The following is a 57,671-nucleotide window of genomic DNA, read 5'->3' as shown; positions in this document are numbered from 1 at the left end:
GCTGCTGGTCGCTGAAGCGCGACCCCTGTACCCGCGCGCGGGCGTGCTGCAGCTCCAGGGCGGTGGACAGGTCGCTGAAGGTGCTGTTGCGCACCAGCACCCGTGCCGGCGCTGTGGAGGCGGGCTGCTGGGGGCTCAGGGCCGTGGTGATGCCCCGGGTGAAGTTGGCGTTGTAGCCGAGCCGCTCCAGGTGTGAATCCTCGATGTGCAGGGTGCTGCCGGCCCAGGCCATCACGAAGGGGCGATACGGGTCCTGGGTGTCGCCTGGCGATTCGCCTTTCCAGCTGGAGAGGGTGGCGCCCTTGAGCTGCAGCAGCCCTCGGTTGATCAGCGCGGTGCCGGAGGGGGTGTACAGGTACAGCGTGCTGCCTTCGATCCGCAGGGCTGCGCCGGGGGCGATCACCAGCGGGTAGCTGAGCAGGTAGCCGTCCTTGTGCCGCTTCAGCACGTGGGGGTCGTTGAGTGCGCTGGAGAGCTGTTCCAGGGTCAGGCTGCCGCCGCTGATCACCACCGCTTGCGGGTGGTGGGCCTGGTAGCCGGCGATGGCGCGGAACAGGCCGTTCCTGGCGAAGGGCTCGAAGTACCAGCTGCCCTGCTGGGAGGAGAACATCGTCTCCAGGCTGGCGTGTGCGCGGCCTGCGGGCACGGCCGTTTCCAGGGGAGGGAGGACCGCCTGGGCGATGGCGTCACGGGCGTGCTGAAGCTCGGCCTGCTGGCCATCCCATGGCAGCAGGCTGAGGGCCGGATGGGGCGGCTGGTAGCTGGCCGCCTGGGCATCAAGGCCCAGCAGCAGGGGCAACAGGCCTGCGAGCAGGCGGCGGCCGGAGCGGAATATGACCTGGCGCATGTGCGGTCCTTCTTTCAATCCTGGGTCGGGTACATCGGCTTGATGGGGCCGCCGATCTGGCTGTAGTTGTCCACGTCGCCGCCCATTTCGTCGTAGAGCCGCCGGGCCCAGGGATGGCCCGGGTAGCGATGCAGGTAGGGGATCAGCCAGGCGAACTTGTAGGGCGCGACCTCGTCCTGGTCGTGTGCCTGCAGCTCCGGCAGCTTCTCGGGTTCGAGCTGGCTGCGGGCGGCGAAGCTGGCCAGCAGCCACAGCGTCTGGCGCTCGTCGCCGCTGAGTGGCCGGCCGTTGGCTTCGGCGCTCTCCACCAGCAGCATCAGCGGGGCCAGGGCGTACTGGGTGTAGGTGCTGGCGAGCTTGCCGCGGGCCACTTCCAGGGGCAGGTAGGCGTAGTCGCCGCTCGTGCTCCGCTGGGCCTGGGCGAGGCCCCGCCGCAGGCTGTAGTCGGCCCAGGCGATGAAGTCTTCGCGCTCCACCAGCATCCCCACCGAGGCCACGGCCCAGCCGGCCCAGTAGTCATGGTTGTTGAAGTAGGGGAAGTCCGGAACGTGACGAGGCTGGTACTCGGCGATCACCCGTTCCGCCAGGCGCTCCAGCCAGGCCTTCTGCTCGCTGTCCAGCTCATAGCGGCCGTCACTGAGGGCACGCACCTTGAGCAGGGTGGAGCCGATGGCAGCCAGCGCCCATTTGCGTGCGGCGATGCCGGTCTTGCTGGCGTCGGGGTTTTCCAGCGCGCGGGCGTGGGCCCAGCGGCCGAGCCAGGTGTCGAGGCAGGCGAGGGCCTGGTTGGCCCGCTCGGGGCGCTTCGCCCGCTGGAACTCCTTGGAGGCGCGGATCAGCCCGCCGATGTAGCCCTTCACCTGGGCCTGGACCTTCTTGGCCTGCACGTCGGGCGTGGCGCTCAGGCGCGATTTGGTGACGTCGCTCTGGTCGTACTTGCTCTCGAACTGCAAGGCGCCCGTGTAGGGCTCGGGGGCGGGGTAGGGGCAGCCCAGGCGGCGGTAGTCACTCACCATGGCGGCCTGGGGCGTCGCCTGGTTGGCCCAGAGGGAGTTGACCGCCTGCGCCGGGCTCATGGGCAGCACCAGCAGCAGGGCGAGGGCGCAGAGCAGGTGGCGGCTCATCGACATAGCTGTATATCCACCTGGGTCGACTGGGCGATGTCCACGGTGGGCTCCATGAACACCGAAAGCAGGTTGGCGCCCTTGAACGCCTCGGCCCGGCTGAGTTCCAGGTAGTAGTGGCCACCGGTGACCACGGCCTCGCGGCGGAACCACACCTTGTCCCGGGCGCCATTGTCGTAATAGACGATCACGTAGAAGTCCTTGAGGTTGCGGTCGCTGATGCGGATGTCTAGGAAACCGTCCAGATCGCTGAGGTCGCGGCGCTGGTCGCCGGCATTGCTGAGCAGTTCGATGCGCTGGTTGACCTTCAATACGCCGGTTTTCAGCGTGTTGCGGGCCAGGGGCTCGGCGCGGCAGCCGCCCTTGATGGCGGGAATCAGTTGGCGATAGCTGAGCGGGTCTTGCAGGCGGTAGTTGGCCGGCAGCTCCCAGACGATGAGCCTGGGCGGCTTCTGTGGCGAGTAGCTGTCCGATTGCAGGTATTCCAGCAGCGCGCCGTCCTGGCCGGCGCCGGGGAGGGCGTAGTTGAGGATGTCCACGTCGAGGTACTGCTTGAGGAAACCGTCGAAGTTGAACTGCTTGCTTTCGTCCTCCCGCGCGGCCGAGTTGGAGGTGCCGACCAGCACCACTTCCGGGTCCGGGGCGTCGTCGAACAGGGCGTCGGCATCGTCGCTGACCGGGATGGTCTGGAAGCCGCGCACGTACTGGAAGCCGTAGTTGTTGCCGCAGATGCGCGAGAGCGCCAGGTTCATGGTGCCGTCCTTGGGCACCATCACGCCGGGTTCGGTCTGGTAGTGCTTCTTCGCCAGGCCGGCGTACAGCGGGTGGCGGCGGATTTCGTCGGCCACCAGGCGGGCAGTCGCCTCGGCTCCGGCCGGGGTCCAGTGGTGGTCACGGCGGAAGAAGTATTCCTTCTGCGGCGGGTGCTCCACCAGTTGCATGACGTCCGGCACGATGGCGCCGCCGGCCCGCAGCTGCCCCGCGAAGTGGCGCAGGCTGGCGCTGGCCTTGGCGTAGTCGAAGCCATAGGCGCGGTCGGGGCGGATCTTGTCCCGGTGCATCAGCCCGCGGGTGGGCTGGATGGCGATGACCACGTCGGTGCCCTGGGCCTTGAAGGTGCGCATCAGCCGGGCGAACTCGGGCTCCATGGCGGTGGGGATGCCGAAGTCGTTGGTCAGGTCGACCACGGAGCGGAACAGCCAGCGGTCCTTGCCCGGCGCGATCTCGCGCATGAGCTTCATGTTGCCCTCGGCGTACTGCTGGGGATCGGTCAGGCCGGGGCAGAGCAGGCATTCCAGGTCGCCGCAGGTGGGCGTCTCGGCAGCGAGCGCCGGGAGGCTGGCGAGGGCCAGGAACAGGGCCAATCCGTGCTGCAAGGTCTTCTTCATGGTCGAGGCGGGTTCATCCGTTGTTGAGGTGGGCGCCCGTGGGGCCGGGCGCCGATCCCTGTCGTCGCATCACTCGGTGGGGTCGACGCTGTTGGCCAGGCTGAGGGTGCGGTAGCCGCCGGCCTGGGGCAGCAGCACGTAGCTGTAGGAGCGGCCCTTCTTCAGGAAGAGTTCGTCGAACTGCGCCAGGCTCTGTTCGCCGGCGTAGGCGGCGAAGCCGATCTTGATCTCGTTCACCATGCGGCTGCCGGTCTGGTTCTTGCCCAGTGCCTGGACGATGTCGTGCTTGCCGTCGCGGGTCTTCAGCGCCACGTCCTGGCCGGTGAGGTTGTAGAAGGCCACCTGGGCTTTCTTCGGCTCGTTGACGAAAGCGTCGGCGATGACGATCAGCTCGCTGCCGGTGTAGAGCAGGGTGGTGGCGGTGTTGGCCTTCAGCTCGGGCTCGACGGCCAGAGTGCCGGTGGCAATGCGGTGCTTGCCCTGGGGCACGAAGCGGTAGCCGCCGATCTGCCCGGCCGGCACTTTCTGCGGGTTGACCTTGCCGCTCAGGGTCACGTCGATGCCCTTGTCGGAGAGGTTGAGCACCCGCACGAAGGCGGAGTCGGCCGGGGCGACGGCGTCGTAGAGGTCGGCATTGGCATCCTTGGCGGCCTGGGCCGGCAGGTGGATGGCCAACAGCAGCGCCAGTGCGCTCAGCAGACGGAGTGTGATTCGCATGAGGGGTCTCCTTGGTCGTCGAATCAGAAGTGGCTGGGCTGCTCGGCGCGGGCGCGCGCGGCAACCATGTTCTGGGCGAGCACGGTGCGCACCGGGAATTCCCAGATCACCGTATCGAGGCCGGGGTCGGCCAGTTGCGGACCTTGCAGCAGCAGTTCCATGGCCTGGAAGGGGCCACGGGCTTCCTGGGCCAGGGTCACCAGGTCGCTGCGCAGGTATTCCTTCATGAAGCCGACGAAGTTCCAGTCGTCGATCTTGCTGTAGCTGGTGCCCACCAGCAGCAGCGGGCTGCCTTCGTCGTCGAACAGCGCCGCATCGCTGACCGTCTGTTCGGCCTTGAGGGTCTCGAACAGGTGCAGGTCGACCGGGGCGAAATCCGTGGCGGCCAGGCCGGTGTCGAACTGCACGTAGTTCATCAGGTCACCCTTGTGCGGCTTGCTGCCCACCTGCTGCGAGCGGTAGGCCGTGGTGCCGACCAGGGCGGGGTTGCCCCGGGCGAAGGTGGCCGCTGCGAGGCGTGCGCCTTCGGGGCTCCAGTGGGTGTCGTTGGGCAGGAACAGGGCCTGGCCGTCCCGCGCGGCGAGAAAGGCGTGGCGCACCGGGGTGACGTCGACGCCTTCGGCTCTCAGCTGCTCGACGAAGCGGTCGTACAGCGCCACCGCGCGCAGGTCGGGCTGCACGCGGGCGCGGGCGGCGTAGATGTCCAGCTTCATCGGCACGGGCAGCAGCACCAGCTTCTTGCCGTGCGCCGCCAGGCGGTCGCGTACCTGGACGATGGCTTGCACCTGCTGCTGCAGGTTGGCGGGCAGGTCGCGGGTCACCAGGTATTCCTGGTTGGTGAAGAGCCAGCCGTCGCGGCCGAGCACCACGCCGCTGGTGGCTTCGCCGAAGAGCATGAAGCGGATGTCCGCCCAGGCCTGTACGGACGGCTCGCGGAGGAAGAAACGCTTGTCGTAGAACTGCTCGAACTTGCGCAGCAGCTTGCCGTCCACGAACAGCGACCAGGTGTCGGTCTGGGTCTTGCCGAAGCCGAACACGGCCGGCAGGGAGTAGAGGAACATGCCGCCCAGCAGGGCGATGAACAGCAGTCCATTCCACAGGCTGGCCGACGTGATCACGGGGAATTTCATCGGGTCCGCTCCTAGAACTGGAAATATAGGAAGGGCGAGAAGGAGTTCGCCGCCAGGCTGCTGAGGGCGACGAAGAAACCGCTCCAGAGCATCAGGGCCTGGACGCCGCCGAAGTGCTGCATGACGTAGCCGTCCTTCAGTCCGGCGTAGTAGCGAACGTTGTTGCGGCCGGCCAGCACCAGCCAGGCCAGCGCCACCAGGTTGAAGGCCATGGCCATGCGCGAGGTGCCGAGGATGTACAGGTCGAGGCTGCCGAGGCCGTTCAGGCCCAGCAGGCCGGCGTAGATGTCCAGGCTGTGGCGCAGGTCGTTGGTGAAGAACAGCGGCATGCTGAGGAGGATGAGCACGGCCGTGCGCATGTTGCGCCAGAAGCGGTAGGGCGTCGTGATCTTGGTGGCGATGCCCAGCTGGCGCTCGATCACCATGGCCACGCCGAAGAACAGCCCCCAGAAGATGAAGGCGAAGCTGGCGCCATGCCACAGGCCCGACAGCAGCATGGTGAGGACCAGCGCCGGCATCGGCCCGGCCACGCGCTTGCGCACCAGCGGCATGAACACGTAGTCCCGCAGGTAGTGGGCCAGCGTCATGTGCCAGCGCTGCCAGAACTCGGTGACGCTCTGGGCCACGAAGGGCTGGTTGAAGTTCTCCGGGAAGCGGAAGCCCATCATCAGCGCCAGGCCGATGGCCATGTTGCTGTAGCCGGCGAAGTCGAAGTAGAGCTGGAAGCAGGCCGCCAGCAGGCCGAACCAGCTCTCCACCAGTTGCAGCTCGCCCTGGGCGATGAACAGGCCGCTGACCGGCGCCAGGTTGTCGGCGATCAGCACCTTCATGATGAAACCGACCATGAAGCGCCCCACGCCGATGGAGAACAGCTCCAGGGAGTGGGTGCGCTGGCGCAGCTGCGGTGCCAGCTGGCTGTAGCGCAGGATGGGCCCGGCCACCAGGTGCGGGAAGAGGGCGACGAAGGCGGCGAAGTCGATGAAGTTGCGCGTCGGCTCGGCGTCCTTGCGGTAGATGTCGATGATGTAGCTCAGGGCATGGAACACATAGAAGGAGATGCCCAGCGGCAGCAGGATGTGCTCCAGGGTGAAGGTGTTGATGCCCAGCGGGGCCAGCAGCGCCGCCAGCACCTCGGCACCGAAGTTGGCGTACTTGAAGTAGCCGAGGGTGGCGAGGTTGCCAATCACCCCAAGCCACAGCAGGCGGCTGGCAGCCTGGCGGTTGCCGGCCTCCTGCTGTTGCCTGATGCGCAGGCCGAACCAGAAGTTCCAGTAGGTGATGCCGACGAACAGCAGCAGGAAGTCCGGCCGCCACCAGGCATAGAACAGGTAGCTGGCGGCGACGATGACGCTGGAGCGCCACGCCGGCCGGGCGAGGAAGTACACCAGCAGGAAGACCGGCAGGTAGAGGAACAGGAAGACGTTGGAGGCGAAGATCATCGGATGCTCCCTCAGTAGCGCATGACGAGGCCGAAGGAGATCTGGAAGTCGTCGCCGCTCTCCAGGGCGTCGCCGGCCCGGAGGTAGCTGGCGCTGACCAGCGCGTTCAGGTCGAGGTGCTTGCCCTCGTAGGCGAGCGGGAACATCTTCCAGTAGTAGTTCAGGTCCAGCACCTGGCCGACGTCGCGCTGGCCGTTGCCGCGCCCGGCGCGGATCGCCTGGCGGCGGTCGCGGGCCTGCTGCTGGTCGACGCGCACCGGCAGGTCGCCGTCGGCATCGCGCAGGTAGAGGTCGCTCAGGCGGATGTCCAGCGAGCTGCGGGCCGTGGGCCGGGTTTCCAGGGCCACGCCGTAGTACTTCAGGTTGCGCATGTTCAGGGCCACGAAGGAGCTGACCAGGCGGGTGCTGTAGCTGGACGGGTTGACGATGCGGTCGGACTGGATGCGGTTCAGGCGGAAGCCGTCGGCCTCGTTGTCCGGGGCGTCGGTCAGGCCCGCGCGCAGGGCGATCCGGGGTTCCCAGGGCGCGTCGTGAAAGCGCTTGCCGACCTCGCCCAGCATCAGCCAGCCACGGCTGTCGCCCCGCTCGCTGACGCCGTCGGCGTCGGTGGTGCGGGTGCGCCCCCGGAGGCGCACCGCTTCCAGGTGGTAGTCGCTGAACAGCGGGCTGACGCGCAGGTCGTCGCCGCTGAAGAACAGCCCGGCGCGGGTGCCGGTGAAGTCCTGGGCGTCGTCGGGGTCGGCGTTGCTCCGGTCGTTCTCGTGGAGCACGCGGGCGCCGACCCAGTTGCGCTCGCTCCAGCGCCAGGCGTACTCGCCCATGGCGTAGCGCGTGTTCTCCTCGGTGGGGTCGAGGCTGTTGACGTCGGTGTTGTAGTTCCAGAACTTCTGCGCCACGGCGACGAAGCCATGGGAGAAGGCATCGCGGTAATCGAAGCGCAGCGATTCGATGCTGTCGTCCCACCAGATGCCGTAGGTGTCGTAGAAGCGCTGCCGCCCGGCGGAGAAGGAGAAGCGCGGGTCGTCCCCCAGCAGGTTGCGGCGCACATAGAGTTCGCGCAGTTCGCTGTAGAAGTGCTCCGGGCGTTCGTTGCGGGTGCTCTGCTGGAAGTTGTCGTCCTGCAGCGGCGTGGCGGACTGGCTGGAGTCGTAGTTGATCCAGGCGCGGCCGAAGACTTCCCACCTGGCCCAGCGTTTCTCCGGGGAATACCAGTGGTAGCTCGGCTCGTAGCGCAGGCTGTAGAAGCCCTTGCGGTCCGCGCCCAGCACCGAGTCCTCGGGGCCGTAGCCGCCCTGCAGGGTGAGCTTGTTGAAGAACTCCGAGGTCACCGGGGGCAGGGTGTCCAGCGACAGCGCAGCCGGCTCGGCGGGTGTCGCGGCCGGGCCGAAGGCGTACTCTTCGGCGGCCGCGACCGCGCCGCTGACCGTCACGGCACCGATGCACAGCAGTGCCTTCCACTCGTTCACAGGCGGTACTCCTTGTAGATCGCGTCACGGGCGAGGGTGGCCCGCTGCAGCTCGTCGCTGCTCATTTCCTTTTCCAGGCGCTTCAGCAGGCCATTGGCGCGGAATTCGCCCAGGCCCTTGGCGGCCTCGGCGTAGGCGTGGGCCTTGACCTTGTCGTGGCAGATGGCGCGGCCGAAGTTGTAGAGGCTGGCGATGCGGTAGTAGGCCGAGGGCGAGCCGTTGAGCGCCTGCTGGTGGAAGATCGCCAGGGCCTTGTCCAGGTCCGGCTCGTCGAGGCCGCCTCGGCTGTAGAGGTCCCCCAGCAGCAGCTGGGCTTCGGGGTAGTTGGCGTCGAGCAGTTCCTGGATCAGCCCATGGGCCTTCTCCGGGTCGAGGGTCAGCCAGTTGGTGACCATCAGCACCGAGGCCTTGAGGGCCTTGGCCCGCAGCGGGTCGGTGCGGGCAATGCGCTCGATCAGGGCGAAGGCTTCGTCGGCGGTGAAGTCCTGGGGGGAGGAGGTCATGTTGTTGACCTTGCTCACCATGGCCGGCACCCAGTTGCGCTCGATGGCGTTGTCCAGCCAGGCGCGGACTTCGGCATTGGTCTGCGCCAGCAGTTTGGCCTGGCTTTCCGCGCGGGCCTTGTCGGCGGCGCTGGCCTCGGCCTTGGCGTCGCCTTCCAGGCCTGCGTCGGCCTCCCGCAGGGCGCGGTTCTCGATGGCGATGAGGCCGCTCTGGGTGGAGTAGATGCTGTCCAGCAGGGTGCCGATGCGGTGCACCGCTTCCACGGGCAGGCGGTCCTTGTGCTCGAACAGGGTCTTGGCGAAGGCGGGGAAGGCGGTGTCCTGCGCGTCGCCGAGGAAGTCGTAGTAGCGCAGCACGGCGCGGGTGTCGACGAACACCGCCGCGCGGTAGCCGCGCTCGGCGTCGTCGCGGCGGCCCTGGCGCTCGGCGAGCACGGCCTTGTACAGCTGCGGCCGGCAGAACTCCAGGCAGGACGACTCGTAGAGGCCGATCAGCTCGGCCACGCGGGGCGCCTGGAAGTACTCGGGGAAGACCAGGAAGATCTCCAGGGCGGCATCCAGGGTGCGCGGGTCGCGGGCATGGGGGAACCGGCCCAGCGCATCGCGCACGTAGCCGGCATTGGCCTTGCGCATGCGCGGGTTGCGCTCCAGCAGGCGGCTCAGCGAAGACAGCGCGAGCACCTCGCCACGGCCTTCGGCGAAGGCCTCCTTGTACAGCGCGAGGGCTTTTTCGCCGTTGGCGGCATCACCGGCGGCGAGGCGGTCCCCCAGCAGCAGCTTGGAGGCCAGGTCGCCGCGCTCGGCGAGGCTGCGCAGGTCGGCGATGACGTCGGCGTTCGGGTCCTTGTAGAGGGCGTAGCGGATCTGTTCGAGGCTCTGGACGGCACCGGCCGGACCGGCGCAGCCCAGCAGCATCGCTGCGACCAGGACTGTGGATTTCCCCTTCATCGTCTGGCCTCAGCGGGTGGCGCCCAGCAACGGCAGGCCGAGGTAGAAGTCCACCGCCACCGGTTGCTGGTAGGCCTCGCGGGGCAGGGGCTGCTCGGGCTTGAGGGTCAGCACCACGCTCTGGGTCTGGGCGTCGACGCTGGAGGCGACGATCTCCCCGGCGATCACCTGGTCGCTGCCGTACACGCTCATGTCCACTGCGCGCACGCGGTTCATATCGGGCAGCTTGGCGAAGGGCACGCTGGCGCGCACCACCAGGTCCTCGTCCTTCGGCAGCAGGTGCACCAGGGGGGCCTGCTTGTAGTTGAAGCCGTCCAGGCGGCGGCTGGGGAAGTACAGGTCGCAGTCGCAGGGGCTGTTGATCAGGGTCTCCACGGTGGCGCGATTGAGCAGGGCCTGGACATCGCCGGGGGCGAGGTTGGAGAGGGCGGCCATGTCCGCCGGGCTGGTGAAGCTGGTGGCCAGCTGGGTGGAGATGCTGGCCAGCGGCTCGCCGGTGGTGACCGAGCGCTGGCCGGGCTTGAGCAGGTACTTGACGTAGCCGTTCTCCGGCATGGTGAGCATGTAGGCGTCGGCGCTCACCGTGGCCTGTGCGGCGGGGATGCGGAAGAACAGCAGGTAGGCCTTGTAGCTGACGATGCCCAGGGCGGCGAGGCCGATGAGGCTGAAGGCGAGGGTGCCGGCAGCGGCCTTGAGGCGGTCCAGCGGGGTGCGCGCGAGGGCGTGTTTCTGCTTGCGCTCCTTGATGTAGTTCTCGCGCTGCATGACGTTGAACAGCCCGTTGATGTCGGCGATCTCGCCGGACATGTAGGACGAGATGATGTAGCGCAGGATGTCGCGCTTCTGCGCGTCCAGCTCGACGAACTGCGCGCCGACCTCGTTGCCGCGCTGGGAGACGATCTTCAGCTTGGCGTCGATGTTCAGGTCCAGCTTGGCCAGGCGCAGCTTGATGGAGGCGTTCATCAGGGTGCCGAGCTTGAGCGGCTGGGCATGGATGAGGCCGATGCCGCCGAGGGAGATGTCCTGGATGTCGCATTCCAGGCCGGTGAGGCCGCCGCCGCTGAGGATGACCTTGGCGGGAATGCGGGTGCGCACGTGCTGGCGCTCGTCGATGGCTTCGTGGATGACGTTTTCGGGTACGAGGGTCGTGCTGCTCATGGCTGTCGCGCCTGCTTAGATTTGAGTGAGTTCGAGGAGCACCGAAACGACGCCCAGGAAGATCGCGATGGAGGAAAACATCATGGCCTTGGAGGACCAGCGGTTGAGCCGGACGTCGAAGCTGACGCCACGGTTGCTCAGGGTGGTCTTCTGGCGGGTCCAGCTCTGCTGGTCCATATGGAAGAGGGCGTACACCTTCATGATCGAACCCACGATCTGGTTGTAATAGAGAACGAACGGATACAGGGCATCCACCGGGTGGCCGCTGAAGTGGAACAGCAGCGTCACCAGCGTCCGCGACAGCAGCACCCAGAACAGGTACACCAGCAGGTACTGCACGCCGAACAGCAGGGCGGCGGCCACCGAGGCGGTGAGGCCCATCAGGCAGGTCCACATGGACAGGCGCTGGTCGTAGAGCACGTACAGGGTGAAGGCCCCCAGGCGCTCCCAGCCCAGCAGGCTGGTGGCGCGGAAGTTCTGCCGCAGCGAGTTGCCGTACCAGCGGAACATCAGCTGGCGCGTCGCGCGGAAGAAGTTGCTGTCCGGCGGATGCTCCACGGTTAGGGTGTGGCTGTCGGGGACGTAGAAGGTGTCCCAGCCGGCGCGCATCAGGCTGAACCAGGAGGACTTGTCGTCGCCGGTGAGGAACTGGAAGCGCCCCAGGCGCCAGTGTTCGAGGAAGTCCGCCTCGACGTCGCGGATGAACTCCGGGTCGGTCATCACGCTGGCGCGGAAGAACGACAGCCGGCCGGTGAGGGTCAGCACGCGGCGGGAGAGGGCCATGGAGCACATGTTGATGTGCCGCTGGACGAAGCGCATGGTGTGCCACTCCTTGACCAGCTTGCCGCCCTCCACCTCGCAGTATTCGTTGGTGGTCAGGCCGCCGACGCTGGGCAGCAGGGCGAACATCTTCACTGCCCGCTCGACGCAGCCGGGCAGCATGATGGTGTCGCCGTCCACAACGCCCACCACCGAGTTCTGCAGCGGCATCTGCCGCGACAGCGCACGGAAGGCGTGGGCCAGGCCATCGCGCTTACCGGTGCCGCGGGCACGCACGATGATCAGCCTGATGTCGCTGCGCTCGCGCACCTCGTCCCGCATGATCGCCTTGATGAAGTTCTCGTCGCCCTTCTCGACGATGGAGGCGATCACCGTGCAGGGCACGCCCAGGCGCTGCACCTCCTGGAACACCGAGCGGTAGACCTTGAAGGTGGTGGTGGTGGGAATGCGGAAGCTGGTCACCACCATGAACAGGTGGTCCGGCAGCGCCTCGTCACCCATCGCCTCGACCTGCTTGCGCATGCGCGGGAACTTCCAGTGCAGGAAGTACATCCCCCTCAGGAAGTGGATGGCCGCGTTGCTGTAACGCCAGATGCCGATGGCCCCGATGATGAAGATGAACTTGTGGTGGGCCGGGTCCAGGTACTCCGGGGCCACCATCTCCGAGGCCAGGGCGACCAGCGCGAACAGGCACGTCCAACCGATCAGCTTGCGCAGGCGTCCGCAGGACGCGGCGTCTGAAGCGTGCATCCAGTACTACTCCATTCGTTCGATACGACTTCCATTGGCACGCGCGCCGCTTGGCATCCGTGCCTCCCCGCAACGGGGCCGCGACGGCCCCGCTGCGCTCAGTCCATCAGTTCCGGTGTGCGCCCGTAGACGTCGTCCAGGCGCTTGATGTCGTCCTCGCCCAGGTAGCTGCCGGACTGCACCTCGATCAGCTCCAGGGGGATCTTCCCGGGGTTGGTCAGGCGGTGGACCGAGGCCACCGGGATGTAGGTCGACTGGTTCTCGCTGAGCACGAACTGCCTGTCGTCACAGGTGACGAAGGCCGTGCCGGACACCACGATCCAGTGCTCCGCGCGGTGGTGGTGCATCTGCAGCGAGAGGCTGGCGCCCGGTTTCACGGTGATGCGCTTGACCTGGAAGCGCGTGCCCTCGTCGATGCTGTCGTAGGCGCCCCAGGGACGGTGCACCCGGCTGTGGCTCTCGGCCTCGGGGCGGGACTCCTCCGCCAGGTGCCCGACCAGTTGCTTGATCTCCTGCACGCGGTCCTTGTGGGCGACCATCACGGCGTCCTTGGTCTCCACCACCACCACGTCGTCCAGGCCGACCAGGGTGACCAGCTTGTGTTCGCTGTGGACCAGGCTGTTGCGGCTGTTCTGCAGCACGACGTTGCCGCGCGTGACATTGCCGGCGGCGTCCTTGCGCTGGATCTCCCAGAGCGAGGACCAGGAGCCGACGTCGCTCCAACCGGCGTCCAGGGGCACCACGCAAGCGTGCCGGGTGTGCTCCATCACGGCGTAGTCGATGGAGTCGTCGGGGCAGTGCTCGAAGCTCGCCGGGTCGATGCGGAGGAAGCCGAGGTCCTGCTCGCTGCGCGCCAGGGCTGCCTTGCAGGTCTCGTAGATGCCGGGCTCGTGCTGCTTGAGCTCCTCCAGGTAGCGGCTGGCGCGGAACAGGAACATGCCGCTGTTCCAGAAGTGATTGCCCGCCTCGACGAAGCGCCGGGCCGTGGCCAGGTCGGGCTTCTCGACGAAGCGCTCCACCGGCAGCACGCCCTCGGGCAAGCCATTGCCGTGGGAGGCGGTGCGGATGTAGCCGTACCCCGTCTCCGGGCTGGTGGCCGGCACGCCGAAGAGCACCAGGGCGCCTTGCTCCGCCGCCAGTCGGGCGCGTGCCAGGGCACTGTGGAAGGTCTGGACGTCGTCGATGACGTGGTCGGCCGGCAGCACCAGCAGCAGTTCGTCACGCCCGGCTTCGAGCAGCGTCAGGGCGGCGATGGCCACGGCCGGCGCGGTGTTGCGGCCGAAGGGCTCCAGCAGGATGGACTGGGCCTTCCTGCGGATGCCGGCCAACTGGTCGGTGACGATGAAGCGGTGGGCTTCGTTGCAGACCACCATCGGCGGCTCGAGCCCTTCGAGGGCCAGGCGCTCCACGGTCTGCTGGAACAGGGTGTTCTCGCCGACCAGGGCAAGAAACTGTTTCGGGTACTGCTTGCGCGATAGCGGCCAGAGGCGCGAGCCACTGCCGCCGGACAAGATGAGCGGAATCATGCCGTCTCTCCCGGGCGTTCAAGAGTCAGTTCACTGGGCGTTCAACGTCGTGTTGCCTGGCGACGGCGTGCTTCTCGGTGGGGCCGGTGGTGGCCCCGTGGCAGCCTGTCGCGTCACGCCGCAGCGGTGGTACGCACCGCTGCGGCAGGGGTCACCAGCAGATGCCTTCCTTGCCCTGGCCGCTGGGGGTCTGCATGAAACCCACCAGGTCCAGGACCTGCTTGTCGGGTGCAACGGATGCCAGGACTTCACCGAACTGGCGGTCGTTGTTGCCGAGGATGATGACGTCGGAGTCGTCCAGCACTTCGTTCAGGTCCTTGCGCAGCAGGGCCGACACGTGGGGGATCTTCGACTCGATGTAGTCCTTGTTGGCGCCGAACACGCGGGCGTACTCGACGTTGCGGTCGAAGATCTTCAGCTCGTAGCCCTTGCCGATGAGCATCTCGGCGAGCTCCACCAGCGGGCTCTCCCGCAGGTCGTCGCTGCCGGCCTTGAACGACAGGCCGAGCAGCCCGATCTTGCGCTTCTCGTAGGCGGTGACGAGGTCGAAGGCGCGCTCCACCTGGACCTTGTTGCTGCGCATGACCGAGGCGAGCATCGGGTGTTCGACGTCCAGGGTGCCGGCGCGGTAGGTCAGGGCGCGCACGTCCTTGGGCAGGCAGGAGCCGCCGAAGGCGAAGCCCGGGCGCAGGTAGTAACGGGACAGGTTGAGCTTGTGGTCCTGGCAGACCACGTCCATCACCTCGCGCCCATCGACGCCGCAGGCCTTGGCGATGTTGCCGATCTCGTTGGCGAAGCTCACCTTGACCGCGTGCCACACGTTGCACGTGTACTTGATCATCTCCGCCACCTCCACGGGCTTGCGGATGATGGGCGCATCCAGCTCGCGGTAGAGCTCTTCGAGGAGGTCGCCGGACTCGCGATCCAGTTCGCCGATGACGGTCATGGCGGGGTAGTCGTAGTCCTGGATCGCCGTGCTCTCGCGGAGGAACTCCGGGTTGGTGGCAACGCCGAAGTCGACACCGGCACGTTTGCCGGAGCAGTCCTCGATGAGGGGGATCACCACGTTCTTCACGGTGCCCGGCAGCACGGTGCTGCGCACGACCACGGTGTGACGCGTGGACTTGCCGCGCAGCGCCTCGCCGATCTGCCGGCACACGGCTTCCAGGTAGACCAGGTCGAGGTCGCCGTTGCGCTTGCTCGGGGTTCCCACGCAGATGAACGACATGTCGGTGGCCATGATGGCTTCCCGCACATCGGTGGTCCCGCGCAACAAGCCCGCATCGACCCCCTTGCGCAACAGTTCTTCGAGACCCGGTTCGACGATGGGTGACTTTCCTGTGTTGATCAGATCGATCTTTTGTCGGGAAACATCAACTCCTACAACTTCATGTCCCCGGGAAGATAAACAGGCCGAACAGACTGCGCCTACATAACCGAGACCAAAAATGCTGATCTGCATATATCCCTCTGCACAATAAAAGAATCGCCACCCCTCCATGGAGGACTGCTGTCATTTGTAGTTTTTATCTGACACTTCTGGAGGATGTTTCACTGGCTGAATTAAGCACCTTCTTCCAGACTAAGAGGAATTAATTGCAGTATTCAACACTTGGTCGAAAAAAATTTATTTCCCTTTTAAATCAACAACTTAAAAATCGCATTTTACATGGCGTCAAAAATCCTACGCAAACTCGCCTAATTTTTGGCGTCAATAAAATATCTATTTTATAGCGCGACTCGCTATAAAAAACTGTGTTTCAGAGTAGGAAAATTCCAGGTGTGAGCGGTACTTTTAAATTGGCTGGATTGTTTGTTTTAGTTGTTTTGATGCGCACTTTTTAAATTGGAAATTTTGTTATTCGGAGCGCGCTTTATTGTTGTTTAAGTTGTTCTCAAGTAGATGCAGAGGCGCGTGAGGGCTGTCGACTGCATGTTCTACAGGGCGTGTCCGTTGAACGGTCCTGCCTAATTTCCATGTCGTCCGCCGCGTTTCATCAGGGACAGTCAATCACTCGCGAGCCTCACCATGTCCCGACAGCATCCCCTGTCGAGCCTGCCCCTGCCTGGGGGGCGGCGCCTCGACGTCGACGAATCCCAAGACCGCCTGCACCTGTTTCTGGATGGCCAGCCCCTCCTGGAGCTGGCCGCCCAGCCCGGCGAGCAGCCGCTGCTCAAACCCCTGCAGCCTGCGCTGCCCGATGCCGATGCGCTGGGGTTGGCGAGCTACCTGTGGCTTGCCCGTGAGCCTGGGTGCCAGGCGTTGCGCTGGCAGTTGAGCGTCGCCCCGGCAGAGGCGCTGGCGGAAGGCTGGCTGGTGCCGGCGCAGGAGCCTGGCGTGTTCGTGTGCGAGCGTGGGGTGTTCTGGCAGCGGCCGGCGCCCTGGGTGCAGGCGCAGCCGGCATACCCGGAGCGGTTGGTGATGAGCGAAGGGCGGCGCCACCCACGCCGGCCGCCCAAACCGAGTGGCGAGGTGTATCGGCGTTTCGACGCGCGGCTGGGGGCCTGGTTCTCCCTGCGCACGCTGGACATCGAGACCGATCTGGAGCGCTTCAACCGCTGGCAGAACTCACCCCGGGTGCTGGCGTTCTGGCAGGAGGGCGGCAGCCTCGACCATCACCGTGCCTACCTGCAGCGCCTGGCCGACGATCCGCACACCCTGACCCTGGTGGGCTGCTTCGACGACGAGCCGTTCGCCTACTTCGAGGCCTACTGGGCCAAGGAGGATCGCATCGCACCGTTCTATGCCGTGGACGACTACGACCGGGGCATCCACATGCTGGTGGGGGAGGAGCACCATCGCGGGCCGCACAAGGTGGCCGCCTGGCTGGCGGGGCTGACCCACTACCTGTTCCTCGACGACCCGCGCACCCGCCGCGTGGTGGCCGAGCCACGCGCCGACAACGCGCGGATGATCGGCCACATGCAGGGCCTGGGGTTCTGCCGCGAGAAGGAGTTCGACTTCCCCCACAAGCGCGCCGCCCTCATGGCCATCAGCCGCGAGCGCTTCTTCGACCGCTGCACGCTGGCCTGAGCCGCACCCGGGCTGAAGCCCGGGCTACAGCGTGGCGCTATCCGTAGCCCGGACTTCAGTCCGGGAATCCCCTCGATGCAGAGCCTGGGTATAAGCCCAGGCGACGGGGTGCGGGTTGGCGGGAAGGAGCGGGGCAGGGAAGCCCCGCGTCAGGCGGGAGGGTCAGGCGATGCGTTCGGGTTGTGCGGCGTCGTTCTGTGCGCGGGTCACCTTGCGGCAATGCACCAGGGCGTCGCGGATCATGAAGTTGACCAGGGTCGGCGAGACGCCTAGCTCCTTGGCGATGTCCTTCTGCGGCACGCCGTGCAGGCGGTACATCTCGAAGGCATAGCGGGTGCGGGCCGGCAGCTCGCCGAGGGCATCGGCGATGTGTTCCAGGGTGGCGTAGTTGATGTGCGAAGCCTCGGGCGAGGCGCCTTGCATCACCACCACGTTGAGGCCTTCTTCCTCGGTGCCGGCATAGCGCTGCTCCAGGGCCTGCTTGCGGTAGTGGTCGATGGCCAGGTTGCGCACGATCTGGAACAGGTAGCTGAGCTGGGCCTTGATCGAACTGGTGATCCTCGGCGCCGACTGGAGGCGGAAGAAGGCGTCCTGCACCACGTCTTCGGCCCGGGTCCGGCAGCCGGTCACCCGCATCGCGATCTTCACCAGGATGGAGCGATTGTCGATGAAGACCTGCAGAAGTGGGGAATCAAGCCGGCTTGTTGAGAGTTGATCCGTCATGGAAATCACCTTGCGCATGGGTAGGCATAGGGCCCGGTTACCTGTGGGCTCCCGTTCAGCGGGGTAACAAATTATGACCAATGATAATCATTGTCAAATGCGATAGATAAGCAATTCATATCGAAACGAAGCAGATCACACCGAGGTTTCCAGCGTGTTGCGGGGCCATGACGGAACCGGGACGGCGGTTGTGAAAAAAGAATGTGCGCAGGGGCTTGAGGAGTAGGAAGGGCTGTAGGACTGGCCTACAGGAGCCGGCCCCTCACCGTGACGGCTGGCGACGCCTCGCCGGGGCCGGAGGACCCACCCCGGATCGCTAATTATTCCCGTTCGCCATCCGTACTCCTCAGTGCAAGCACGGGCAGGTCGCCCGGCCCAACCCGCATGAGGAGACAGACATGGTGTTCGATCGTGATGACGTGGTGTTCCAGGTGGTCATCAACCACGAGGAGCAGTACTCGATCTGGCCGGACTACAAGGCCATCCCCGCCGGCTGGCGCGCTGCCGGCAAGAGCGGGCTGAAGCAGGAGTGCCTGGCGTACATCGAGGAGCACTGGACCGACATGCGCCCGCTGAGCCTGCGCAAGCAGATGGAACAGGCCGAAGGGGTGGCCTGAGGTGAGCGCGCCGATCAGCCTGCGCCTGTTCTGCCTGCCGTACTCCGGCGCCAGCGCCATGGCCTACAACCGCTGGCGGCGCATCCTGCCCGCCTGGCTGGTGGTGCAGCCGCTGGAACTGCCGGGGCGCGGCATGCGCATGGACGAGCCGCTGCACACCCGCCTCGACACGTTGGTGGCGCAGCTCGCCCGCGAGGTCGCGCCCCAGGTGCAGCAGCCCTACGCGCTGTTCGGCCACAGCCTGGGCGGGCTGCTCGCCTTCGAGCTGGCCCACGCCCTGCGCGAGATGGGGCTGCCCGAGCCCCTGGCGCTGTTCCCCTCGGCCACCGCCGGCCCGGCCCGGCGCAACGTCGATGACTACCGCGACGCCAAGAGCGACGCCGAGCTGATCGCCAGGCTGCGCAGCCTCCAGGGCACCCCCGAGGAGGCGCTGGCCAACGAGGAGCTGTTGCGCCTGACGCTGCCCATCCTGCGCGCCGACTTCCTCGTTGCCGGCAGCTACGCCTACCGCCGGCGCGAGCCGTTGCAGGCGCCCATCCACGTGCTCGGCGGCAAGGCCGACGAGCTGCGCGTGGACCAGCTGCTGGACTGGCAGGACGAGACCGCCACCGGCTTCTCCCTCGACCTGTTCGAGGGGCACCACTTCTTCCTCCAGCAACAGGAAGCCGCCGTGCTGCGCACCCTCAAGCGCTATGCCGAGCAGCACCTGCTGCGCCTGCGCGCCCGCACGTCGCGCCAGGTTCCGCTGGCGGCCGGCTGAGCCGCCCGGCGCGGCCGTCGTGCCGGGCGCGCCCCTTCGTTTCAACGAACCCCGAATTCAAGCCGCATCAGGCAGGACGACAACATGATGGACGCCTTCGAACTCCCCAGCACCCTGGTCCAGGCCCTGCAGCGCCGCGCTGCCGAACAGCCGGAACGCCTCGCCTTGCGCTTTCTCGAGGGCGAGGGTGACGGCGTGGTCATCAGCTACCGGGAGCTGGATCGGCGCGCCCGGGTGATCGCCGCCGCCCTGCAGGCGGAAGCGGAGTTCGGTGACCGCGCGGTGCTGCTGTTCGACAGCGGCCCCGACTACGTCGCGGCGTTCTTCGGCTGCCTCTACGCCGGCGTCATCGCCGTGCCGGCCTACCCGCCGGAGTCCGCACGCCGCCATCACCAGCTGCGCCTGCTGTCGATCATCGACGACGCCGAGCCGGCCCTGGTGCTGACCAGCGCCGCCCTGCGCGAACCCCTGCAGCAGCTGAGCACCGACCTGGGCTCTGCCGGCCCGGCGCTGCTCTGCGTCGAGGACCTGCAGGACGAACTGGCCAACGCCTGGTGCGAGCCGGTGCTGGCCGCCGACGACATCGCCTTCCTGCAATACACCTCCGGCTCCACCTCGCTGCCCAAGGGCGTGCAGGTGAGCCACGGCAACCTGGTGGCCAACGAGCTGCTGATCCGCCGCGGCTTCGGCATCGGCGCGGACGATGTGATCGTCAGCTGGCTGCCGCTCTACCACGACATGGGCCTGATCGGCGGCCTGCTGCAACCCATCTTCAGCGGCGTGCCCTGCGTGCTCATGTCGCCGCGCTACTTCCTCGAACGCCCGGTGCGCTGGCTGGAGGCCATCGCCCAGTACGGCGGCACCGTCAGCGGCGGCCCCGATTTCGCCTACCGCCTGTGCTGCGAGCGGGTCAGCGCCGCGGCCCTGGCGCGGCTGGACCTCAGCGGCTGGCGCGTGGCCTTCTCCGGCTCCGAGCCGATCCGCCAGGACAGCCTCGAACGCTTCGCCGGCCAGTTCGCCGCCTGCGGCTTCTCCGCCGCCAGCTTCCTCGCCTGCTACGGCCTGGCCGAGGCGACCCTGTTCGTCACCGGCGGCGTGCGCGGCCAGGGCATTCCCGCCCTCGGTGTGGACGGCGCCGCGCTGGCTCGGAACCGCATCGAGCCGGGCGCCGACAGCCTGCTGATGAGCTGCGGCTTCGGCCAGCCCGGGCACGGGGTGATGATCGTCGAACCGGCCACCGGCGCCGTACTTGGCGAGAACCTGGTGGGCGAGATCTGGGCCAGCGGCCCGAGCATCGCCCACGGCTACTGGCGCAACCCGGAAGCCACCGCCAAGGCCTTCGTCGACCGTGACGGCACCAGTTGGCTGCGCACCGGCGACCTGGGCTTTTTGCGCGACGGCGAGCTGTTCGTCAGCGGCCGCCTCAAGGACATGCTCATCGTCCGGGGCCACAACCTTTACCCGCAGGACATCGAGCGCACCGTCGAGACCGAGGTCGAGCTGGTGCGTAAGGGCCGTGTCGCCGCCTTCGCCGTGAAGCAGGACGGCGAGGAGGGCATCGGCATCGCCGTGGAGATCGGCCGCAGCGTGCAGAAGGCCCATGCGCCGGAAACCCTGATCCGCATGATCCGCCAGGCGGTGGCCGACGCCTGCCAGGAGGCGCCGCGCGTGGTGCTGCTGCTCAACCCCGGCGCGCTGCCCAAGACCTCCAGCGGCAAGCTGCAACGCTCCGCCTGCCGCAGCGGCCTGGAAGACGGCGGCCTCGACGCCTACGCCTGCTTCCCCGATGCCGCCGCCAGCGCCACGCCGGTTGCCAGCAGCGAGGCGGCCGGTGACCTGCAACAGCGCATCGCCGCCCTCTGGGCCGAGCAGTTGCAGGTGCCGGTGGTGAACGCCGACGACAGCTTCTTCCTGCTTGGTGGCAACTCCATCGGCGCCGCCCAGGTGATGGCGCGCCTGCGCGACGAACTGGGCCTGGAGCTGGAACTGCGCCAACTCTTCGAGGCCCGCTCCCTGGCTGAATTCACCGCCGCCGTGCAGGCCCAGCAGGCCAGCGGTGCACCGGGCCAGGGCGCCATCCCGCGCCTGCCGCGCAACCAGGACCTGCCGCAATCCCCGGCGCAGAACCGCCTCTGGTTCCTCTGGCAGCTGGACCCGCAAAGCGCCGCCTACAACATCCCCGGCGGCCTGCGCCTGCGCGGCGAGCTGGACGAAGGCGCCGTGCTGCGCAGCTTCCAGCAACTGGTGCAGCGCCACGAAGCGCTGCGCACGCGCTTCCTCGAACGCGATGGCGTCGCCCTGCAACGTATCCTGCCGTCCCAGGAGCTGAGCCTGTCGCGCCTCGACCTCGGCCACCTCGACGGTGCCGAGCGCGACGCCCGTGTCGCCCAACTGCGCGAGCAGGAGGCCCAGGTGCCCTTCGACCTGGAGCAGGGTCCGCTGCTGCGCCTGACCCTGGTGCGCCTGGACGACGAACAGCACCAGCTGTGGCTGACCCTGCACCACATCGTCGCCGATGGCTGGTCGCTGAACCTGCTGCTGGACGAATTCTCCCGCCTCTACGGCGCCGCCTGCGGTGGCCCGGCGGCGGACCTGGCGCCCTTGCCCCTGGGCTACGCTGACTTCGCCGCCTGGCAGCGCCAGTGGCTGGCCGAGGGCGAGGCCGAGCGCCAGCTGGCCTGGTGGCGCGAGCAACTGGGCGACGAGGCCCCGGCCCTGCAACTGCCCACCGACCGCCCGCGCACCGCCCAGCGCAGCCACGCCGCCGCGCGCCACAGCCTGCGCCTGGATGACGACCTGGCCAAGGCCCTGCGCACGCTGGCCCAGGCCGAGCATTCGACCCTGTTCATGGTGCTGCTGGCGGCTTTCCAGGGCCTGCTGTTCCGCCTCAGCGGGCAGGCGGACATCCGCGTCGGCGTGCCCGGCGCCAACCGCCAGCGCCTGGAAACCCAGGGCCTGGTCGGCTTCTTCATCAACACCCTGGTGCTGCGTGGCCAGCTCGACGGCCGCCGTACCTTCAGCGCACTGCTGGCCCAGGCCCGCGAGGCCACCCTCGGTGCCCAGGCGCACCAGGACCTGCCCTTCGACCGCCTGGTGGACGCCCTCGGCGGCGAGCCGTTCCAGGTCATGTTCAACCACCAGCAGCGCGACCTCTCCGCGCTACGCCGCCTGCCGGGCCTGCTCGCCGACGAGCTGCCCTGGCACAGCCGCGAGGCCAAGTTCGACCTGCAACTGCACAGCGAGGAAGACGCCCGTGGCCGCCTGACCCTGGCCTTCGACTACGCCACCGAACTGTTCGACGCCGGCAGCGTGCGCCGCCTGGCCGAGCGCTTCGTCAGCCTGCTGCGCCAGGTAGCCGAGCAACCTGAGCGGGCCCTGGGCGATATCCAGTTGCTGGACGAGGCCGAGCGCAGCCAACTGGCCGGCTGGGCCCGCGCACCGCAGCCCGTCGCCAGCCGTTGGTTGCCCGAGCTGCTGGAACTGCAGGCTGCCGCCGACCCGCAGCGCATCGTCCTCAGGTGGGCCGAGGGGCAGCTGGACAGCGCCACGCTGCACCGCCGCGCCAACCGCCTGGCTCATCGCCTGCAGGCCCTCGGCGTCGGTCCCGACGTGCCGGTGGCCATCGCCGCCGAACGCTCGCCGGAAATGCTGGTCGGCCTGCTGGCCATCATCAAGGCCGGAGGCGCCTATGTGCCGCTGGACGTGGACTACCCCCGCGAACGCCTCGCCTACATGCTGCAGGACTGCGGCGCGCGCCTGCTGCTGACCCAGTCGCACCAGATCGAGCGCCTGCCGATTCATGAGGGCGTGCGCGTCATCGAGCTGGACCGGGAGGAGGGCGACTGGCCCGACAGCCCGCCGACCGCCGCCGTGCAGGGCGACAACCTCGCCTATGTCATCTACACCTCCGGCTCCACCGGCCAGCCCAAGGGCGTCGGCAACACCCACGCCGCCCTGGCCGAACGCCTGGCCTGGATGCAGGCGCAGTACCGCCTGGACGCCAGCGACGTGCTGCTGCAAAAGGCGCCGGTGAGCTTCGACGTCTCCGTCTGGGAATGCTTCTGGCCGCTGGTCAGCGAGGCACGCCTGGTATTGGCCGCGCCCGGCGAGCACCGCGACCCGCGCCGCCTGGTGCAGTTGGTGCGCGATCACGGCGTGACCACGCTGCACTTCGTGCCGCCGCTGCTGCAGCTGTTCATCGAGGAGGCGGGCGTCAGCGAATGCACCTCCCTGCGCCGCCTGTTCTCCGGTGGTGAGGCGCTGCCCGCCGCCCTGCGCGACCGGGTGCTGGAGCGCCTGCCGGCGGTGCGCCTGGACAACCGCTACGGCCCCACCGAAACCGCCATCAACGTCACCCACTGGCAATGCCGCTTTGACGACGGCGAGCGCTCGCCCATTGGCCAGCCCCTGGGCAACGTGCTCTGCCATGTGCTGGATGCCGAACTCTCGGCGCTGCCGGTCGGCGTGCCGGGCGAGCTGTGCATCGGTGGCGCGGGTCTCGCCCGGGGTTACCTGGGCCGCGCGGCGCTGACCGCCGAACGCTTCGTGCCCGACCCCTTCGGCGAGCCGGGCGCGCGCCTGTACCGCACCGGTGACCGCGCCCGCTGGGGCGCCGACGGTGCGCTGGACTACCTGGGCCGCCTCGACAGCCAGGTCAAGCTGCGCGGCTTCCGCGTCGAGCCCGAGGAGATCCGCGCGCGCCTGCTGGCCCAGCCCGGCGTCGGCCAGGCCGTGGTGGTGCTGCGTGATGGCCCCGGCGGCCCGCGCCTGGTGGGCTACTACTGCGCCCAGGACTCCACCGAAGAGGAAGCCCGGCAGACCGAGCGCCTGCTGCAGGCCCTGCGTGACGAGCTGCCGGAGTACATGGTCCCGGCGCAGCTGATGCGCCTGGACGCACTGCCCGTCGGCCCCAGCGGCAAGCTGGACCGCCGCGCGCTGCCCGAGCCCACCTGGCAGCAGGCCGAGCACCGCGAGCCGGCCACTGAGCTGGAGCAACGGGTCGCCGCCATCTGGCGCGAGGTGCTGGGCATCCAGCGCATCGGCCTGGACGACGACTTCTTCGCCTTGGGCGGCCACTCGCTGCTGGCTACCCAGATCGTCTCCCGCACCCGCCAGGCCTGCGACGTCGAGCTGCCGCTGCGCGCGCTGTTCGAGGCCAGCACCCTGGCTGGTTTCTGCGCCGAAGTGGAGCGCATCCAGGCCAGCGGCCAGGTGGACAGCCAGGGCGTGATCGCCCGCGTCGACCGCAGCCGCCCGGTGCCGCTGTCCTATTCCCAGCAGCGCATGTGGTTCCTCTGGCAGCTGGAGCCGGACAGCCCCGCCTACAACGTCGGTGGCCTGGCACGCCTCAGCGGCCCGCTGGACGTGGCCCGCTTCGAGGCGGCCTTGCAGGCCCTGGTGCAGCGCCACGAGACCCTGCGCACCACCTTCCCCAGCGAGAACGGCGTGCCGCGCCAGCAGGTGGCCGAGCAATCGAACCTGGTCATGGGCTGGGAGGATTTCTCCGCCCTGGATGCCGACGCCCGCCAGGCCCGCCTGCAGGCCCTGGCCGATGACGAGGCCCACCGGCCCTTCGACCTGGAGACCGGCCCGCTGCTGCGGGTGATCATGGTCAAGGGTGGCGAGCGCGAGCACCACCTGGTGGTGACCCTGCACCACATCGTCACCGAAGGCTGGGCGATGGACATTTTCGCCCGCGAGCTGGGCGCGCTTTACGAGGCCTTCCTCGACGACCGCGAATCGCCCCTGGCGCCCTTGCCGGTGCAGTACCTCGACTACAGCGCCTGGCAGCGCCAGTGGCTGGAAGCCGGCGAGCGCCAGCGCCAGCTGGACTACTGGACGGCCCAGCTGGGCCACGAGCACCCGCTGCTGGAGCTGCCGACGGACCGCCCACGCCCGCCGGCCCAGAGCCACCGGGGCGAACTGTACCGCTTCGACCTGCCGGCCGCACTGGCCGAGCGCTTGCGCGCCTTCAACGCGGCCAACGGCCTGACCCTGTTCATGACCATGACCGCCACTCTGGCCGTGCTGCTGCACCGCTACAGCGGCCAGCAGGACCTGCGCATCGGCGCGCCGGTGGCCAACCGCATCCGCCCGGAAAGCGAAGGGCTGATCGGCGCCTTCCTCAACACCCAGGTGCTGCGTTGCCAGCTCGACGGGCAGATGAGCGTCGCCGCGCTGCTGGAGCAGGTGCGCCACACCGTGATCGAGGGCCAGTCGCACCAGGACCTGCCCTTCGACCAGCTCGTCGAGGCCCTGCAGCCGCCGCGCAGCAGCGCCTACAACCCGCTGTTCCAGGTGATGTGCAACGTGCAGCGCTGGGAGTTCCAGCAGACCCGCGAGCTGGCGGGGATGAAGGTCGAGTACATCGCCAACGACGCCCGCGCCACCAAGTTCGACCTCAACCTGGAAGTCACCGACCTCGACCATCGCCTCGGCTGCTGCTTCACCTACAGCTCCGACCTGTTCGACGAGCCGCGCATCGCGCGCATGGCCACCCACCTGTGCAACCTGCTGGAGGCGCTGCTGGGCGACCCCGCACAGCGCCTGGCCGAGCTGCCGCTGCAGAGCGAAAGCGAGCATCTGGCGCAGCTCGAAAGCCTGGGCGAGGAGCCCGGCGAGCACCGCCTCGATGGCTGCATCCATCGGCTGTTCGCCGAGCAGGCCGCGCGCACGCCCACGGCACCGGCCCTGACCTTCGCCGGGGAAACCCTCGACTACGCCACCCTGGATGCCCGCGCCAACCGCCTGGCCCACCTGCTGCGCGAGCGCGGCGTCGGCCCCGAGGTGCGGGTCGGCCTGGCCCTGGAGCGTTCGGCGGCGATGGTGGTCGGCCTGCTGGCCATCCTCAAGGCCGGTGGCGCCTACGTGCCGCTGGACCCGGAATACCCCACCGAACGCCTGCACTACATGATCGAGGACAGCGGCATCGTCCTGCTGCTGGGCCAGGCCGCGCTGTTCGACACCCTCGGCGGGCTGCCGGCCGGCGTCGGCCGCTGGTGCCTGGACGAGGACGAGGCCGCGCTGGCCGCTTACCCCGCCAGCGCGCCGGTGGACCTCGCGCGGCCGCAGCACCAGGCGTACCTCATCTACACCTCCGGCTCCACCGGCAAGCCCAAGGGCGTGGCGGTCAGCCATGGCGAGATCGCCATGCACTGCCAGGCGGTGATCCGTCGCTTCGGCATGCGCGCCGACGACTGCGAGCTGCACTTCTATTCCATCAACTTCGACGCCGCCAGCGAGCGCCTGCTGACGCCGCTGCTGTGCGGCGCGCGCCTGGTGCTGCGCGCCCAGGGCCAGTGGGGTGCCGAGGACATCTGCCAGCTCATCCGCGAGCAGGGCGTCACCATCCTCGGTTTCACCCCCAGCTACGGCAGCCAGCTGGCCCAGTGGCTCGGCGCGCGGGGCGAGACCCTGCCGGTGCGCCTGGTGATCACCGGGGGCGAGGCGCTGACCGCCGAGCACCTGCAACGCATCCGCGCGGGCTTCGCGCCCCAGGCCTTCTTCAACGCCTACGGCCCCACCGAGACGGTGGTGATGCCCCTGGCCTCCCTGGCTCCGGCGCAGCTGGAGGAGGGCGCCGCCAGCGTGCCCATCGGCCGCATGGTCGGCGCGCGGGTGGCCTGCATCCTCGACGCTGACTTGGCCCTGGTGCCGCCCGGCGCCATCGGCGAGCTCTATGTCGGCGGCGCCGGCCTCGCCCGTGGCTATCACCAGCGCCCGGGCCTCACCGCCGAACGCTTCGTGCCCAACCCCTTCGCCACCGACGGCGGGCGCCTGTACCGCACCGGCGATCTCGTGCGCCAGCGTGATGACGGCCAGCTGGAGTACCTCGGCCGCATCGACCAGCAGGTGAAGGTGCGCGGCTTCCGCATCGAGCTGGGCGAGATCGAAGCGCGCCTGCTGGAACACCCGGCGGTGCGCGAAACCGTGGTGCTGGCCCTGGACAGCCCCAGCGGCAAGCAGCTGGCCGGCTATGTGGCCTGCGCGGCGGCAGAAGAGGGCGCCGATGCGCAACAGGCGCTGCGCGAAACCCTCAAGGCGCACCTGCGCGCTCAGCTGCCGGAGCACATGGTGCCCGCGCACCTGGTGCTGCTCGCCAGCCTGCCGCTGACCCCCAACGGCAAGCTCGACCGCCGCGCGTTGCCCGCGCCGGACCCGGAGCACAACCGCCAGCAGTACCTGGCACCGACCAGCGAGCTGGAGCAGAGCCTGGCGGCCATCTGGCGCGAGGTGCTCAACGTCGAGCAGGTCGGGCTCACCGACAACTTCTTCGAGCTGGGCGGCGATTCAATCCTCTCCATCCAGGTGGTCAGCCGTGCCCGCCAGCAGGGCATCCACTTCAGCCCGCGCGACCTGTTCCAGCACCAGACGGTGCAGACCCTGGCCGCCGTCGCCCGCCGCGAGGCGCTGACCCAGGTGGACCAGGGCCCGGTGACCGGCGACATGCCGCTGACGCCGATCCAGCACTGGTTCTTCCAGCAGGCGCCGGAAAACGTCGCCCACTGGAACCAGTCGCTGCTGCTGGAAGCCGGCGAGCGCCTGGATGCGGGCCATCTGGAGCAGGCCCTGCAAGGCCTGGTGGAACACCACGACGCCCTGCGCCTGTCCTTCACCCGTGACGGCGACACCTGGCACGCCGAACACCGCACCCCCGCCAGCGAGGCCGACGGCCTGCTGTGGCAAGCGCAGGTCGCTGATTCCACCGAGGCGGAAACCCTGCTGGCCGATGCCCAGCGCAGCCTCGACCTGGCCCATGGCCCGCTGCTGCGCGCCTTGCTGTTGGAAGGCCCGGACGGCCGCCAGAAACTGCTGCTGGCCATCCACCACCTGGTGGTGGACGGCGTCTCCTGGCGCGTGCTGCTGGACGACCTGCAAGCCGGCTATCGCCAACTGCAGGCCGGGCAGCCTCTGGCGCTGCCGGCGCGCACCAGCGCCTTCAAGGCCTGGGGCGAACGCCTGGCGGCCTATGCCGGCAGCGAGCCGCTGCGCGAAGAACTGCCCTGGTGGCAGGCGCAGCTCGGCGGCGACGACGCGCCGCTGCCCTGCGACCGCGATGCCGCAGAGGACTTGGAGCGCGACGCCCAGCGCCTCACCCTGCGCCTGGATGCCGAGCACACCCGCCAGCTGCTGCAGCAGGCGCCGGCCGCCTACCGCACCCGCGTCGACGACCTGCTGCTCACCGCCCTGGCCCGCGTGCTGTGCCGCTGGGCCGCGCGTGATTCGGTGCTGGTGCAACTGGAAGGCCACGGCCGCGAGCCGCTGTTCGACGACATCGACCTCAGCCGCACCGTCGGTTGGTTCACCAGCGCCTACGCGCTGCGCCTGGCCCCGGCCGAAGGGCTCGGCGCTGCCATCAAGGCGATCAAGGAACAGCTGCGCCAGGTGCCCCACAAGGGCCTCGGCTTCGGCGTGCTGCGTTACCTGGCCGACCCGGCCACCCGCGCCGCCATGGCCGCGCTGCCGCCGGCGCGCATCACCTTCAACTACCTGGGCCAGTTCGACGGCAGCTTCGCCGAGGGCGCGCTGCTGCGCCCGCTGGAAGAAAGCGCCGGCCCGGCCCACGACGCCGACGCCACGCTGTCCAACTGGCTGAGCGTGGACGGCCAGGTGTTCGGCGGCGAGCTGCTGCTGAACTGGACCTACAGCCAGGCGCGCTATGACCGCGCCACGGTGCAGGGCCTGGGCGAGGCCTTCATCGCCGAGCTGCAGGCGCTCATCGCCCATTGCCTGGAGGAGGGCGCCGGTGGCCCGACGCCGTCGGACTTCCCCCTGGCACACCTGAGCCAGGAGCAGATCGACCAGCTGCCGGTGCCGGCCGCCGCCATCGACGACATCTACCCGCTCACGCCCATGCAGGAAGGCCTGCTGCTGCACACCCTGCTGGAGCCGGGCACCGGCATCTACTACATGCAGGACCGTTACCGCATCAACAGCGCGCTGGACGTGGAGCGCTTCACCCGCGCCTGGCACGCGGTGGTGGCGCGGCACGAGGCGCTGCGCGCTTCCTTCGTGTGGAACGCCGGCGAAACCATGCTGCAGGTGATCCACAAGCCCGGTGCCACCGAGGTGGACCTGCTGGACTGGAGCGACCTGCCCGAGGAGGGCCACGAGGAGCGCCTGCAAGCGCTGCACCGCACCGAGCGCGAGGCCGGCTTCGACCTGCTGCACCAGCCGCCCTTCCACCTGCGCCTGATCCGCCTGGGCGAGGCGCGCTACTGGTTCATGATGAGCAACCACCACATCCTCATCGACGCCTGGTGCCGTGGCCTGCTGATGAGCGACTTCTTCGAGGTCTACGCCGCCCTGGGCGAGGGCCGCGAGCCGCAGCTGCCATTGGCGCCGCGTTACCGCGACTACATCGGCTGGCTGCAACGCCAGGACCTGGGCCAGGCCCGTGCCTGGTGGCAGGGCAACCTGGCGGGCTTCGAGCGCACCACGTACCTGCCCAGCGACCGGCCGATCCTCCGCGAGCACGCCAACGACAGCGGCGGCATGCAGGTGGGCGACCGCATCACCCGCCTGGACGCCGCCGACGGCGCCCGCCTGCGGGAGCTGGCGCAGCGTCACCAGCTCACCGTCAACACCCTGGCCCAGGCGGCCTGGGCCCTGGTGCTGGCGCGCTACAGCGGCGAGCGCGACCTGGTCTTCGGCGTCACCGTGGCCGGGCGCCCGGTGGGCCTGCCGGAGATGCAGCGCACCGTCGGGCTGTTCATCAACAGCATCGCCCTGCGGGTGAAGCTGCCCGCGCCGGGCCAGCGCCTGAGCGTGCGTGACTGGTTGCAAGGGCTGCTGGCCAGCAACCTGGAGCTGCGCGAGCACGAGTACCTGCCGCTGGTGGCCATCCAGGAATGCAGCGAGCTGCCCAAGGGCCAGCCGCTGTTCGACAGCCTCTTCGTGTTCGAGAACGCGCCGGTGGAAGTCGCGGTGCTGGACCGGGCGCAGAGCCTTTCCGCCAGCTCGGATTCCGGTCGCACCCACACCAACTTCCCGCTCACCGTGGTCTGCTACCCGGGCGACGACCTGGGCCTGCACCTGTCCTACGACCGGCGCTACTTCGAGGAAGCGACCATCGACCGCCTGCTGGGCGAGTTCAAGCGCCTGCTGCTGGCCCTCGGCGAGCACATCGAGGCCGACATGAGCGCGCTGCCGCTGCTGGGGGATGCCGAGCGCGAGCTGCTGCTCAACGGCGTCAACGACAGTGCCCGCGACTACCCGCTGGAGCAGGGCTACGTGCGCCTGTTCGAGGCCCGCGTCGCCGCGCACCCGCAGCGCATTGCCGCCCGCTGCCTCGACCGCCAGTGGAGCTACGCCGAGCTGAACCGCCACGCCAACCGCCTGGGCCACGCCCTGGGCACCGCCGGCGTCGGCCTCGACCAGCCGGTGGCGTTGCTGGGCGAGCGCGGGCTCGACCTGCTGGGCATGATGGTCGGCACCTTCAAGGCTGGCGCCGGCTACCTGCCGCTGGACCCGGCGCTGCCCACCCCGCGCCTGACGCGCATTCTCGAACTCAGCCGCGCCCCGGCGCTGGTGGCCACCCGTGCCTGCCGCGACCAGGCCATGCTGCTGCTGGAGGAGCTCGGCTGCGGCCAGCGTCCGCGCCTGCTGGTGTGGGAGGACGTGCTGCAAGGCGCCTGGCCGGAGCAGGACCCGGGCATCCACAGCGGCCCGGGCAATCTGGCCTACGTCATCTACACCTCCGGCTCCACCGGCCTGCCCAAGGGCGTGATGGTCGAGCAGGCCGGCATGCTCAACAACCAGCTGAGCAAGGTGCCGTACCTGGCGCTGACCGAGGCGGACGTGATCGCCCAGACCGCCTCGCAGAGCTTCGACATCTCGGTGTGGCAGTTCCTCGCCGCGCCGTTGTTCGGTGCGTGCACCGAGATCGTCCCCAACGCCATCGCCCACGACCCGCAGGCGCTGCTGGCCCATGTGCGCGAGCGCGGCATCACCGTGCTGGAGAGCGTGCCGTCGCTGATCCAGGGCATGCTCGCCGAAGACCGCGCCGTACTCGGCGCCCTGCGCTGGATGCTGCCCACCGGGGAAGCCATGCCGCCGGAGCTGGCGCGCCAGTGGCTGGAGCGCTACCCAGCGGTGGGGCTGGTCAACGCCTACGGCCCGGCCGAGTGCTCGGACGACGTGGCCTTCTTCCGTGTCGACGCCGCCTCCACCGAGGGCACCTACCTGCCCATCGGCAGCCCCACCGACAACAACCGCCTGTACCTGCTGGACGACGCCTTCGAGCTGGCGCCCCTGGGCGCCGTGGGCGAACTCTGCGTCGCCGGCACCGGCGTCGGCCGTGGCTACGTCGGCGACCCGCTGCGCACCGCCCAGGCCTTCGTGCCCAACCCCTTCGGCGCGCCGGGCGAGCGCCTGTACCGCACCGGCGACCTGGCCCGCCGCCGCGCCGATGGCGTGCTGGAGTACGTCGGCCGTGTCGACCACCAGGTGAAGATCCGTGGCTACCGCATCGAGCTGGGCGAGATCGAAGCCCGCCTGTTCGAGCGCCAGGACGTGCGCGACGCCGCCGTCAGCGTGCAGGAAGGCCCCACCGGCAAGTACCTGGTGGGCTACCTGGTGCCGCGCGAGGCCGAGCGCTTCGCCCGCGCCGCCTCGCCGGCCAGCCGCCTGGCGGAAGAGGGCGCCTGGTTCGAAGCCATCAAGCAGCAGCTGCGCGGCGACCTGCCGGACTACATGGTGCCGCTGCACTGGCTCGTGCTCGAGCGCCTGCCGCTGAACGCCAACGGCAAGCTCGATCGCAAGGCCCTGCCGCCCCTGGAGTTCGGCCCGCTGCAGGCGCAGGACTACCTGGCCCCGCGCAGCGAACTGGAAACCACCCTGGCCGGCATCTGGGCCGAGGTGCTCAAGGTCGAGCGGGTGGGCGTGCGCGACAACTTCTTCGAACTCGGCGGCCACTCCCTGCTCGCCACCCAGATCGCCTCCCGCGTGCAGAAGACCCTGCAACGCAACGTGCCCCTGCGGGCCATGTTCGAGTGCAGCACGGTGGAGGAGCTGGCGAGCTACATCGAGTCGCTGGAAGGCAGCGTCGTCACCGAGGAGAAGGCCGCACGGCTGGAGGACCTGATGGCCAGGCTGGAGATGCTGTAACGGCAGCAGGGCACGCGGAGCGGGGAGGGCTCCGCGTGCCCCGGCTGGATGGGCAGGTGCACGGTGTTTTCAGAAAATACCTGAACGCCTGCACATAAATGGCTGATAAACCGCTTAAGAAGAACGTGCTAGCGCCGATAGCAGAGGACGGCCCTGCGTCCGTGCCCGGTCGATTGCCGACCGGACGCCGACAATGCCTGTGGCCACCTCATGCCTTTGCACCTTTTTGAGTGAGTTCCTCCATGCGAACCCTGAAATTCAGCCACAAGATCATGGTGGCAGCCTCCCTGGTGGTGATCGCTGCCTTCGCCTCCTTCGCGCTGTACAACGATTACCTGCAGCGGAACGCCATCCGCCAGAACCTTGCCAACTACCTCAACGATGTAGGCCAGGTCTCCACGGGCAACATCCAGCACTGGCTGGTGGGCCGCATGCAATTGCTGGAGAACCTGGCCGAGTCCATCGAGGACGACAGCAGCGAGGCGGCGTTGGCCAAGAGCCTGCAGCACCGCAGCATCGCCTCCGCCTTCCTTTATGCGTACTACGGCCAGGCGAGCGGCACCTACACCCAGTTCCCGCCCAGCGAACTGCCCGCCGGCTACGACCCGCGCCAGCGGCCCTGGTACAAGAAGGCGGCGCAGACCAGCGGCCCCGGCCTGACCGAGCCCTACCTGGCCGCCGACCCGCGCGACGGCCTGCTGATCACCATCACCCGCCCGGTGAACGCCTCGGGCACCCTGCAGGGCGTCGTCGGCGGTGACCTCAAGCTGAAGACGGTCGACGAGATCCTCAACTCCTTCGACCTGGGCGGCATGGGCTACGCCTTCCTGGTGGACGACAAGGGCACGGTGCTGGTCCACCCCGACCAGCAACGGGTCCTGAAGAAGCTGCCGGACCTGTTCGCCGGCACCGCGCCGCGCCTGGAGTCCGCCCTGCAGAGCGTGAACGACCGCAGCGGCGAGGCGCGGATCGTGACCTTCCTGCCGGTGGAAGGGCTGACCGGGGTGCGCTGGTACGTGGGCCTGTCCGTCGACGAGTCCAAGGCCTTCGCCGCCCTGCAGGAATTCCGCGTTTCCGCGCTGATGTCGACCATCATCGGCGTGGTCGCCATTCTCCTGCTGCTGGGCGGGCTGATCCGCATCCTGCTGCGCCCGCTGCACGTGATGAGCCACGCCATGAGCGGCATCGCCGAGGGCGAGGGCGACCTGACCCAGCGCCTATCGATCGACTCCCGTGACGAGTTCGGCGAGCTGGCCGATGCCTTCAACCGCTTCGTCGAGCGCATCCACAAATCCATCCGCGAAGTGGCGTCCGCCACGCGCGAAGTGCACGAGCGGGTGACCACTGTGGTGCAGGCGTCGAACGCCTCCATGACCAACTCCAGCGAGCAGGCCGCCCGCACCGACAGCGTGGCCGCTGCCATCAACGAACTGGGCGCCGCCGCCCAGGAGATCGCCCGCAACGCCGCCGACGCCTCGGAACAGGCCAGCGACGCCCGCCGCGACGCCGAGGAAGGGCAGGGCATGGTCGAGCGCACCCTGGTGGCGATGGGCGAGCTGTCGGAGAAGATCCAGGCGTCCAGCAACCACATCGAAGTGCTCAGCCAGAAGAGCAACGACATCGGCCAGATCCTCGACGTGATCAAAGGCATCTCCGAGCAGACCAACCTGCTGGCACTCAACGCCGCCATCGAAGCCGCCCGCGCCGGCGAGGCGGGACGCGGCTTCGCCGTGGTGGCCGACGAAGTGCGCAACCTGGCCCAGCGCACCCAGAGCTCGGCGCTGGAGATCCAGCAGATGATCGAACAGCTGCAGACCGGCGCCCGCGAGGCCGTGGCGACCATGGGCGAAAGCCGCCACTTCAGCGACGATAGCGTGCGCATCGGCGGCCAGGCCGGCGAAAACCTGCGTGGCGTCACCCGCCGCATCGGCGAGATCGACGGCATGAACCAGTCCGTGGCCACCGCCACCGAGGAACAGACCTCGGTGATCGAAAGCCTGAACATGGACATCACCGAGATCAACGTCCTCAACCAGGACGGTGTGCACAACCTGCAGGCCAGCCTGAAGGCCTGTACCGAGCTGGATCAGCAGGTCAGCCGGCTGAAGCAGCTGGTGGATACGTTCAGGATTTGATGGGGTGGTCCTGGCCCGGTGAACGGGCAGTGGATTGAGTCTTAGCGAATGAAACAGCCCGCCTGATGGCGGGCTGTTTTTTAGCGTGAAAATTGCTCGCCTGACATCAAGGAACTGAGTCCATGCATGACATCACCGATACCGAATCCGTAATACGAGAAGCGGAACGATTGCTGGATGAGGGGGACCCGCAGGTGGCACGCTCGATCCTCGCTCCCGGGGAGGGTATCGAGGCGTTCGAACGCAGAAGCTTCGAGATGCTCAGTGAGGCGGCTGAGCTGGGCCATGTCCCCGCAATCACTGCCTTGGCGAAGTGCTTCGATACAGGGGATCGGGTTGAGCAGGATTGCCAGCGGGCAGCCATCCTGTTCGAGCAGGCTGCTGCCTGTGGCCACCCGCAGGCGAAGCTCTATCACGGGTTGAATCTGTTCTACGGGTCGAATGGCATCAGGGCAGACCGGAAAGAGGCCATACGACTGTTGCAAGAGGCCGAAGCCGAGGGTGTGCAAGATGAGCGGACATCCCTCAGTTGATGGGCGCCCCCAACCGGCTTCGGTGCGAGGAGTGGGGTAGACGCTGAGCGTTAAGTCCTGCTGCCGCCGGTAGTGCGTCTCTGCCTTGTGGCCAACACGCTATCTGACGCGGTAAAGCACCAGCGTTCCGAGGTTGATCAGGCGACCTGGTACGTAACGCTCGACCACCAGCCGTTCTTCCCAGCGCTTCTCGTGGAGGGCATCCGGCTCATGGATGATGGTCAACAGATTGCCTTTGAGCTTGAAGCGCAGTGTGGTCTGGACGCGGTTACGGATCGCCATGCCCTTGCGGTCCATGCGCAGGGTGTTTGAGCCGAATACCCAGTAGCCACGCAGGGGGGAGTCGAAATCCAGATCCGACCATTTGCCTTGAAGATCGGCCAGGGTCAGCAGTGGTGGGCTGGCCTTCTCGGCTGCTTCGTAACTCGTCTGTGCGTCCGCTTTCGGAAGGGCACTCTTATCGGGTTGCTCGGCACTGTCGGTTGTCTTGGCCGGGGATGGGGTTTCATGCGCGATCACTTCCTGATTTTCAGGTGTGCCGCAGGGCCGGTCGGAGAACTGGGTCGTGCCATCGGCCACCTTGCACTTGAAGATGGCGGCTGAGGTCGAAGCGACGGGTGCGAGGAGCAAGGCAGAGGCAAGCAGGGCGCTGACAAGTTGCATTGAACATCCATGTAGTCGTGAGGGGTGTCGGATTCTACCTGTTGCTCTGGGATGCGACAGCACTCTGCACGGGGCCGGCGTGCACGAGTTGCCCGCTCGATGGGGCCTGTATGACTCTCACTCCATCGCCTGCCGGTACTGCCGTGGCGTGAAGCCGGTGAGCTGCTTGAACTGGCGGCTGAAGGCGCTGTGGTCGGTGTAGCCGCATTGCAGGGCGACGTCGGTGATGGGTAGGTCGGTCTGCAGCAGGCGGTGGGCGTGTTCCAGGCGGGCCTTGCTGATCATCTGCCGGGGCGTGAGGTGGAACACCCGCTTGCAGTGGCGCTCCAGCTGGGCGACGGAGAGGCGGGCGATGCGGGTGAGGGTCTCCAGGGTGATGGGCTCGTGGAAGTGCGTGCGGATGTGCTCGTCCACGGCGGCCAGGCGTTCGTAGGCGGGGTGGCTGGCGCTGGCCGATTGCAGGTCCACCGAGATGCCCACCAGGCCGATCACCTGCCCGGAGCGGTCGTGCAGGGGGCGTTTGTGGGTCAGGCACCAGCCGGGTTCGCGGCTGCCGTAGAGGTGCAGCTCCAGCTGGTCCTCCAGCACCTGGCCCTGTTCCAGCACGCGGCGGTCCTGCTCGGTGTAGCCGGGGCCGAGCTGGGCGGGGAAGACCTCGGCGCTGGTCTTGCCCAGCAGCGGTTGCAAGGCCTTCAGGCCGCAGCGCTGGACCAGGGTGCGGTTGGCCAGCAGGTAACGCGCCTGGGTGTCCTTGATGAAGATCGCCGCATTGGGGATCGCATCCAGCATCGGCAACAGCAGCCGTGCGCTGGCCAGCAGCGCGTCCATGCTCTCGGGGCGTTCCAGCCCCTCGTCGGCGAACAGTCCTTCCAGCGGGTTCTGCGGCATCGTCCTGCCTCCCAGTGCGCGGCGAGCCGGCAGGTTGCCGCAGGTGGAGGAAGCCTGTCGAGCCTTGCCCGGTCATTCCGCCAACTGTGCCGATTTCGTCATGGGAACCGAGGAAATGCATCAAGCCCGCAGGCGCCCGGGCGGGCCAACCTATGGCCGTTGCAGACCTCGGGGCGCCGTCGCGCCGGTTCGTCTCCGTGCCTGATTCGTCGCCAGGCCCCGGTGCTGCACAGGGATCTCTCCAGCCCATCCAATAACGCACAAGAAGGCTACGCCATGTCTGGAAAGTTCAAGAAACAGCTGTCCCTGACGGACCTCACCTTCATCGGCCTGGGGGCCATCTTCGGCTCCGGCTGGCTGTTCGCGGCGAGCCACGTCTCCGCCATCGCCGGCCCTGCGGGCATCTTCTCCTGGCTCCTCGGCGGCTTCGCGGTGCTGCTGCTGGGCATCATCTACTGCGAGCTGGGGGCGGCGCTGCCGCGTGCCGGCGGGGTGGTGCGCTACCCGGTGTTCTCCCACGGCCCGCTGCTGGGCTACCTGATGGGCTTCATCACGCTGATCGCCTTCTCCAGCCTGGTGGCGATCGAGGTGGTCGCCTCCCGCCAGTACGCGGCGGCCTGGTTCCCGGGCCTCACCGAGACGGGCTCCAGCGACCCGACGCTGATCGGCTGGCTGGTGCAGTTCGGCCTGCTGTGCCTGTTCTTCTGGCTCAACTACCGCAGCGTGAAGACCTTCGCCCGCGCCAACAACCTGGTCAGCGTGTTCAAGTTCATCGTGCCGCTGCTGGTCATCGGCGTGCTCTTCACCTTCTTCAAGCCCGAGAACTTCCAGGTGCAAGGCTTCGCGCCGTTCGGCCTCTCGGGCATCGAGATGGCGGTGTCGGCCGGCGGCATCATCTTCGCGTACCTGGGGCTGACGCCGATCATCTCGGTGGCCAGCGAGGTGAAGAATCCGCAGCGCACCATTCCCTTCGCGCTGATCCTCTCGGTGCTGCTCTCCACCGCCATCTACGTGCTGCTGCAGGTGGCCTTCCTCGGCGCGGTGCCGACCGAGCTGCTGGCCAATGGCTGGGCCGGGATGTCCAAGGAGTTCGCCCTGCCGTACCGCGACATCGCCCTGGTGCTCGGCGTGGGCTGGCTGGCCTACCTGGTGGTGGCCGACGCGGTGGTCTCGCCCAGCGGCTGCGGCAACATCTACATGAACGCCACGCCGCGGGTGATCTACGGCTGGGCGCAGACCGGCACCTTCTTCCGCCTCTTCACCCGCATCGATGAACAGTCCGGCATCCCGCGCCCGGCACTGTGGCTGACCTTCGGCCTGTCGGTGTTCTGGACCCTGCCGTTCCCCTCCTGGGAGGCGCTGATCAACGTGGTGTCCGCCGCCCTGGTGCTGAGCTACGCGGTGGCGCCGGTGACGGTGGCGGCCCTGCGCCGCAACGCGCCGGACATGCCGCGCCCGTTCCGCGTGCGGGGCCTGGCGGTGATGGGGCCGCTGTCCTTCGTGATCGCCGCGCTGATCGTCTACTGGTCCGGCTGGGACACCGTGTCCTGGCTGCTGAGCCTGCAGATCCTGATGTTCGTGATCTACCTGCTGTGCCGCCGCTTCGTGCCCACCGAGCACCTGGGCATCGCCCAGCAGGTGCGTTCGTCCGCCTGGCTGATCGGCTTCTACGCCGTGACCCTGCTGCTCTCCTGGCTGGGCAGCTTCGGCGGCCTGGGCGTGCTCGGCCACCCCTACGACACCCTCGCCGTGGCCGCCTGTGCCCTGGGCATCTACCACTGGGGCGCCACCACCGGCGTGCCGGCCGAGCTGATCCGCCTCAGCGGCGAGGACGAAAGCGAGGAGGGCACCGATGCGGACGTTGCGCCTTCCGCCACGGCCTTCCCCGGCCGCGCCTAACCCACTGTCTGCAACCCGATGACCGGAAGGAGTCTGACCATGAACGACCTCATCAACCTCAGCCTCGACCAGGTGCACGCCCTGGCACTGCGTGCGCTGACCGTCAACGGCATGGGCGAGGACCATGCCCGCGCCATCGCCGACACCATCACCCGGGGCCAGCGTGACGAATGCCACTCCCACGGCCTGTACCGGGTGCTGGTGTGCGTGCATTCGCTGCGCAGCGGCAAGGTGGACCCGCAGGCCCAGCCAAGGGTGAGCCGCCCGGCGCCGGCCATCGTCCGCGTCGACGCGCAGCGGGGCTATTCGCTGCTGGCGCTGCAGACCGGCCTGCCGCTGCTGGTGGAGCAGGCCCGCGAGCTGGGCGTCGCCGCCCTGGTGATCCGCAACTGCTTCCACTTCTCCGCGCTGTGGCCGGAGGTGGAGGCCATCGCCGCGGAAGGCCTGGTGGGGCTGGCCATGACCCCCAGCCACGCCTGGGTGGCCCCGGAAGGCGGCCGCCAGGGGGTGTTCGGCACCAACCCGCTGGCCTTCGCCTGGCCCCGCAAGGGGCGCGAGCCTTTCGTCTTCGACTTCGCCACCAGCGCCATCGCCCGGGGCGACATCGAGCTGCACGCCCGCCAGGGCAAGCCGATTCCCCTGGGCTGGGGGCTGGATGCCGAAGGGCGGCCCAGCACCGATGCGCGGGCCGTGCTGGAGGGCGCCATGCAGACCTTCGGCGGCCACAAGGGCTCGGCCCTGGCAGCGATGATCGAGCTGATGGCCGGCGCGCTGATCGGCGACCTCACCAGCGCCGAATCCCTGGCCTTCGACGGCGGCGCCGGTGCCACGCCGCTCCATGGCGAGCTGCTGCTGGCCTTCGACCCCGCGCGCTTTCTCGGCAGCGAGCTGGAGGCCGGCCGGCAGCGGGCCGAGGCGCTGTTCGCCGCCATCACCGACCAAGGCGCACGGCTGCCGTCGCAGCGGCGTTTCGCCGCCCGCCAGCGCAGCGAACGCGAAGGCGTCTGGGTCGGCCGGGCGCTGCTGGACGACATCCAGCGCCTGATCGACCACCCCCATTCCCCGACCTGACGGAGCCGACCCATGAAGCGCATCCATGTCATCGATTCCCACACCGGCGGCGAACCCACGCGCCTGGTGATGGACGGCTTTCCCGAACCCGCCGGCCGCACCCTGGCCGAGCAGCGCGACAGCCTGCGCGAGCACCATGACCACTGGCGCCGCGCCTGCCTGCTGGAGCCGCGCGGCAACGACGTGCTGGTGGGCGCGCTGTACCGCCCGCCGGTGACGCCGGGCGCCACCTGCGGGGTGATCTTCTTCAACAACGCCGGCTACCTCGGCATGTGCGGCCACGGCACCCTCGGCCTGGTGGCGTCCCTCCGGCACCTGGGGCTGATGGCCCCCGGCGAGCACCGCATCGACACCCCGGTGGGCACCGTCAGCGCCACCCTCCACGAGGACGGCCGCGTCACCCTCGGCAACGTGCCGGCCTACCGCCATCGCCGGCAGGTACCGGTGGAGGTGCCCGGCCATGGCGTGGTCCACGGCGACATCGCCTGGGGCGGCAACTGGTTCTTCCTGGTCAACGACCACGGCCAGCGCCTGGAGCTGGACAACGTCGAGGCCCTGACCGCCTACACCTGGGCGATGTTGCGGGCCCTGGAGGCCCAGGGCATCCACGGCGAGGGCGGGGCGCTGATCGACCATGTCGAGCTGTTCGCCGCCGACGCCGAGGCCGACAGCCGCAACTTCGTCATGTGCCCCGGCAAGGCCTACGACCGTTCCCCCTGCGGTACCGGCACCAGCGCCAAGCTGGCCTGCCTGGCAGCGGACGGCAAGCTCGCCCCCGGCCAGCGCTGGGTGCAGGCCAGCATCACCGGCAGCCGCTTCGAGGGGCACTACGAGTGGGAGGGCGAGCGCATCCGCCCCTTCATCACCGGGCGTGCCCACCTCACCGCCGACTGCACCCTGCTCATCGACGAGCAGGACCCCTTCGCCTGGGGCATCTGAGCCCCGTTTTCCCGAACCCTGAATCCCTGCTCAAGGAGCGACAGCATGAACATCGATATCTTCCGTGGCTGCATCCCCGCCCTCATGACCCCCTGCACCGACGCACGCCAGCCGGACTACGACGCCCTGGTGGCCAAGGGCCGCGAACTGGTCCAGGCCGGCATGAGCGGCGTGGTCTACTGCGGCTCAATGGGCGACTGGCCCCTGCTCAGCGAGGCCCAGCGCCAGGAAGGCGTGGCGCGCCTGGTGAAGGCCGGCGTGCCCACCATCGTCGGCACCGGCGCGGTGAGCACTCGCGAGGCGGTGGCCCACGCGGCCCATGCCGCCAAGGTCGGCGCCCAGGGGCTGATGGTGATCCCGCGGCTGCTGTCCCGCGCGGCCTCGCCGGCGGCGCAGAAGGCGCATTTCACTGCCGTGCTGCAGGCCGCGCCGGAGCTGCCGTCGGTGATCTACAACAGCCCGTACTACAGCTTCTCCACCCGCGCCGACCTGTTCTTCGAACTGCGCGGGCAGCACCGCAACCTGATCGGCTTCAAGGAATTCGGCGGTGCCGACGCCATGCGTTACGCCGCCGAGCACATCACCTCGCGGGATGACGAGGTGATCCTCATGGCCGGCGTCGACACCCAGGTGTTCCACGGCTACGTCAACTGCAACGCCACCGGCACCATCACCGGCATCGGCAACGTGCTGCCCCGCGAGGTGCTGCTGCTGGTCTCGCTGAGCCGCCAGGCCGCCCAGGGCGATGCCCGCGCACGCCGCCAGGCCCTGGAGCTGAGCGCCGCCCTGGACGTGCTCTCGTCCTTCGACGAGGGCTGCGACCTGGTGCTGTTCTACAAGTACCTGATGGTGCTCAACGGCGACCGCGAGTACCGCCTGCACTTCAACGAGAGCGACGCCCTCAGCGACTCCCAGCGCCGCTACGCCGAGCAGCAGTACGGCCTGTTCCGCCAGTGGTACGCCAACTGGACCGCCGAGCAGAACCTCGCCTGAACCCGACCGCCCCGCCGCCCGTGGGCGGTGGGGCCCACCCGCCATCCAGGATGCCCCATGACCCTCACAGGCAAGATGCTGATCGGCGGCGCAGCGGTGCCCGGCACCCGCGACGCCCTCCACGCCATTGACCCGGCCACCGGCCAACACCTGCAACCCGCCTACCCGGGCGCCAGCCGCCAGCAGGTGGAACAGGCCTGCAGCCTGGCCTGGGCCGCCTTCGACCCGTACCGGGACACCGCACCGGCCGCCCGGGCGGCCTTCCTCGACGCCATCGCCGATGCCATCGAATCCCTGGGCGAGGCGCTGATCGAGCGCGCCATGGCCGAGACGGGCCTGTCCCAGGCGCGCCTGCAGGGCGAGCGCGGCCGCACCTGCCTGCAACTGCGCACCTTCGCCCGCACCCTGCGCGCGGGTGAGTGGCTGGACGTGCGCATCGACCGCGCGCAACCCCAGCGCCAACCCCTGCCACGGCCCGACCTGCGCCAGCGCCAGGTGCCCCTGGGGCCGGTGGCGGTGTTCGGTGCCAGCAACTTCCCCCTGGCCTTCTCCGTGGCCGGCGGCGACACCGCCTCGGCCCTGGCCGCCGGCTGCCCGGTGGTGGTGAAGGCCCATGGTGCCCACCCCGGCACCAGCGAGTTGGTGGGGCAAGCGGTGGCCCGCGCGGTCGGGCGCTGCGGCATGCCCGAAGGCGTGTTCTCGCTGCTGTTCGGCGCCGGCCGGGAAGTGGGCCTTGGCCTGGTGACGGACCCGCGCATCAAGGCGGTCGGTTTCACCGGCTCGCGCAGTGGTGGCCTTGCCCTGTGCCAGGCGGCCCAGGCGCGGCCGGAGCCGATCCCGGTCTATGCGGAGATGAGTTCGATCAACCCGGTGCTGCTGTTTCCCGCCGCCTTGCAGGCCCGTGGCGAGGCCCTGGCGCAGGGCTTCATCGCCTCGCTGACCCTGGGCGCCGGGCAGTTCTGCACCAACCCGGGCCTGCTGCTCGCCCCTCGCGGGGCGGCGCTGGATGCCTTCCTCGCCCACGCCGCCGAGCAGCTGCGCCCGTGCAAGGCCCAGGTGATGCTCACCCCCGGCATCCACCAGGCCTACGCGGCCGGGGTCGCGGCCCTGGCCCGCCACCCGCAGGTGCGCCGGGTCGCCAGCGGCGAACCCGGGGACGGGCCGAACCGCTGCCAGGCGCAGCTGTTCGTCACCGACGCCGAGGCCTTCCTCGCCGACCCGCAGTTGCACGGCGAGGTCTTCGGCGCGGCGGCGCTGGTGGTGCAATGCGAAGGCGCAGCGCAGGTATCCCGCATCCTCGATGCCCTGGAGGGCCAGCTCACCGCCACCCTGCACTTGGACGATGCCGACCTGGATGCCGCCCACGCGCTGTTGCCGACCCTGGAACGCAAGGCTGGCCGCGTGCTGGTCAACGGCTGGCCGACCGGGGTTGAGGTGTGCGATGCCATGGTCCACGGCGGACCGTTCCCGGCCACCTCGGATGCCCGTTCCACCTCGGTGGGCACCGCCGCCATCCAGCGCTTCCTGCGACCGGTGTGCTACCAGGGCTTCCCCGATGCCTTGCTGCCGGCGGCGCTGCGCGAGGCCAATCCCCTGGGGTTGCGGCGGCTGCTCGACGGCGAGCGGGAGGCCTGAACATGGGCGATCTCCAGCCAGCGGATGTGGATGTCGCGGTGGTCGGCGCCGGTGTCATCGGTGTCGCCTGCGCCCTGCAGCTCGCGCGCCAGGGGCTGCGGGTGCAGGTGTTCGACCCGGACGGCGTGGGGCAGGGCGCCTCCTTCGGCAACGCCGGGCACCTGGCCACCGAGCAGGTGTTCCCGATCGCCGACCTGTCGATCCTCAAGCGCCTGCCGGGCATGCTCCTCGACCCCATGGGCCCGCTGCGCCTGGACTGGACCTACCTGCCACGCGCCACCCCCTGGTTCCTGCGTCTGCTGCTCAACCTGCGGGCAGCGCCCTTCGCCCGCACCGTGGCCGGCCTGCGTGCCCTCAACGAAGCCAGCCTGGGCGCCTGGCGTCGCCTGCTGCAGGCCATCGAGCGGCCCGACCTGCTGCGCGAGGACGGTTCGCTGCTGGTGTACGAGCAGGACGCCTCCCGCGCGGCGCTGCAGGCCCTCCAGGCGCGCATGGCCGGGCAGGGCGTGCCGGTGGCGCTCTGGGGGGCGGAGGCCGTTCACGCGGCGGCGCCCCAGCTCAGCGACGGGATTCGCGGTGGGCTGTTCTTCCCGGCCACCGGGCACTTCATCGACCCGCACCGCGTGGTCGTCGAACTGGCGCAGGCGGCCGAGGCGCTGGGCGTCACCTTCCATCGCCAGCGCGTGCTCGATGGCCACCGGCTGGCAGGGGGCGTCGCCCTGAGGCTGGACGACGGCAGCCTGCGCGCCCGCCAGGTGCTGCTGGCCTGCGGCGCCCACTCCGCGCCGCTCACCGAACGCCTCACCGGCACGCGGGTGCCGCTGGATACCGAACGCGGCTACCACCTGATGCTGCCCCGCGAACAGGGGCGGCTGCCGTTCGCCGTCACCAGCCTCGAGCGGCGGTTCATCATGACGCCCATGGCCGACGGCCTGCGGCTGGCCGGCACCGTGGAGTTCGCCGGGCTGGAAAAGCCGGCGAACATGGCCCGCGCCTGGCAACTGCACCGCCTCAGCCAGGGGCTGTTCCGTGACGAGCTGGACACCGAAGGCGCCAGCCCCTGGATGGGCTTCCGGCCCTCGCTGCCGGACTCGCTGCCGATCATCGACCGGGTGGGCGAGGGCCGCGTCCTGCTCGCCTTCGGCCACCAGCACCTCGGGCTGACCCAGGCTGCCGTCACCGCCGAGTACATCGGCCAATTGGCCCAGGGGCAGGCCTTGGCGGGGCTGGAGGCGTACCGGCTGGGGCGCTTCGGCGGGCCGAGGAAGGGCTGAACCGCGTCACGGAAACCAACGGGTCGTGATTGACGGCAAAGGGCCAAAGGCGTCTGCTACGCCGATTTTCCGGACGCCACCGGGAAGGCCCTGGGCCCTCCCTCAAGGATGAAGACCATGCCCCTGACCGCTTCCCGTACTGCCCGCTGCCTGTCGACGCTGTTGCTGCTGAGCGTGACGCCCGCCACCTGGGCCACCACAGCCGAGCAGGCGGGGACTAACGCCTCGGCGAAGGCCTGGTTCACCCCGCAACGGGTGGCTGGGGACGGCGCCTTCTGCGACGAGGTGCTGAAGGCGGCCAGGGCACACTTCCTCACCCGCAAGCGCTGGGCGGCGTTCGTGCTGCCCGGTATGCAGCGTGTCGAACTGCGTGGCGCCGAGGCCGGCCAGGGGCCGGTCTACTTCGATTTGCTGACCCACCCGGGCTGTGGCGGTGCTTGCGAGCGTTACCAGGTGATCGCCAGCCGCACGCCGGGGCAGGACCGCGAGACGCTGGAGCAGCTGGCAAAAGGGCTGCCCGGCCCGGCCGTCGACGTGGAGCTGTTCAAGGACCGGGACGACCGCTACGTCAGCATCGGCAGCGGCATCGACGGCCAGCCGGACCGGCTGGAGGTCAGCCGCCTCAACGACGACCTGACCTGGACCACCTGCCGGATCAGCACCGGGCCGGATGAGGCGCAGATCGCCCAGAGCATCCCCGCAGCGGTGCGCTCGGCAGTGGAGGCGATGGAGCGGGCTGCGGCGCGGGTCCGGCAGGACGCCGGCTGGATGTGCGGCAGCGCGCGCACCCACGCCCGTTGGGAAACGGCCATGCATGACGCGTTGCAGGCGGTCCATTACCGTCCGTGGGCGGTTTTCGAGCGCGTCGATAACCCCACCGGCACCTACGACCAGGACCTGCAGGGCCTGCAGCGCTGGGCCGACAAGGGTGTGTTCGAGCGCCAGGCCTACGAGGCGTTCGTCCAGCAGATGGAGCGCAGCCAGGCGACTGTCGCCGCCTTCTTCGCCCAGCGTTACGGCCTGGCCAAGGCGCAGGCGGCTGCCCTGTCCCGGCAGGCGCTGCAGAACGCTGTCAGCGAGGGCATCCGCTTCTACCAGTACGCGCCCTACCCGAAGGACGAGGCCGCCCTGCGTGACGCCATCCTTGCCCACCGGCCGATGGCCGAGATCCGCGCGTTGCCGGGCAAGATCGACGACCTGGCGGTGGCCATCGACTACCCCGAGGCCCTGGCCTACCTGATCGAGCAGGGTGCCGACGTCAACCAGGCGAACGCCTTCGGCAAGACGCCGCTGATGTACGCCGCCCAGTACAACCAGGTGCAGAGCGCTCGCACCCTGCTGGACAAGGGGGCCTACCCCAACGCGACCACCCTGATACCCGTGGATGGCTGCAGCTACAGCCTGCGGACCACCAACATGACAGCGCTGCACTACGCCGCGCGCTATGCCGGCCCGGAGCTGGTGAAGCTGCTGCTGGACAGAGGCGCCGAGCCCGCCATCAAGGCCCGTTGGGACGGCGAGCCGGGGCGCACGCCCCTGGATTGGCTGCAGCAGTACACCGCGCCAGGTGCCGCCGAGCGCAACCCGAACATTGCCGACGGGCAGGTGGCCGGGGTGGCGGCGCTGCTGCAACCGTCGTCGGCCCCGGTGTTGCAGGCCCGCGCCCAGCGGCTGGTGCTGGAGGGCGAGAAGGCCTACCAGGCCGGCGACCTGAAGCGCGCGCTGCGAGCGCTCGACCTGGCGATCAACCTGCAGCCTGGTCATGAGCGGGCGCTGGCCGACCTGTCCCTGGTGGCGCTGCGGGACGGGGATTACGGCCTTTCCCTGCAGGCCGGGCAGGCCCTGATCGACGGCAGCCGCGATGCCCGCCTGGTGGCCAATGCCTGGCACAACCAGGCCCTGGCCTGCGAGAGGGCCGGCTCGACCCGCTACAACGACCGGCTCTACTGCAACGCGGGGCCGCTGTACGCCCGCTACCAGGCCTGGCGTGCAGACCCCAGTGCGCAACGCGCGGCCAACCTGGTCGGGCACGCCGTCCCCGAAGGCGGTTATACGGTTGCCTCGCTGGTCTACGACGACGTGCAGCTGGACGTGATCAAGGGCAGCGGGCCGACCTTCGATGGCCGCGAATACCTCTACCTGGCCCACCCGTCACGCATCGTCATCCACACCGAGCGCCTGGGCTGGAAGGCCGCCTCGGACACGCAGGCGCCGCCGGTGGTGGAGGAGGCGAGGGTGCTCGACGGGAGCCAGACCCTCACCGTCCTGCGCTGCGACCAGGGCTGCGACCTGAAAGGGCTGCAGGTGCTGCCCGCGCCCTGAGCCCGCTCCGCCTGGCAAAAAGTTAGAACCTCTCGCCGTCCCGGTCCTCAGACGTTCTAGGCGTCATCGACGCCGGACCCGAATGGACCCACAGACAAGAGAGGACCGTGCAATGGCTCAACATCGAGGTGGCAAAGGCAACTTCGCGGAAGACCCCCAGCGTGCATCCGAGGCCGGCAAGAAAGGCGGGCAGGTGAGCGGGGGCAACTTCCGCAACGACCCGGAACGGGCATCGGCCGCCGGCCGCAAGGGCGGGCAACGCAGCCACGCCCGGCGCACCAGCGAGGACTGAGCGCCACCGGGCCGGCGGCAGTTGCCGCCGGCCCGGTCATCCACCCGCCGCCCAGCGGCCCCATTGCCCAGCCGAGGACACCCCGATGACCGACAAGAAAGGCGCCGGCAGCGATCTCGCCGGTACCGACACCGAAGACCGCCGCAACACCAGCCGCAAGATCAAGCAGCTCGAGGCCTACCGCGAGGACGCCACCGGCGAGGCCCTGACCACCAACACCAGCACCCGCATCGCGGACAACCAGAACAGCCTGCGCGCTGGCGAGCGTGGCCCGTCGCTGCTGGAGGACTTCATCCTGCGGGAGAAGATCACCCACTTCGACCATGAACGCATTCCCGAGCGCATCGTCCATGCCCGGGGCGCGGCCGCCCACGGCTACTTCCAGGTCTACGAATCGCTGGCCGAGTACACCAAGGCGGACTTCCTCAACGACCCGTCCAAGCGCACCCCGGTGTTCGTGCGCTTCTCCACCGTACAGGGGCCGCGCGGCTCCGCCGATACCGTGCGTGACGTGCGCGGCTTCGCGGTGAAGTTCTACACCGACGAGGGCAACTTCGACCTGGTGGGCAACAACATGCCGGTGTTCTTCATCCAGGACGCGATCAAGTTCCCCGACTTCGTCCACGCCGTGAAGCCCGAGCCGCACAACGAGATCCCCACCGGCGCCTCCGCCCACGACACCTTCTGGGACTTCGTCTCGCTGGTGCCGGAGTCGGCGCACATGGTGCTCTGGACCATGTCCGACCGCGCCATCCCGGTGGGCTACCGGGCCATGCAGGGCTTCGGCGTGCACACCTTCCGCCTGGTCAATGCCGATGGCCGTTCGACCCTGGTGAAGTTCCACTGGCGGCCGGTGTCCGGTGTGCGCTCCCTGGTCTGGGACGAGGCGCAGAAGCTGGCCGGCAAGGACCCGGACTTCCACCGGCGCATGCTCTGGGAGGACATCGAGCGCGGTGACTACCCGGAGTGGGAGCTGGGCCTGCAACTGATCCCGGAGGATGAGGAGCACGCCTTCGACTTCGACCTGCTCGACCCCACCAAGCTGGTGCCTGAGGAAATCGTCCCGGTGAAGGTGGTGGGGCGCCTGGTGCTGGACCGCAACCCGGACAACTTCTTCGCCGAGACCGAGCAGGCCGCCTTCCACCCCGGCCACCTGGTGCCCGGCATCGACTTCAGCAACGACCCGCTGTTGCAGGGCCGGCTGTTCTCCTACACCGACACCCAGCTGTCGCGCCTGGGCGGGCCGAACTTCAACGAGCTGCCGATCAACCGGCCGTTGTGTCCGTTCCACAACAACCAGCGCGACGGCATGCACCGGCAGACCATCAACAAGGGGCGTGCCGCCTACGAGCCCAACTCCATCGACGGTGGCTGGCCGAAGGAGACACCGCCGGCCGCGCGCAACGGTGGTTTCAGCAGCTATCACGAGCCGGTTTCCGGCACCAAGCTGCGCAAGCGCGCGGACTCCTTCGGCGATCACTTCTCCCAGGCCCGGCTGTTCTACCGCAGCATGAGCGAGGTGGAGCGCGGGCACATCGTCGCTGCCTACAGCTTCGAGCTGGGCAAGGTGGAGCGCGCGGCCATCCGCGAGCGGCAGGTGAACGAGATCCTCGCCAACATCGACCTTGACCTGGCGCGCCAGGTGGCCGAGAACCTCGGCATCACGCCACCCGGCGGGCCCACCGTGGCGGTGACGGACGGCAGCCTGCAGCAGTCGCCGGCCCTCAGCCAGATGAACCTGCTGCCGGGCAACATCCGCTCCTGCAAGGTGGCCATCCTGCTGGCCGACGGCGCCTGTGGGCGTGACGTGGAAACGCTGAGGGACGCACTGGAGCAGGCCGGGGCGAGCGCCAAGCTGCTGGCCCCCAGCTCGGCCCCGGTGGTGTCCGCCGAGGGCCAGAAGCTGCAGCCGGACGCGACCTTCGCCGGCTTGCCCTCCATCGCCTTCGACGCGGTGTTCGTCCCCGGCGGGGTGGCAGCGGCCAAGGCGTTGAGCCGCAACGGCGAGGCGCTGCACTACCTGCTGGAGGCCTACAAGCACCTCAAGGCCATTGCCCTCTGCGCAGAGGCGGGGGACCTGGCCAGCCAGCTCTACCTGGAGGAGGACGACGGCTTGCTGAGCGGGCCCGATGCCAACGCGGTGCGCCAGGCCTTCTTCGAGGCCATCGCCCGGCACCGGGTCTGGGCCCGCGAGCCCAAGGCCGCCATCATCCCGGCCTGAACCGGCGGGCGCCAGCGGCTCAGCCGCTGGCGTCCAGCTTCACCCGCTGGCGCACGTGGGCGGCGAGGCGGCACTCGTCCAGCAGCGCCCGGGCCTGGGCGATCAGGGCCGATACCCGGGGTTCCTCGTGGCCTTCGCGGAAGTCCGCCAGGGTCAGGTACTGGCCGGGCGTTTCCGCTCCGGCGGGCGAGTCGGCCAGGGTCCAGGCCAGCGGGCTGTCCACCAGGCGCTGCTGGAGCTGTTGGCCAGGCTGGGCCGGGTGGCCGCTGTCGGTGTCCATCCAGCCGAAGTCGGCGATCACCATCAGGCGCTTGACCCGCGCCACCGCCAGGCCGTCGAGCAGTGCGCCGATGGCGATGAAGGCCTGGTCGAAGGCGCCATCGCTGCGCATGGCCCGCTCCGGTGCCAGGGGCACGCCCGGCAGGTAGCAGAGCACCGCATCCATGCCCGCCACGGCCTGGCTCGCTGCCAGGGCGTCGTCCAACGCACCCACCTTGGTGCGCAGACCGGGGCGGCTGTCCAGTGCGTTGAGATCGTCCACCAGGGCCGTCACTTCCCACTGGCGGGACAGGGCCTCCACCAGCAGGGCGCTGCCGAGGCTGCTGCGGGCGCCGAACAGCGCCAGCTTGTAGGTCGGGGTTTCCAGGTTGTGCATGTGGGCCTCGGGCGGCTGCGTCAGGGTTGCTGGTAATGGCCGGGCGTGGTGCCGGGCTCCTTGGCATGGAGGATGGGGGTGACCTGGATGTCGCTGAGGCGCGACGGGTCGTCGATGCCACGCAGGGTCTGCACCTGCAGGCGGGCCTGCTCCGGCGTGAGGTGGGCGTGGGTGGATTCCACCTCCACGGAACCGGGCTGGTTGTCGTGGATGTAGCTCACCAGGAAGCGGTGTCGGCTCATGGTCGTCTCCTCGGTGTGGTTCACCCTCTAGACCACCCGGCCCTTGGAGCGAGTTCAGCTTTCCGGCTGGGCGGCGCGGCGCTGAAAAACCTCAAACCAACTCGCTGCCGCCGCATCAAAGTCTCTGACAGGACCCGTCCGGCCCGTTGGCCGAAGGAGGATGCAATGACCCTGTTGTGTCTGTTGGGTGGCTGCAGCTGGGCCGCCGGAACCGAAGTGACCATGGGCCGCGAGGCGATGCTGTGCCAGGTGTGCAGCCGCTGCGGTGCCTGCCGCTACCTGCCCCTGGCGCCCTGAGGCGATAGCGGGTGAGCGCCTGGGAGCGTGTGCTGGAGACCCTGGCCGAGGAGTTCGCCGACCTGGAGGACCCGGCCCGGGCCACCCGCGTGGTGCTGCGGCTGTTTCTGGCTGCGCTGCTGGGCGGCCTGCTGGGTTTCGAGCGAGAGCAGCACGGCAAGGCCGCCGGGGTGCGGACCCACATGCTGGTGGCGCTGGGGGCGGCGTTGTTCGTCCTGGTACCGCAGATGGCGGGAGCCGAGCACGACGCCATGAGCCGGGTGATCCAGGGGCTGACGGCGGGCATCGGCTTTCTCTGCGCCGGCACCATTCTCAAGCGCGACCGCATGGACGAAGTGAAGGGGCTGACCACCGCCGCCGGCCTCTGGTCCACCACCGCCATCGGCGTCACTGTCGGCCTCGGCTACGAAGCCACCGCCTTGCTGGCCGCCCTGGTGGTGCTGGCCATCCTCAACCTGTTGCCGCACCTGCTGGGCCGCTTCGACCGGCCCCAGCGCTGACCACCTGGATACCCCATGTTCCGTGACTTTCCCTACGCCATCGCCTGGACCGACGCCATGCCCAGCGGCAACGGCTACGTCGGCCTGATCGAGTACCAGCCGAGCCGCGAGGATGCGCAGGTGCAAGTGCTCTGGGTGTACGCCCCCGGCTGCACCTGCGCCCGGGAGGCCGAAGCCGCGGCCGACCACATGCTCCGCGCCATCGGCGAGATCACCCCGGAGGGGCGGGTGATCTACCGCGATGGGGTCAGTCTCTAGCAGGTTGCTGCAGAACAGGCGGGGCGGCGGCGAAGCGCTGCAGCACGTCGAGCAGGTCCTCGCGTTTGTTCCGGGAGATGGCTTCCAGCAACAGGGCGTAGCCCTTCTTCTCGCACTGCTGGCCGACAGTGGGATCGGCACCTTTTTCCAGCAGCAGGGTGAACAACGCCAGGGTGTCCCGCTGGCTGACGGTAGGGGACTGGGCATCGGCAGCGGTCTGCTCGGCCACCAGGGTCAGCAGGCTCTTGCCGATGGGCTGGCCATGGCAGGTGCCACGGCCGTAGCTCAGGTCGAGGTTGGCGCCGGCGGCTATCAGTTGCCTCACGGCCCCTAGATTGTGGGCGGAAAAGGCTCGGTACAGAGCGGTTTCGCCATCGTCCTTGCTGCGCACATCGAGATCTTGCGGGTAACGCAGCAGCCAACCGAAGGCCTGCAGACCACGCGTGTTTCCGGCCATCTGCATCAGGGGCGTCTCGCCTCGGCTGTCCGGCTCGTCGATGCGGACACCGGCCTCGATGAGGAACTTCAAGCGTCCGCCCTGGCTCAGGTCGAGGTTGTCTCTCAGGTCGCGTTGCATGGTCAGGACCGCCAAGGTGCTGCCGTTGTAGAGACCGCTGGTGCGCGCGCCGTGCTCCAGCAGCAGCCGGGCGATGTCCAGATGCGGCGCGTCCAGGGCGTGCAGCAGGGCGCTGCGGCCATCGTCGGCCATGACCTCGCCGCTGATGCCGCTGGCCAGCAGACGCTGCACCTCGGCCAGGTCGCCGGCGTCCACGGCAGCCACCAGCGGCCAGAAACCCTGGCAGGCCAGCGGGTTGGCAGTGGTGATGCCCAGGCGTTCGAGCACCCGGGGCGGAATGCTCATCTGGCGTTTCAGGCGCAGGCCGCAGTACACCCGGTAGGCCTCGACGGCTCGGCCCTGGAGGATGGTGTACTCAGGGCGCTGCTGGTAGATCGCCCAATCCAGGTCCGCCAGGTTGAGGTAGGCAGGCATGCGCCCCGGGTCGCGGCGCAGCACTTCTTCGAGCCAGGGGCGGGCGGTTTGCAGCTGGCCGGCCTCGCTGGCCCAGAAGGCGATGTCGTTGAGCAGGCCTGGGTATTCGCGGCGCTCGGTGGCGATGCTGCGGAAGTCATGAAGGGCGAAGAAGTCTTCCACCTCGCGGATGCCCGGCCGCTTGTCCTTGGTCTTCAGCAGTTGCTGGTGCAGGGCACGGAACTGCTTCCAGGTGTCATCCGGGGACTGGGCCGGCACATAGGCGTTGAGGGTGATCGTTCCATTGGCGCTGGTGAAGGGGCGGAACCAGGGTGGAAACTTCTGCAAGGCCTGCAACCACTGCTGCGCGATTGCCTCGCTGATGGGCTGCAGCGGGGTGAAGTCCATCCGGTCCATGTCGCGGCGGTGGCTGATGGCCAGCAGCGGGTTCTGCGGATCGCGCTGGTCGACCAGCAGGTAGCGCTGGCTGAGCTGCCAGTCCGAGGGGGCCGAACAGTCGAAGCTCAGCGACGTGAGGCTGAGGCCGGTGTCCAGGGTGTTGCTCGCTGGCCAGCGCTCGCTGACCCGGATGGGAAAATCCGAGGGCTCGCAGGCGCGCAGTTCCTCGGGGCTGAACAGGGCAATGGGCGGCGACTTGTAGACCCGCTGCTGGTACGCCAGGTCCTGGTAGGCATTGAGGTAGAACAACCCGCGATGCTGGCTCAGGACGATACGCGCCGGCACCTGCGCCAGGCCCGGCAGGCGGAATGGCTTGATCTCCAGGGTGGCCGTTTCCGGACGGTCGAGCACGAACTTGCGGGCCATACCCGACCATTTGATCCCGGCCATGTCGATGTCGAAGGCCAGGGCCACGGGAGCGCCTGCCAGCAGGGCCAGCGCAAGGCCAAGCCCACGGATGCCGATGCGCCGGGCAGTGGCGCCAGAGAATAGGTTCAACGTTGCAGTCCCTTGCCGATGGAAAGGTCGGCAATGTAATGCAATCGGCGTTGTTGTACCGGGTGTTTGTCTCAGGGGCGGAACTGGAGTAGCGACGCCGCCGACGGGGAGTCAGCGGCGGGCTCGGGAGGGGGGGGGCGAGGGTGTTACGGGCAGCGTTTATAAAGCACGACGTCCGCTCTGAAGTTGCCTTCCAAGGGGGCTGGGACACCTGTATCGACCGTGTCGGCGAACAGAGTGAGGTAATTGGCTTGCACATGAGGGTGTGCGTTGACCTGCAGCCTCCCTTGTTGATCAGTGGAACGGATGCGAACCCCAAGGATGTAGGGCACCTCCGCTTCGACTGCATCGGAGATGTCACGTGCACCATTGTGGTTCTGGTAAGACACCAGGCGAACCGGTAAATCCGGTGAGAAACCATCGACCAAAGGTTGAAGTATGTCGATCTTGGCCTGGTAGTTATCGCCCTCGATGATGGCGCCGTTTTGCAAAGCGTCGCGGATCTTTTCGAACAGTTGTTGTGCCGGCATGGGAAAGACTCCTGTCAGTATCCGTAGCGTGGAAATTACCGCCCCCGGATTCTAGGCACAGAAATGAATGCTGGCGAAGTGCCGCTCCTGAGCGTTTTTCATGATGGTTCGTGCGTTCCATGGGGGCTTGTGAATCCAGCTTAAGCGTCTGGCTTCGAACCGTCCTCCAGCAGCATCGGCCCGCTGCCGAACTCGGCCAGGGCGTCGCCGGGGTTGCGCAGGGGGCAGGTTTCCATGCTCAGGCAGCCACAGCCGATGCAGCCGTTGAGCTGGTCGCGCAGGGCGGTGAGGCGCTGGATGCGCTGGTCCAGCTCGTGGCGCCAGCGTTCGGAGAGGGCATGCCAGTCGGCGGCGGTGGGGGTGCGGCCTTCGGGCAGGGCGGCCAGGGCTTCGGCCATTTCCGCCAGGGGCACGCCCAGGCGTTGCGCGACCTTGATGATCGCCACCCGGCGCAGCACATCGCGGGCGTAGCGGCGCTGGTTGCCGGCGTTGCGGGTGCTGCGGATCAGCCCCTTGGCTTCGTAGAAATGCAGGGTGGAAACCGGTACGCCGCTGCGTTCGGCGACCTGGCCGACGGTGAGGGGCTTGTGGATGTTGGTGGGTGTGACGGCGGGCATCGTGCTGGGCTCTTGACCTCAAGTTAAGTTGAGGTTTTACCCTCGGCGCCGTTCATGCACAAGATCGGTCCGCAGAGGAGTCGGGACATGCAGTACGCAGAGGAAATCCACACCGCCATCCGATTCGCCTTCGATCCCGAGCGCCGCCAGGCGCTGCTGGAGGGGCTGGCACCACGTCTGGCCGCTTGCCTGGCGTCGCACCAGGGGTTGCTGGAAAGCTCCCTGGAGGTCGGCACCGACGGCGACTGGCTGGTCCAGCGCAGCCGCTGGCGCTCGCCGCAGGCCGCTCACCAGGCTTTGGGAGACGGCTCCTGCGGTGCGCAACTGCTGGGCGAGGCCATCTGGCGCTACGGGGCCCGCTCGGTGTGGTTCGAGTAGGGCACACCGGACGTCAGAGCAGGAACATGCCCTTGGCGAGGAACAGGATGGCGAGCATCTGCAGCAGCACGCTGCGGTGGATCAGGCGGGAGCGGGCGGGCGTCATGCGGCCGCTGCGCATCAGCAGGACCACCAGCAGGAAGTGCCCGAGGATGCTCAGCGCCAGGCTGATCTTCAGCACCAGCAGGGTGCCGAAGTGGCTGGCGAAGGGCGCCGCCAGCACCGCGCGGTAGTGCCAGGCGAGGCCCAGCCCGGCGCCGTAGAGTGCCAGCACCACCCAGTGCATCACCTGCCGGGCGCGCTTGCCGAGGGCCTGGGACAGGCGGCTGCGGGCGTCTTCGTCCAGCACCGGTGTGGCGCGGCTGAGGATCATCACCTCGAAGAACACCCCGCCGATGAAGAACGCCGCAGCGGTGATGTGCACGAACTTGAGCAGCAGGTAGGTCATGGCGGGTCCTCGGGCGGCAGGGTGGGCGGATCATGACGGCTCGCCAGGGCAGTGCCATGACCCGCGTCAACGCGCCTGCCGGGGGCCGCCGCCGTAGCGCGCCAGCGCACCGGCCGCCAGGTCCAGGCTGGTGCACAGGACGAAGTAGAGCAGGGCGACGAAGAGGAAGATCTCCGTGGGGTGCACCATCACCCGGTTGCTCACCTGGGTGGCCACGAACGACAGCTCGCCGACGCCGATGACATAGGCCAGGGAGGTGTCCTTGATCAGCGAGACCCACTGGTTGAGGAATGACGGCAGCATGATCGGCAGGGCCTGGGGCAGGATCACCCAGCGCAGCACCTGCCAGGGGCGCATGCCCAGGGCGCGCGCCGCGTGCCATTGGCCCTCCGGCAGGCTGAGGATGCCGGCGCTGACCGAGTGGGCCAGGTAGGCCCCGCCGATCAGCGAGAGGGCGCAGACCACCGTGGCCAGGGCGGGCACGTCCACGTGGAAGACGATGGGCAGCAGGAAGTAGGTCCAGAACACCAGCATCAGCACCGGGATCGCCCGGAAGAAGCCCAGCACGCCCACCAGCAGCAGGCGCCAGCGGCCCTTCGACAGGGCCAGTGCGATGCCCAGCACCAGGCCGATCAGCGCCGACGCCAGGGCCGAGCACAGGGCCAGCACCAGCGTCAGTGCGGCGCCGCCCAGCGGGCCCTCGGGCCAGGGGCCCAGCAGCAGGTAGTCGAGGTTGTCGAGGATGACCGAGACGTCCATCAGGCGGCTCCCTGGCGGTAGCGCCGGCTGTGCTGCACCACCTGGCCGAGGGCTTCCATCAGCGCGATGGTGCCGATGTACAGCAGGGTGGCGAGGCCGAAGGCCTGGAAGGTCTTGAAGGTTTCCGTCTCGACCTGGCGCGAGGCGTAGGACAGCTCGGCCAGGCCGATGGCCATGGTCAGCGAGGAGTTCTTCAGCGCGTTCATGTACTGCCCCAGCAGCGGGGCGAAGGCCGTGCGCAGCGCCTGGGGCAGCAGCACCACGCGCCACACCTGGCCAGGTGTCATGCCCAGTGCCAGGCCGGCCTCGCGCTGCTGCGGGCGCACCGAGGCGATGCCGGCGCGGAACTCCTCGGCGACGAAGGCCGTGGTGTAGAGCGTCAGGCCCCAGGCCCCGGCGAGGAACTCGAACGACGGCCAGGCCAGCACCAGCGGCCCGATGGCCAATTCGTGCGGGCTGTTGAGCCAGAACACCAGTGCTTCCGGCAACAGCGCCGGCACGCCGAAGTACCAGAAGAACAGCTGCACCAGCAGGGGCGTATTGCGAAAGGCGGTCAGGAAGGCCTGCGCCGGCCACGACCCGTAGCGCGAGGGCGCCAGGCGGGCGATGGCCAGGGGCGCGCCGAGCAGGGTGGCCAGCAGGCAGCACAGGGCGGAAAGGCCGAGGGTCAGCAGGAAGCCGTCCAGCAGCCACTGCAGGTAAAGCGGGGCGAGGAGGTCGCCGAACATGGTTGGATTTCCGGAGCAGAGGCATCAACGACTGCGCCCCACCGAAGCGGGGCGCAGGGAGAGAGGGCGATCAGCTCTTGTCGCCGATCCGGTAGAGGCGAGCCAGGGGCGTCGGCGTGCTCGGGCCGAACCAGGCGTCGTAGATCTTCTGGGCGTCGCCGCTGTTTTCCAGCTCGCGCAGCGACTGGTCGACGAACTCGGTCAGGGCTGCCTCGCCCTTGGGAATGCCGACGCCGATCAGGTCGTTGGAGATGGTGAAGGGCGGCACCTCGTACTTGTCCTTGTCCGGCACGTTGGCCAGCAGACCGATCAGCTTGGGCCCATCCTGGGTGATGGCCTGCACCTGGCCGTTGCGCAGGGCGGTGAAGGCGAAGGGGGTGTCGTCGTAGGCGATAACCTTGGCGCCGGGGAACTTCTCCCGCAGGACGCCTTCGTTGACCGTGCCCTTGTCCACGCCCACGCGCCATTTGTTCAGTTGCTCCGGCTCGGTCAGGGTGCCCTTGCGCACGATGAACTGCTGGCCGGAGGCGAAGTACGGAATGCTGAAGTTCACCTGCTGGGCCCGCTCGGGGGTGATGGTGAAGTTGGCCAGCACCAGGTCCACCTTGTTGGCGGTCAGCAGCGGAATGCGGTTGGCCGGGTTGGTGGGCAGCAGCTCCAGCTTCACGCCCAGCTTGCCGGCCAGGGCCTTGGCGTAGTCGACGTCGAGGCCGGCCAGTTGCTTGGTCTGCGGGTCGACGAAGCCGAAGGGCGGGTTGCTGTCGAAGGCGGCGACCCGGAGGACGCCGGCCTTGCGGATGTCTTCGAGGCGGTCGGCATGGGCCAGGCCGGACAGTACGGCCAGGGCAAGGGCGGTAACGGCAGTGAGTTTCTTCATGAAATGACAGCTCCTGGATGGGCCCTGTCGATTCGCAGGGCACCGTATGCGGGGATGGCGGGCGCCCTGGGTGAGGGCGCCCGCCGCTGCCGGAGGGTGGCTCCAGGCGAAGCGCAGTGTGTCAGGGGCGGGCAGGGGCTGAAAAAGAATGAATCGGTCTATTTAATAGCTGAATGGAATAAATAGAGCTTGATTGAGTTCGAATAGGAATTTGAGAGGCGGCTGCTCATTCGAGCGGATAGCGCCGGAACAGCGCGCTGTCGTTGAGCGCGCGCGCCTCGCGGCTCCAGCCTGGGTAGTCCGCCGGGTCGATCAGGTCCGCTGCCACATGCTGGATGAAGGCCCAGGCGACCGCGCTGCTGATCGCCGCCTGGTCGAGGGTGTCCACCTCGGCGCGGGCGCTGGCCTCCAGCCCGGCACAGGCAGCACGCAGCTGCAGGCTCACGCGCTCCAGCCAGGGGCCATGCTGCTTGGCTTCCGGCCGCAAGCGGCGTTCATACACCACCTGCACGGCCTTTTCGCAGGCCACCAGCGCCAGCCCTGTCCGGGCCAGGACACGGTGCCGATCCTTGG

General features: G+C 68.6%; 44 protein-coding genes and 1 pseudogene (2 of these 45 cut by a window edge). 20 read left to right on the top strand and 25 right to left on the bottom strand.

Features of this window, described 5'->3' with window-relative positions:
* The 12 genes from SZ55_RS09635 to SZ55_RS09580 form a co-directional block, all read right to left on the bottom strand.
* Positions 1 to 847, bottom strand: partial view of a right-handed parallel beta-helix repeat-containing protein gene (locus SZ55_RS09635; protein WP_044404782.1) — the 5' portion only. The gene continues 665 nt to the left of window position 1, outside the view; only the first 847 of its 1,512 coding nucleotides appear in the window; the start codon lies at positions 845 to 847; its stop codon lies off the left edge, out of view.
* Positions 848 to 861: 14 nt separating this feature from the next.
* Complete coding sequence (locus SZ55_RS09630; RefSeq protein WP_044404779.1) at positions 862 to 1,977, bottom strand: polysaccharide lyase; 1,116 nt, start codon at positions 1,975 to 1,977, stop codon at positions 862 to 864.
* On the bottom strand, positions 1,968 to 3,359 hold the full coding sequence (locus SZ55_RS09625) for an alginate O-acetyltransferase AlgX-related protein (RefSeq protein ID WP_044404776.1): 1,392 nt from the start codon (positions 3,357 to 3,359) through the stop codon (positions 1,968 to 1,970). The genes SZ55_RS09630 and SZ55_RS09625 overlap by 10 nt, the downstream gene beginning before the upstream one ends.
* A 69-nt stretch (positions 3,360 to 3,428) precedes the next feature.
* Complete coding sequence (locus SZ55_RS09620; RefSeq protein ID WP_044404773.1) at positions 3,429 to 4,076, bottom strand: alginate O-acetyltransferase AlgF; 648 nt, start codon at positions 4,074 to 4,076, stop codon at positions 3,429 to 3,431.
* A 23-nt stretch (positions 4,077 to 4,099) separates the two neighbouring features.
* On the bottom strand, positions 4,100 to 5,206 hold the full coding sequence (locus SZ55_RS09615; RefSeq protein WP_044404770.1) for an alginate O-acetyltransferase AlgX-related protein: 1,107 nt from the start codon (positions 5,204 to 5,206) through the stop codon (positions 4,100 to 4,102).
* A gap of 11 nt (positions 5,207 to 5,217) precedes the next feature.
* The gene (locus SZ55_RS09610; RefSeq protein ID WP_044404767.1) at positions 5,218 to 6,645 is read right to left on the bottom strand and encodes an MBOAT family O-acyltransferase; all 1,428 of its coding nucleotides are present in this window, start codon (positions 6,643 to 6,645) and stop codon (positions 5,218 to 5,220) included.
* A gap of 11 nt (positions 6,646 to 6,656) precedes the next feature.
* Positions 6,657 to 8,111 carry an alginate biosynthesis protein AlgE gene (locus SZ55_RS09605; RefSeq protein ID WP_044404764.1) on the bottom strand — a complete coding sequence of 485 codons (1,455 nt, stop codon included), beginning with the start codon at positions 8,109 to 8,111 and terminating at the stop codon, positions 6,657 to 6,659.
* Positions 8,108 to 9,529, bottom strand: a complete 1,422-nt coding sequence (locus SZ55_RS09600; RefSeq protein ID WP_082078193.1) for a sel1 repeat family protein — start codon at positions 9,527 to 9,529, stop codon at positions 8,108 to 8,110. The genes SZ55_RS09605 and SZ55_RS09600 overlap by 4 nt, the downstream gene beginning before the upstream one ends.
* A gap of 42 nt (positions 9,530 to 9,571) precedes the next feature.
* A complete protein-coding gene (locus tag SZ55_RS28795) occupies positions 9,572 to 10,720 on the bottom strand; it encodes a PilZ domain-containing protein (RefSeq protein ID WP_044404758.1) in 1,149 nt (382 codons plus the stop codon).
* 15 nt (positions 10,721 to 10,735) lie between these two features.
* Positions 10,736 to 12,250 carry a glycosyltransferase gene (locus SZ55_RS09590; RefSeq protein ID WP_044404755.1) on the bottom strand — a complete coding sequence of 505 codons (1,515 nt, stop codon included), beginning with the start codon at positions 12,248 to 12,250 and terminating at the stop codon, positions 10,736 to 10,738.
* Between the two features lie 98 nt (positions 12,251 to 12,348).
* Complete coding sequence (locus SZ55_RS09585; protein ID WP_044404752.1) at positions 12,349 to 13,776, bottom strand: mannose-1-phosphate guanylyltransferase/mannose-6-phosphate isomerase; 1,428 nt, start codon at positions 13,774 to 13,776, stop codon at positions 12,349 to 12,351.
* A 151-nt stretch (positions 13,777 to 13,927) separates the two neighbouring features.
* The gene (locus SZ55_RS09580) at positions 13,928 to 15,238 is read right to left on the bottom strand and encodes a nucleotide sugar dehydrogenase (protein ID WP_044404749.1); all 1,311 of its coding nucleotides are present in this window, start codon (positions 15,236 to 15,238) and stop codon (positions 13,928 to 13,930) included.
* A 567-nt stretch (positions 15,239 to 15,805) separates the two neighbouring features.
* Between SZ55_RS09580 and SZ55_RS09575 the strand changes: the two genes are divergently transcribed.
* Positions 15,806 to 16,810, top strand: a complete 1,005-nt coding sequence (locus SZ55_RS09575) for a GNAT family N-acetyltransferase (protein WP_044404746.1) — start codon at positions 15,806 to 15,808, stop codon at positions 16,808 to 16,810.
* Between the two features lie 162 nt (positions 16,811 to 16,972).
* Here SZ55_RS09575 and SZ55_RS09570 read toward each other — a convergent pair whose 3' ends face one another.
* The gene (locus SZ55_RS09570) at positions 16,973 to 17,533 is read right to left on the bottom strand and encodes an RNA polymerase factor sigma-70 (RefSeq protein ID WP_044404844.1); all 561 of its coding nucleotides are present in this window, start codon (positions 17,531 to 17,533) and stop codon (positions 16,973 to 16,975) included.
* Between the two features lie 398 nt (positions 17,534 to 17,931).
* Between SZ55_RS09570 and SZ55_RS09565 the strand changes: the two genes are divergently transcribed.
* The 6 genes and pseudogenes from SZ55_RS09565 (at position 17,932) to SZ55_RS09545 (ending at position 34,685) form a co-directional block, all read left to right on the top strand.
* Positions 17,932 to 18,150 (top strand): MbtH family protein, encoded by a 219-nt coding sequence (locus SZ55_RS09565; RefSeq protein WP_044404743.1) that lies wholly within the window; start codon positions 17,932 to 17,934, stop codon positions 18,148 to 18,150.
* Position 18,151: 1 nt separating this feature from the next.
* Positions 18,152 to 18,910: a thioesterase II family protein gene (locus SZ55_RS09560; protein WP_044404740.1), complete on the top strand. Its 759-nt coding sequence runs from the start codon at positions 18,152 to 18,154 to the stop codon at positions 18,908 to 18,910.
* An 84-nt stretch (positions 18,911 to 18,994) separates the two neighbouring features.
* Entirely contained in the window at positions 18,995 to 32,017 is a 13,023-nt protein-coding gene (locus tag SZ55_RS09555; RefSeq protein ID WP_044404737.1) for a non-ribosomal peptide synthase/polyketide synthase, read from the top strand.
* Between the two features lie 242 nt (positions 32,018 to 32,259).
* Positions 32,260 to 33,294 (top strand): annotated as a pseudogene (locus SZ55_RS29055) (HAMP domain-containing protein); the annotation flags it as partial.
* Positions 33,295 to 33,387: 93 nt separating this feature from the next.
* Complete coding sequence (locus tag SZ55_RS29050; RefSeq protein ID WP_371320986.1) at positions 33,388 to 34,152, top strand: methyl-accepting chemotaxis protein; 765 nt, start codon at positions 33,388 to 33,390, stop codon at positions 34,150 to 34,152.
* 122 nt (positions 34,153 to 34,274) lie between these two features.
* Entirely contained in the window at positions 34,275 to 34,685 is a 411-nt protein-coding gene (locus tag SZ55_RS09545; RefSeq protein ID WP_044404731.1) for a tetratricopeptide repeat protein, read from the top strand.
* Positions 34,686 to 34,784: 99 nt separating this feature from the next.
* Here the strand turns inward: SZ55_RS09545 and SZ55_RS09540 are convergent, their stop codons facing one another.
* Entirely contained in the window at positions 34,785 to 35,348 is a 564-nt protein-coding gene (locus tag SZ55_RS09540; protein ID WP_044404728.1) for a DUF4124 domain-containing protein, read from the bottom strand.
* A 117-nt stretch (positions 35,349 to 35,465) separates the two neighbouring features.
* The gene (locus SZ55_RS09535; protein ID WP_044404725.1) at positions 35,466 to 36,236 is read right to left on the bottom strand and encodes an AraC family transcriptional regulator; all 771 of its coding nucleotides are present in this window, start codon (positions 36,234 to 36,236) and stop codon (positions 35,466 to 35,468) included.
* A gap of 276 nt (positions 36,237 to 36,512) precedes the next feature.
* Here SZ55_RS09535 and SZ55_RS09530 point away from each other — a divergent pair, with 276 nt between their 5' ends.
* The 9 genes from SZ55_RS09530 to katE all read left to right on the top strand — a co-directional run bounded on the left by SZ55_RS09530 (position 36,513) and on the right by katE (position 48,882).
* A complete protein-coding gene (locus SZ55_RS09530; RefSeq protein WP_044404722.1) occupies positions 36,513 to 38,135 on the top strand; it encodes an APC family permease in 1,623 nt (540 codons plus the stop codon).
* Between the two features lie 39 nt (positions 38,136 to 38,174).
* The gene (locus SZ55_RS09525; protein WP_044404719.1) at positions 38,175 to 39,206 is read left to right on the top strand and encodes an Ldh family oxidoreductase; all 1,032 of its coding nucleotides are present in this window, start codon (positions 38,175 to 38,177) and stop codon (positions 39,204 to 39,206) included.
* A 12-nt stretch (positions 39,207 to 39,218) separates the two neighbouring features.
* Positions 39,219 to 40,145: a 4-hydroxyproline epimerase gene (locus tag SZ55_RS09520; protein WP_044404716.1), complete on the top strand. Its 927-nt coding sequence runs from the start codon at positions 39,219 to 39,221 to the stop codon at positions 40,143 to 40,145.
* Between the two features lie 45 nt (positions 40,146 to 40,190).
* Complete coding sequence (locus tag SZ55_RS09515) at positions 40,191 to 41,138, top strand: dihydrodipicolinate synthase family protein (protein WP_044404712.1); 948 nt, start codon at positions 40,191 to 40,193, stop codon at positions 41,136 to 41,138.
* A gap of 57 nt (positions 41,139 to 41,195) precedes the next feature.
* Entirely contained in the window at positions 41,196 to 42,773 is a 1,578-nt protein-coding gene (locus tag SZ55_RS09510; RefSeq protein ID WP_044404709.1) for an aldehyde dehydrogenase (NADP(+)), read from the top strand.
* A 2-nt stretch (positions 42,774 to 42,775) separates the two neighbouring features.
* Positions 42,776 to 44,047 carry an NAD(P)/FAD-dependent oxidoreductase gene (locus tag SZ55_RS09505; RefSeq protein ID WP_044404706.1) on the top strand — a complete coding sequence of 424 codons (1,272 nt, stop codon included), beginning with the start codon at positions 42,776 to 42,778 and terminating at the stop codon, positions 44,045 to 44,047.
* 117 nt (positions 44,048 to 44,164) lie between these two features.
* Complete coding sequence (locus SZ55_RS27085; protein ID WP_052807569.1) at positions 44,165 to 46,369, top strand: ankyrin repeat domain-containing protein; 2,205 nt, start codon at positions 44,165 to 44,167, stop codon at positions 46,367 to 46,369.
* Positions 46,370 to 46,481: 112 nt separating this feature from the next.
* Positions 46,482 to 46,661 carry a general stress protein gene (locus SZ55_RS09495; RefSeq protein WP_044404703.1) on the top strand — a complete coding sequence of 60 codons (180 nt, stop codon included), beginning with the start codon at positions 46,482 to 46,484 and terminating at the stop codon, positions 46,659 to 46,661.
* A gap of 85 nt (positions 46,662 to 46,746) precedes the next feature.
* A complete protein-coding gene (gene katE, locus SZ55_RS09490; protein WP_044404700.1) occupies positions 46,747 to 48,882 on the top strand; it encodes a catalase HPII in 2,136 nt (711 codons plus the stop codon).
* Between the two features lie 19 nt (positions 48,883 to 48,901).
* On the opposite strand, the gene SZ55_RS09485 is transcribed toward katE, so the two are convergent.
* Together SZ55_RS09485 and SZ55_RS09480 are read right to left on the bottom strand one after the other, a co-directional pair.
* The gene (locus SZ55_RS09485; protein ID WP_044404697.1) at positions 48,902 to 49,537 is read right to left on the bottom strand and encodes an NAD(P)-dependent oxidoreductase; all 636 of its coding nucleotides are present in this window, start codon (positions 49,535 to 49,537) and stop codon (positions 48,902 to 48,904) included.
* 20 nt (positions 49,538 to 49,557) lie between these two features.
* A complete protein-coding gene (locus tag SZ55_RS09480) occupies positions 49,558 to 49,779 on the bottom strand; it encodes a hypothetical protein (RefSeq protein ID WP_044404694.1) in 222 nt (73 codons plus the stop codon).
* Positions 49,780 to 49,944: 165 nt separating this feature from the next.
* Here SZ55_RS09480 and SZ55_RS28790 point away from each other — a divergent pair, with 165 nt between their 5' ends.
* From SZ55_RS28790 to SZ55_RS09470, 3 genes are read left to right on the top strand one after another with little or no spacing between them, the layout of a single operon-like run.
* Positions 49,945 to 50,076, top strand: a complete 132-nt coding sequence (locus tag SZ55_RS28790; RefSeq protein ID WP_152644462.1) for a PSPA7_2676 family Cys-rich small protein — start codon at positions 49,945 to 49,947, stop codon at positions 50,074 to 50,076.
* 11 nt (positions 50,077 to 50,087) lie between these two features.
* Positions 50,088 to 50,576, top strand: a complete 489-nt coding sequence (locus tag SZ55_RS09475; RefSeq protein ID WP_044404691.1) for an MgtC/SapB family protein — start codon at positions 50,088 to 50,090, stop codon at positions 50,574 to 50,576.
* Between the two features lie 15 nt (positions 50,577 to 50,591).
* Positions 50,592 to 50,834, top strand: a complete 243-nt coding sequence (locus tag SZ55_RS09470; RefSeq protein WP_044404688.1) for a hypothetical protein — start codon at positions 50,592 to 50,594, stop codon at positions 50,832 to 50,834.
* On the opposite strand, the gene SZ55_RS09465 is transcribed toward SZ55_RS09470, so the two are convergent.
* The 3 genes from SZ55_RS09465 to soxR form a co-directional block, all read right to left on the bottom strand.
* The gene (locus tag SZ55_RS09465; RefSeq protein WP_044404685.1) at positions 50,824 to 52,761 is read right to left on the bottom strand and encodes an ankyrin repeat domain-containing protein; all 1,938 of its coding nucleotides are present in this window, start codon (positions 52,759 to 52,761) and stop codon (positions 50,824 to 50,826) included. The two genes, SZ55_RS09470 and SZ55_RS09465, sit on opposite strands and share 11 nt — an antisense overlap.
* Positions 52,762 to 52,907: 146 nt before the next feature.
* Complete coding sequence (locus tag SZ55_RS09460; RefSeq protein WP_044404682.1) at positions 52,908 to 53,291, bottom strand: hypothetical protein; 384 nt, start codon at positions 53,289 to 53,291, stop codon at positions 52,908 to 52,910.
* A 140-nt stretch (positions 53,292 to 53,431) separates the two neighbouring features.
* Positions 53,432 to 53,908: a redox-sensitive transcriptional activator SoxR gene (soxR, locus tag SZ55_RS09455; protein ID WP_044404679.1), complete on the bottom strand. Its 477-nt coding sequence runs from the start codon at positions 53,906 to 53,908 to the stop codon at positions 53,432 to 53,434.
* Between the two features lie 87 nt (positions 53,909 to 53,995).
* Here soxR and SZ55_RS09450 point away from each other — a divergent pair, with 87 nt between their 5' ends.
* Positions 53,996 to 54,286: a hypothetical protein gene (locus SZ55_RS09450; RefSeq protein ID WP_044404676.1), complete on the top strand. Its 291-nt coding sequence runs from the start codon at positions 53,996 to 53,998 to the stop codon at positions 54,284 to 54,286.
* Positions 54,287 to 54,299: 13 nt separating this feature from the next.
* Here SZ55_RS09450 and SZ55_RS09445 read toward each other — a convergent pair whose 3' ends face one another.
* The 5 genes from SZ55_RS09445 to SZ55_RS09425 all read right to left on the bottom strand — a co-directional run.
* The gene (locus tag SZ55_RS09445) at positions 54,300 to 54,734 is read right to left on the bottom strand and encodes a CopD family copper resistance protein (RefSeq protein WP_044404673.1); all 435 of its coding nucleotides are present in this window, start codon (positions 54,732 to 54,734) and stop codon (positions 54,300 to 54,302) included.
* A 66-nt stretch (positions 54,735 to 54,800) separates the two neighbouring features.
* Positions 54,801 to 55,493: an amino acid ABC transporter permease gene (locus tag SZ55_RS09440; RefSeq protein WP_044404670.1), complete on the bottom strand. Its 693-nt coding sequence runs from the start codon at positions 55,491 to 55,493 to the stop codon at positions 54,801 to 54,803.
* Positions 55,493 to 56,221, bottom strand: coding sequence for an amino acid ABC transporter permease (locus SZ55_RS09435; RefSeq protein WP_044404667.1), 729 nt, complete (start codon positions 56,219 to 56,221; stop codon positions 55,493 to 55,495). The genes SZ55_RS09440 and SZ55_RS09435 overlap by 1 nt, the downstream gene beginning before the upstream one ends.
* Before the next feature lie 70 nt (positions 56,222 to 56,291).
* Complete coding sequence (locus SZ55_RS09430) at positions 56,292 to 57,098, bottom strand: ABC transporter substrate-binding protein (RefSeq protein WP_044404664.1); 807 nt, start codon at positions 57,096 to 57,098, stop codon at positions 56,292 to 56,294.
* A gap of 226 nt (positions 57,099 to 57,324) precedes the next feature.
* Positions 57,325 to 57,671 carry the 3' portion of a glutathione S-transferase gene (locus tag SZ55_RS09425; RefSeq protein ID WP_044404662.1) on the bottom strand. The gene runs 241 nt beyond the window's last position, so the window shows 347 of its 588 coding nt (coding positions 242–588); its start codon lies beyond the right edge, outside the window; its stop codon occupies positions 57,325 to 57,327.

This window comes from Pseudomonas sp. FeS53a, from assembly GCF_000931385.1.
GTDB lineage: Bacteria > Pseudomonadota > Gammaproteobacteria > Pseudomonadales > Pseudomonadaceae > Metapseudomonas > Metapseudomonas otitidis.
This window is presented reverse-complemented; position numbering and strand designations above follow the sequence as displayed.

Coding starts and splice junctions, on each gene's coding strand:
- SZ55_RS09630 (WP_044404779.1), bottom strand. CDS start 1,977: ATGTCGATGAGCCGCCACCTGCTCTGCGCCCTCGCCCTGCTGCTGGTG.
- SZ55_RS09625 (WP_044404776.1), bottom strand. CDS start 3,359: ATGAAGAAGACCTTGCAGCACGGATTGGCCCTGTTCCTGGCCCTCGCC.
- SZ55_RS09620 (WP_044404773.1), bottom strand. CDS start 4,076: ATGCGAATCACACTCCGTCTGCTGAGCGCACTGGCGCTGCTGTTGGCC.
- SZ55_RS09615 (WP_044404770.1), bottom strand. CDS start 5,206: ATGAAATTCCCCGTGATCACGTCGGCCAGCCTGTGGAATGGACTGCTG.
- SZ55_RS09610 (WP_044404767.1), bottom strand. CDS start 6,645: ATGATCTTCGCCTCCAACGTCTTCCTGTTCCTCTACCTGCCGGTCTTC.
- SZ55_RS09600 (WP_082078193.1), bottom strand. CDS start 9,529: ATGCTGCTGGGCTGCGCCGGTCCGGCCGGTGCCGTCCAGAGCCTCGAA.
- SZ55_RS28795 (WP_044404758.1), bottom strand. CDS start 10,720: ATGAGCAGCACGACCCTCGTACCCGAAAACGTCATCCACGAAGCCATC.
- SZ55_RS09590 (WP_044404755.1), bottom strand. CDS start 12,250: ATGCACGCTTCAGACGCCGCGTCCTGCGGACGCCTGCGCAAGCTGATC.
- SZ55_RS09585 (WP_044404752.1), bottom strand. CDS start 13,776: ATGATTCCGCTCATCTTGTCCGGCGGCAGTGGCTCGCGCCTCTGGCCG.
- SZ55_RS09580 (WP_044404749.1), bottom strand. CDS start 15,238: ATGCAGATCAGCATTTTTGGTCTCGGTTATGTAGGCGCAGTCTGTTCG.
- SZ55_RS09575 (WP_044404746.1), top strand. CDS start 15,806: ATGTCCCGACAGCATCCCCTGTCGAGCCTGCCCCTGCCTGGGGGGCGG.
- SZ55_RS09570 (WP_044404844.1), bottom strand. CDS start 17,533: ATGACGGATCAACTCTCAACAAGCCGGCTTGATTCCCCACTTCTGCAG.
- SZ55_RS09565 (WP_044404743.1), top strand. CDS start 17,932: ATGGTGTTCGATCGTGATGACGTGGTGTTCCAGGTGGTCATCAACCAC.
- SZ55_RS09555 (WP_044404737.1), top strand. CDS start 18,995: ATGATGGACGCCTTCGAACTCCCCAGCACCCTGGTCCAGGCCCTGCAG.
- SZ55_RS29050 (WP_371320986.1), top strand. CDS start 33,388: ATGACCAACTCCAGCGAGCAGGCCGCCCGCACCGACAGCGTGGCCGCT.
- SZ55_RS09545 (WP_044404731.1), top strand. CDS start 34,275: ATGCATGACATCACCGATACCGAATCCGTAATACGAGAAGCGGAACGA.
- SZ55_RS09540 (WP_044404728.1), bottom strand. CDS start 35,348: ATGCAACTTGTCAGCGCCCTGCTTGCCTCTGCCTTGCTCCTCGCACCC.
- SZ55_RS09535 (WP_044404725.1), bottom strand. CDS start 36,236: ATGCCGCAGAACCCGCTGGAAGGACTGTTCGCCGACGAGGGGCTGGAA.
- SZ55_RS09530 (WP_044404722.1), top strand. CDS start 36,513: ATGTCTGGAAAGTTCAAGAAACAGCTGTCCCTGACGGACCTCACCTTC.
- SZ55_RS09525 (WP_044404719.1), top strand. CDS start 38,175: ATGAACGACCTCATCAACCTCAGCCTCGACCAGGTGCACGCCCTGGCA.
- SZ55_RS09520 (WP_044404716.1), top strand. CDS start 39,219: ATGAAGCGCATCCATGTCATCGATTCCCACACCGGCGGCGAACCCACG.
- SZ55_RS09515 (WP_044404712.1), top strand. CDS start 40,191: ATGAACATCGATATCTTCCGTGGCTGCATCCCCGCCCTCATGACCCCC.
- SZ55_RS09510 (WP_044404709.1), top strand. CDS start 41,196: ATGACCCTCACAGGCAAGATGCTGATCGGCGGCGCAGCGGTGCCCGGC.
- SZ55_RS09505 (WP_044404706.1), top strand. CDS start 42,776: ATGGGCGATCTCCAGCCAGCGGATGTGGATGTCGCGGTGGTCGGCGCC.
- SZ55_RS27085 (WP_052807569.1), top strand. CDS start 44,165: ATGCCCCTGACCGCTTCCCGTACTGCCCGCTGCCTGTCGACGCTGTTG.
- SZ55_RS09495 (WP_044404703.1), top strand. CDS start 46,482: ATGGCTCAACATCGAGGTGGCAAAGGCAACTTCGCGGAAGACCCCCAG.
- katE (WP_044404700.1), top strand. CDS start 46,747: ATGACCGACAAGAAAGGCGCCGGCAGCGATCTCGCCGGTACCGACACC.
- SZ55_RS09485 (WP_044404697.1), bottom strand. CDS start 49,537: ATGCACAACCTGGAAACCCCGACCTACAAGCTGGCGCTGTTCGGCGCC.
- SZ55_RS09480 (WP_044404694.1), bottom strand. CDS start 49,779: ATGAGCCGACACCGCTTCCTGGTGAGCTACATCCACGACAACCAGCCC.
- SZ55_RS28790 (WP_152644462.1), top strand. CDS start 49,945: ATGACCCTGTTGTGTCTGTTGGGTGGCTGCAGCTGGGCCGCCGGAACC.
- SZ55_RS09470 (WP_044404688.1), top strand. CDS start 50,592: ATGTTCCGTGACTTTCCCTACGCCATCGCCTGGACCGACGCCATGCCC.
- SZ55_RS09460 (WP_044404682.1), bottom strand. CDS start 53,291: ATGCCGGCACAACAACTGTTCGAAAAGATCCGCGACGCTTTGCAAAAC.
- soxR (WP_044404679.1), bottom strand. CDS start 53,908: ATGCCCGCCGTCACACCCACCAACATCCACAAGCCCCTCACCGTCGGC.
- SZ55_RS09450 (WP_044404676.1), top strand. CDS start 53,996: ATGCAGTACGCAGAGGAAATCCACACCGCCATCCGATTCGCCTTCGAT.
- SZ55_RS09445 (WP_044404673.1), bottom strand. CDS start 54,734: ATGACCTACCTGCTGCTCAAGTTCGTGCACATCACCGCTGCGGCGTTC.
- SZ55_RS09440 (WP_044404670.1), bottom strand. CDS start 55,493: ATGGACGTCTCGGTCATCCTCGACAACCTCGACTACCTGCTGCTGGGC.
- SZ55_RS09435 (WP_044404667.1), bottom strand. CDS start 56,221: ATGTTCGGCGACCTCCTCGCCCCGCTTTACCTGCAGTGGCTGCTGGAC.
- SZ55_RS09430 (WP_044404664.1), bottom strand. CDS start 57,098: ATGAAGAAACTCACTGCCGTTACCGCCCTTGCCCTGGCCGTACTGTCC.